General features: G+C 58.8%; 43 protein-coding genes and 1 pseudogene (1 of these 44 running past the window's edge). 38 read left to right on the forward strand and 6 right to left on the reverse strand.

The features are described from left to right. The 6 genes and pseudogenes from hcp1 to ACB034_RS00030 form a co-directional block, all read left to right on the forward strand. A pseudogene (gene hcp1, locus ACB034_RS00005) lies at positions 1-229 on the forward strand (type VI secretion system effector Hcp1); the annotation flags it as partial. Between the two features lie 301 nt (positions 230-530). Then, positions 531-2,573, forward strand: coding sequence for a type VI secretion system tip protein VgrG (locus tag ACB034_RS00010; RefSeq protein ID WP_371171747.1), 2,043 nt, complete (start codon positions 531-533; stop codon positions 2,571-2,573). Then, complete coding sequence (locus ACB034_RS00015; protein ID WP_342014111.1) at positions 2,570-3,364, forward strand: DUF4123 domain-containing protein; 795 nt, start codon at positions 2,570-2,572, stop codon at positions 3,362-3,364. The genes ACB034_RS00010 and ACB034_RS00015 overlap by 4 nt, the downstream gene beginning before the upstream one ends. Further along, positions 3,364-5,364 (forward strand): phospholipase effector Tle1 domain-containing protein, encoded by a 2,001-nt coding sequence (locus tag ACB034_RS00020; RefSeq protein WP_371171748.1) that lies wholly within the window; start codon positions 3,364-3,366, stop codon positions 5,362-5,364. The genes ACB034_RS00015 and ACB034_RS00020 overlap by 1 nt, the downstream gene beginning before the upstream one ends. A gap of 2 nt (positions 5,365-5,366) precedes the next feature. Next, positions 5,367-6,065: a DUF2931 family protein gene (locus ACB034_RS00025; protein WP_371171749.1), complete on the forward strand. Its 699-nt coding sequence runs from the start codon at positions 5,367-5,369 to the stop codon at positions 6,063-6,065. 26 nt (positions 6,066-6,091) lie between these two features. Continuing rightward, a complete protein-coding gene (locus tag ACB034_RS00030) occupies positions 6,092-6,244 on the forward strand; it encodes a hypothetical protein (RefSeq protein WP_338610547.1) in 153 nt (50 codons plus the stop codon). Positions 6,245-6,293: 49 nt separating this feature from the next. Here ACB034_RS00030 and ACB034_RS00035 read toward each other — a convergent pair whose 3' ends face one another. Further along, the gene (locus ACB034_RS00035; RefSeq protein WP_338610545.1) at positions 6,294-6,419 is read right to left on the reverse strand and encodes a hypothetical protein; all 126 of its coding nucleotides are present in this window, start codon (positions 6,417-6,419) and stop codon (positions 6,294-6,296) included. A gap of 354 nt (positions 6,420-6,773) precedes the next feature. Here ACB034_RS00035 and ACB034_RS00040 point away from each other — a divergent pair, with 354 nt between their 5' ends. The 24 genes from ACB034_RS00040 to ACB034_RS00155 all read left to right on the forward strand — a co-directional run bounded on the left by ACB034_RS00040 (position 6,774) and on the right by ACB034_RS00155 (position 43,549). Then, on the forward strand, positions 6,774-7,124 hold the full coding sequence (locus ACB034_RS00040; protein WP_371171750.1) for a hypothetical protein: 351 nt from the start codon (positions 6,774-6,776) through the stop codon (positions 7,122-7,124). Between the two features lie 717 nt (positions 7,125-7,841). Then, entirely contained in the window at positions 7,842-8,138 is a 297-nt protein-coding gene (locus tag ACB034_RS00045; protein ID WP_371171751.1) for a hypothetical protein, read from the forward strand. 1,693 nt (positions 8,139-9,831) lie between these two features. After that, positions 9,832-10,335 (forward strand): type VI secretion system contractile sheath small subunit, encoded by a 504-nt coding sequence (gene tssB / locus ACB034_RS00050; RefSeq protein ID WP_042028451.1) that lies wholly within the window; start codon positions 9,832-9,834, stop codon positions 10,333-10,335. A 37-nt stretch (positions 10,336-10,372) separates the two neighbouring features. Continuing rightward, complete coding sequence (gene tssC, locus ACB034_RS00055; protein WP_026457012.1) at positions 10,373-11,854, forward strand: type VI secretion system contractile sheath large subunit; 1,482 nt, start codon at positions 10,373-10,375, stop codon at positions 11,852-11,854. 6 nt (positions 11,855-11,860) lie between these two features. After that, positions 11,861-12,292: a type VI secretion system baseplate subunit TssE gene (gene tssE, locus ACB034_RS00060; protein WP_042028453.1), complete on the forward strand. Its 432-nt coding sequence runs from the start codon at positions 11,861-11,863 to the stop codon at positions 12,290-12,292. A gap of 3 nt (positions 12,293-12,295) precedes the next feature. Continuing rightward, the gene (gene tssF, locus ACB034_RS00065; protein ID WP_026457013.1) at positions 12,296-14,062 is read left to right on the forward strand and encodes a type VI secretion system baseplate subunit TssF; all 1,767 of its coding nucleotides are present in this window, start codon (positions 12,296-12,298) and stop codon (positions 14,060-14,062) included. Then, complete coding sequence (gene tssG, locus ACB034_RS00070) at positions 14,026-15,024, forward strand: type VI secretion system baseplate subunit TssG (protein WP_371171752.1); 999 nt, start codon at positions 14,026-14,028, stop codon at positions 15,022-15,024. The genes tssF and tssG overlap by 37 nt, the downstream gene beginning before the upstream one ends. Positions 15,025-15,064: 40 nt before the next feature. Further along, positions 15,065-16,300 carry a type VI secretion system-associated FHA domain protein TagH gene (gene tagH / locus ACB034_RS00075; RefSeq protein ID WP_371171753.1) on the forward strand — a complete coding sequence of 412 codons (1,236 nt, stop codon included), beginning with the start codon at positions 15,065-15,067 and terminating at the stop codon, positions 16,298-16,300. Further along, complete coding sequence (gene tssJ / locus ACB034_RS00080; RefSeq protein WP_042028457.1) at positions 16,300-16,815, forward strand: type VI secretion system lipoprotein TssJ; 516 nt, start codon at positions 16,300-16,302, stop codon at positions 16,813-16,815. Before tagH ends, tssJ begins: the two co-directional genes overlap by 1 nt. A 2-nt stretch (positions 16,816-16,817) precedes the next feature. Continuing rightward, complete coding sequence (gene tssK / locus ACB034_RS00085; protein WP_026458012.1) at positions 16,818-18,152, forward strand: type VI secretion system baseplate subunit TssK; 1,335 nt, start codon at positions 16,818-16,820, stop codon at positions 18,150-18,152. Positions 18,153-18,175: 23 nt separating this feature from the next. Beyond that, positions 18,176-18,955: a type IVB secretion system protein IcmH/DotU gene (gene icmH / locus ACB034_RS00090; protein ID WP_042028462.1), complete on the forward strand. Its 780-nt coding sequence runs from the start codon at positions 18,176-18,178 to the stop codon at positions 18,953-18,955. A 21-nt stretch (positions 18,956-18,976) separates the two neighbouring features. Next, positions 18,977-21,610, forward strand: coding sequence for a type VI secretion system ATPase TssH (gene tssH / locus ACB034_RS00095; RefSeq protein ID WP_371171754.1), 2,634 nt, complete (start codon positions 18,977-18,979; stop codon positions 21,608-21,610). 2 nt (positions 21,611-21,612) lie between these two features. After that, complete coding sequence (locus ACB034_RS00100) at positions 21,613-23,151, forward strand: sigma-54 interaction domain-containing protein (protein WP_371171755.1); 1,539 nt, start codon at positions 21,613-21,615, stop codon at positions 23,149-23,151. Beyond that, positions 23,151-23,750 (forward strand): type VI secretion system-associated protein VasI, encoded by a 600-nt coding sequence (gene vasI / locus ACB034_RS00105; protein ID WP_371171756.1) that lies wholly within the window; start codon positions 23,151-23,153, stop codon positions 23,748-23,750. The genes ACB034_RS00100 and vasI overlap by 1 nt, the downstream gene beginning before the upstream one ends. Before the next feature lie 8 nt (positions 23,751-23,758). Continuing rightward, the gene (tssA, locus tag ACB034_RS00110; RefSeq protein ID WP_371171757.1) at positions 23,759-25,198 is read left to right on the forward strand and encodes a type VI secretion system protein TssA; all 1,440 of its coding nucleotides are present in this window, start codon (positions 23,759-23,761) and stop codon (positions 25,196-25,198) included. 41 nt (positions 25,199-25,239) lie between these two features. Next, positions 25,240-28,725: a type VI secretion system membrane subunit TssM gene (tssM, locus tag ACB034_RS00115; RefSeq protein ID WP_371171758.1), complete on the forward strand. Its 3,486-nt coding sequence runs from the start codon at positions 25,240-25,242 to the stop codon at positions 28,723-28,725. A gap of 45 nt (positions 28,726-28,770) precedes the next feature. Next, on the forward strand, positions 28,771-30,201 hold the full coding sequence (locus tag ACB034_RS00120; RefSeq protein WP_371171759.1) for a VasL domain-containing protein: 1,431 nt from the start codon (positions 28,771-28,773) through the stop codon (positions 30,199-30,201). Between the two features lie 289 nt (positions 30,202-30,490). After that, the gene (locus ACB034_RS00125) at positions 30,491-30,778 is read left to right on the forward strand and encodes a type VI secretion system PAAR protein (RefSeq protein ID WP_338610521.1); all 288 of its coding nucleotides are present in this window, start codon (positions 30,491-30,493) and stop codon (positions 30,776-30,778) included. Positions 30,779-30,788: 10 nt separating this feature from the next. Continuing rightward, positions 30,789-32,876, forward strand: coding sequence for a type VI secretion system tip protein TssI/VgrG (tssI, locus tag ACB034_RS00130; protein ID WP_371171760.1), 2,088 nt, complete (start codon positions 30,789-30,791; stop codon positions 32,874-32,876). Next, the gene (locus ACB034_RS00135; RefSeq protein WP_371171761.1) at positions 32,852-33,682 is read left to right on the forward strand and encodes a DUF4123 domain-containing protein; all 831 of its coding nucleotides are present in this window, start codon (positions 32,852-32,854) and stop codon (positions 33,680-33,682) included. The genes tssI and ACB034_RS00135 overlap by 25 nt, the downstream gene beginning before the upstream one ends. Continuing rightward, a complete protein-coding gene (locus ACB034_RS00140; RefSeq protein WP_371171762.1) occupies positions 33,683-36,760 on the forward strand; it encodes a hypothetical protein in 3,078 nt (1,025 codons plus the stop codon). After that, positions 36,747-37,766 carry a hypothetical protein gene (locus tag ACB034_RS00145; RefSeq protein WP_225631763.1) on the forward strand — a complete coding sequence of 340 codons (1,020 nt, stop codon included), beginning with the start codon at positions 36,747-36,749 and terminating at the stop codon, positions 37,764-37,766. Before ACB034_RS00140 ends, ACB034_RS00145 begins: the two co-directional genes overlap by 14 nt. A 165-nt stretch (positions 37,767-37,931) precedes the next feature. Beyond that, positions 37,932-39,299 (forward strand): tetratricopeptide repeat protein, encoded by a 1,368-nt coding sequence (locus ACB034_RS00150; protein WP_371171763.1) that lies wholly within the window; start codon positions 37,932-37,934, stop codon positions 39,297-39,299. Between the two features lie 434 nt (positions 39,300-39,733). Then, positions 39,734-43,549 carry a DEAD/DEAH box helicase gene (locus ACB034_RS00155; protein ID WP_371171764.1) on the forward strand — a complete coding sequence of 1,272 codons (3,816 nt, stop codon included), beginning with the start codon at positions 39,734-39,736 and terminating at the stop codon, positions 43,547-43,549. 88 nt (positions 43,550-43,637) lie between these two features. On the opposite strand, the gene ACB034_RS00160 is transcribed toward ACB034_RS00155, so the two are convergent. After that, a complete protein-coding gene (locus ACB034_RS00160; RefSeq protein WP_371171765.1) occupies positions 43,638-44,531 on the reverse strand; it encodes a DNA replication terminus site-binding protein in 894 nt (297 codons plus the stop codon). A 511-nt stretch (positions 44,532-45,042) separates the two neighbouring features. Between ACB034_RS00160 and ACB034_RS00165 the strand changes: the two genes are divergently transcribed. Together ACB034_RS00165 and astE are read left to right on the forward strand one after the other, a co-directional pair. Continuing rightward, positions 45,043-45,252 (forward strand): DUF1127 domain-containing protein, encoded by a 210-nt coding sequence (locus ACB034_RS00165; protein ID WP_026458132.1) that lies wholly within the window; start codon positions 45,043-45,045, stop codon positions 45,250-45,252. A 253-nt stretch (positions 45,253-45,505) separates the two neighbouring features. After that, a complete protein-coding gene (gene astE, locus ACB034_RS00170) occupies positions 45,506-46,531 on the forward strand; it encodes a succinylglutamate desuccinylase (RefSeq protein WP_026458133.1) in 1,026 nt (341 codons plus the stop codon). 79 nt (positions 46,532-46,610) lie between these two features. On the opposite strand, the gene ACB034_RS00175 is transcribed toward astE, so the two are convergent. Further along, positions 46,611-48,167 (reverse strand): LysM peptidoglycan-binding domain-containing protein, encoded by a 1,557-nt coding sequence (locus ACB034_RS00175; RefSeq protein WP_371171766.1) that lies wholly within the window; start codon positions 48,165-48,167, stop codon positions 46,611-46,613. 70 nt (positions 48,168-48,237) lie between these two features. Next, entirely contained in the window at positions 48,238-49,002 is a 765-nt protein-coding gene (gloB, locus tag ACB034_RS00180) for a hydroxyacylglutathione hydrolase (RefSeq protein ID WP_026457479.1), read from the reverse strand. Between the two features lie 72 nt (positions 49,003-49,074). Here gloB and ACB034_RS00185 point away from each other — a divergent pair, with 72 nt between their 5' ends. Beyond that, positions 49,075-49,797: a methyltransferase domain-containing protein gene (locus tag ACB034_RS00185; protein ID WP_042028490.1), complete on the forward strand. Its 723-nt coding sequence runs from the start codon at positions 49,075-49,077 to the stop codon at positions 49,795-49,797. On the opposite strand, the gene rnhA is transcribed toward ACB034_RS00185, so the two are convergent. Beyond that, on the reverse strand, positions 49,785-50,249 hold the full coding sequence (rnhA, locus tag ACB034_RS00190) for a ribonuclease HI (RefSeq protein ID WP_042069971.1): 465 nt from the start codon (positions 50,247-50,249) through the stop codon (positions 49,785-49,787). The genes ACB034_RS00185 and rnhA overlap by 13 nt on opposite strands. 75 nt (positions 50,250-50,324) lie before the next feature. Between rnhA and dnaQ the strand changes: the two genes are divergently transcribed. Both dnaQ and ACB034_RS00200 read left to right on the forward strand, forming a co-directional pair. Beyond that, positions 50,325-51,059 (forward strand): DNA polymerase III subunit epsilon, encoded by a 735-nt coding sequence (dnaQ, locus tag ACB034_RS00195; RefSeq protein ID WP_371171767.1) that lies wholly within the window; start codon positions 50,325-50,327, stop codon positions 51,057-51,059. Then, positions 51,056-52,306 (forward strand): TIGR03503 family protein, encoded by a 1,251-nt coding sequence (locus ACB034_RS00200; protein WP_371171768.1) that lies wholly within the window; start codon positions 51,056-51,058, stop codon positions 52,304-52,306. Before dnaQ ends, ACB034_RS00200 begins: the two co-directional genes overlap by 4 nt. Before the next feature lie 97 nt (positions 52,307-52,403). Here the strand turns inward: ACB034_RS00200 and ACB034_RS00205 are convergent, their stop codons facing one another. Further along, the gene (locus ACB034_RS00205; RefSeq protein ID WP_061475755.1) at positions 52,404-53,921 is read right to left on the reverse strand and encodes an HD domain-containing phosphohydrolase; all 1,518 of its coding nucleotides are present in this window, start codon (positions 53,919-53,921) and stop codon (positions 52,404-52,406) included. 329 nt (positions 53,922-54,250) lie between these two features. Between ACB034_RS00205 and ACB034_RS00210 the strand changes: the two genes are divergently transcribed. The 3 genes from ACB034_RS00210 to ACB034_RS00220 all read left to right on the forward strand — a co-directional run. After that, positions 54,251-55,054, forward strand: a complete 804-nt coding sequence (locus ACB034_RS00210) for a siderophore-interacting protein (protein ID WP_371171769.1) — start codon at positions 54,251-54,253, stop codon at positions 55,052-55,054. Positions 55,055-55,336: 282 nt separating this feature from the next. Beyond that, the gene (locus tag ACB034_RS00215) at positions 55,337-57,310 is read left to right on the forward strand and encodes a TonB-dependent receptor domain-containing protein (RefSeq protein ID WP_371172053.1); all 1,974 of its coding nucleotides are present in this window, start codon (positions 55,337-55,339) and stop codon (positions 57,308-57,310) included. Between the two features lie 71 nt (positions 57,311-57,381). After that, a protein-coding gene (locus tag ACB034_RS00220) for a FecCD family ABC transporter permease (RefSeq protein WP_371171770.1) crosses the window boundary here: on the forward strand, positions 57,382-57,671 show its 5' portion. Its footprint extends 727 nt past the window's final position; only the first 290 of its 1,017 coding nucleotides appear in the window; its start codon is at positions 57,382-57,384; its stop codon lies off the right edge, out of view.

Raw genomic sequence — 57,671 nt, forward strand, 5'->3', positions numbered from 1 at the left:
GTGGTATCGCACCTCCGTCGAGGGCAAGCAGGAGCACTTCTTCTCTACCGTGCTGACCGATGCCACCATCGTGGATATCGACTGCCAGATGCCGCACTGCCAGGATCCGGCGAAGTCTGACTTCACCCAGCTGATCCAGGTCTCCATGGCATACCGCAAGATTGACTGGGAACACACCGTTGCCGGTACTTCCGGTGCTGACGACTGGCGTGCTCCGATCGAGGCGTAAGCTGATGTTCAAGGGCACTGCTTGCGGTGCCCTTTTGCTCTTGGAACCACCGAAATCAGAGGTGTAATGCTGCCTCGCCGATTACCCTCCATTGCATCCGATTTCCCTCGCCCACGATTTTTCTTATGCCTGTCTGCGCTTCGTGTGCAGGCATAAGAAAAATGGGGTCGCATCTTGCCGCTCGCCGTCAACGATGTGCGGTAGCCATGGTGTCAATGCCATCGGGACGATTGCGACTCTCTCGCACGGCTTCAACGACCCCGTCATCCGGGGCAACACACTTTCTTGAGGGCTCTCACCGATGGCAGACAGCACAGGATTACAATTTACCGTCAAGGTGGGGGCGCTGCCCGAGGGAACCTTCGTGGTGGCCGAGTTTGCCCTGGAAGAAGGGCTGAACGGCCCGTTCCAGCTGCGCCTTGAGTTGGCAAGTCCCCAGCCGGACATCGATTTTGCCGCCGTGCTGGACCAGCCGTGCGAGCTCCTGGTGTGGTACCACGGCGAGCTGCAGCGCCGGGTGTGCGGAGTGGTCAGTGACTTTGCCCAGGGGGACTGCGGTTTTCGCCGCACCCGCTACCAGCTGCTGGTGCAACCGGCCCTGTGGCGGCTGTCGCTGCGTCACAACTCGCGCATCTTCCAGGCGCAAAAGCCCGATGAAATCCTCAGCATCCTGTTGCAGGAACACGGCATCACCGATTACGCTTTTGCCCTCAAAAATGAACACGCCCAGCGCGAATACTGCGTCCAGTACCGGGAAACCGACCTCGACTTCTTGAATCGCCTCGCCGCCGAAGAGGGGATGTTCTACTTCCATGAATTTGAGCAAGACAAACACCGTCTCGTGTTTGCCGACGACGCGGCTGCATTAACTGCCGGCCCCGAGCTCTTCTTCAACCTTGGCAACCGCTCGTTGGAACAAGGCCCCTATGTGCGCCAGTTCCACTACCGTGAGGCGGTGCGCACCTCGGATGTGGAGCTCAAAGACTACAGCTTCAAGACCCCGGCCTATGGGCTCTCCCACAAGAAGCTGGGGGCCGAGCTTGAGCATCAGCGCCAGAGCTATCAGCACTTCGACTACCCGGGTCGCTACAAGCAGGACCCGAGCGGCAAGGCGTTTGCCCAACATAGACTCGATGCCCTGCGCAATGATGCGGTAACAGGCCAAGGCAAATCCAACAGTGCAGCCCTGCTGCCGGGGCAGTATTTCTCCCTAACCGAACATCCAAACGCCAACCTCAACAGCGACTGGCAAATTGTCCATATCCGCCACACCGGCCAACAGCCGCAGGCGCTGGAAGAGGAGGGGGGCAGCGGCCCGACCGTCTATCACAACGAATTTGGCGTGGTGAAGGCGAGCAGCACCTGGCGGGCCCGTATTGGTAGCCCGCAAGCGCCCCACAAACCCATGGTGGACGGCCCGCAGATTGCCATGGTGGTGGGCCCGGAGGGGGAGGAGATTTACTGCGACGAGCACGGCCGGGTCAAGCTGCAGTTCCCCTGGGACCGCTATGGCAGTTCCAATGACCAGAGCTCCTGCTGGGTGCGGGTGAGCCAGGGCTGGGCGGGCGGTCAGTACGGCATGATGGCGATTCCGCGCATCGGTCATGAGGTCATCGTTTCATTTCTGGAAGGGGACCCGGACCAGCCTATTGTGACGGGGCGCACCTACCACGCCACCAACCGGCCGCCCTATGAGCTGCCGGCCAACAAGACCCGCACCGTGCTGCGCACCGAGACCCACCAGGGGGAAGGCTTCAACGAGCTGCGTTTTGAAGACCAGGCGGGGCAGGAAGAGATTTATCTGCACGGCCAGAAAGACCTTAACGTGCTGATTGAGAATGATGCTGCCTGGCACATCAAGCACGATGAGCACAGAGACATCGACAACGAGCGGGTGACCCGCATCAAGGCCAATGACCACCTGACGGTGGAAGGTGAGAAGCGGGACCATATCAAGGGTGACCATTCGCTCACGGTAGATGCCAGCCAGCACCAGAAGCTGGGGCAGAGCTGGCTAACCCAGGCTGGGCAGGAGGTGCACGTCAAGGCCGGTGCCAAGGTGGTGCTGGAGGCGGGCAGCGAACTCACCGTCAAGGTCGGTGGCTGCTTTATCAAGGTCGATGGCGGCGGCGTTACCCTGGTCGGCCCGACCATCAAGATGAACTCGGGCGGCAGTCCCGGCTCTGGATCTGGCTGGGCGGGGCAGATGCCGCTCCTGCCGGGTGCAGTCAAAGTGCCGTCCGCACCACCAGCCACTATTCCGGCGAGCGCCATTCAAAAGAGCATGGAATCCATGGCTCCACTGGTGAAGCCTTGCCCCTTTGCTCAGGGAGGTAAGGCATGACCTTGCAAGAGTGGCGCAGCCAATATCCCGGCCAGCTGTTTGCCATCATCGATGCCGCGCTCGATACCACTGCTGTGGCAGACTACTGCAATCAAGGTGGTGCCAATGCCATCCCCTTGTTTGCCGGTACCGCCTTCGCTGACCAGGCCGAACAAGGCCCCTGGCTACTCCCCAACCCTGCACCCGAGTTTATTGCCGCTCACCCGCAGCTGGGGGGCGTATATGTCGCGAGCGATGCCGCTATCGATGTCGTCCTGCAGCACTGGCAAAGTCTGATAGAAGTGGCCTTTGAAGGGGAAGTGATGTGGTTGCGCTATGCCGATAATCGGGTCTTTCCCAAGATGTTGAGCACCATGAGTCAGCAGGAGCTCGATGATGTGCTGGGTCCTTGCTCAAGTCTGTGGGCCAACGACTGTGCGTGGCAACGCACGCCTGATACCGAATTTACTCCTCACCAAGCGCCCTGGTTTCACATTCAGCCTCACCACCTGACGCCGCTGTATGACGAAAGCCGTCACGCCTACATCCTCTCTCGCCACTTTTGGCAACGGATGGAGGATATCATGGCACGTCATCCCAATCCGGAAGCTGCCATTACCACCGTCCTCAAGCAGGCCAATCAAGCAGGGCTGGCAGGTGACGTCCTGGATGGCGTTGTAGCTGGCGCTCTCACGTTGCAGGCAAGCATGGAGCTTGATGCCATCAGAGCGCCATTGATGCTGACCGACGACGAAATGGCTCAGGTGAATAACTGGCTGAACAAACACCCTGACTTGATAGGAGCTGTGTAATGGCTATCAGTGCCCACTGCATCCCCTGTGAGAAGAACAACTGCTGGATTGAGATAGATGTTCGCGACGAACAGAACCGCTCGTTCAAGGGGCAAAAGGCCACCTTGACCGATGCCACCGGCACCAGCAAAACCGTGACCCTGAAAGATGGCCCAACCCTGGTACAAGGCTTTGCGGTGGGTCCGGTCACCGTCAAGCTGGAGACCCAGCCATGGCTGAAAGCCGCGCAGTCTCGTAAGGCTCTGAAAGCAGGCGAAACCAGCCAGGTTCCCGCTTATACCGACAAACTCTTCGGGCACGACGATGTGAAGCGCGAGCACGTCAAGGTAACCACCGGCGACCTCTGCCTCACGGACCCCGAACAGCCGCTTCCTAAAGGACACAAAGCCGGGCAAGCTCAGCCGCCACGGTTTATCACTAAGCACTCTTACGTGATTGAGGTGAAGGGCTATCAGCTCACTACTTTGCGGATCGGAGTGTTTTTTGACGGCACGGGTAACAACACCCACAACGCCCAGGCGGGGCTGCAAAAAGTAGAGCAGTGGCTGCTGGAAACCTGCTCAGATCCTGTGCAGCGGGAGAAAGAGCTACGGGGCTGCCAGATGGGGCAAAGCCCGGTTGAAGGGAGCTCCGCCAATGACGTGACCAATGTGGGCAAGTTATTTGAGCAATATGACATCACGGCAGGCCCGTTGGTGGCTCACAGCTATATCAGTGGTATTGGCACTCGCGACCCAATCGCAGGAGAAAATGGCCCTAAATATCGTTCGGACGATACCCTGACCCAAGGATTTGATCTCGATTTTGGTGGGGAGAACACCTCTATTATCGGAAAGGTAGAAGTAGCATGTCAGCAGAGCATAGTTCGCTCGATCAATCGGGATTTGGGCGAGATTTTAGTTGATGTGGATTGTATCCATCGTATCGAGTTTGATGTGTTTGGGTTTAGCAGAGGGGCTGGTGCTGCCCGCCACTTTGTAAATGTGATAGACCAAAAAGCTGATCACCCCTTGGTGCAAGCTATGGCGAATAGCTCGGATATTCCCCTAAAGGCAGGTTTTGACTGGGCTAGTCGCGACGATGTGCGCTTTACCTTTGTGGGGCTGTTCGATACCGTGGTCTCCTCTTACAACCGCAGTGTCAATGTTCAACTCAAAGCGGATTGTGCAGAGCGGGTGGTACATCTCACCGCGTTGGATGAAGTTCGCAAATACTTCCCGCTATCACGCATTACAGAAGATGCTGCAGGCGCCCGTATTCCTGCTCACTTTACTGAGCTGGCGCTACCGGGGGCTCACTCTGACATAGGTGGCGGTTACTATAGCCGCTGGAGCTTGAGTAATCCCAACAGCGATCCAGCCCTGATCGAGTGCATCGAGTTGGAGCGTTTTATGAGTGTGGAAACTGTTTCAACACCAGATGCCGAGAGTATTGCCTATCAAAAAGCCAAGGCGTATGCCGAGGAGAAACGAACTTTGGGCTGGGTCACTCGTATCAACCACAGCCTGCCTCGTGGCGCTGTACCGCCACTGGGGGCGATCAGCCTGAAACCTTATTCCTTCAGGCGTCCTGAGGGAAAAAATGGCACGGGCCCCGGCAAAAAGTCGGTCTATGTAGAAGTGCTGATGAGCAGGGTGGTTGAGGGGGAATACTCCCGTATTCCACTGCATATGATGGTTGAGGCGGGCCGCGCCGTTGGGGTGCCGTTTAAAGCATGGATGCCGGATGATAGGGTATTGCAGCTTGAACCACTCTCTATTAAACGGCCAGAGGCTGACTTGAAGGCATTGGATAAACTTTGGGCGCTATCCGCTATCGAACAGAATGTCGCCAAGAATTTGACCCATCAATTATCGCCCGATGTTTACCGTGCCTTGCGTCGTGACTATCTACACCACAGTGCCAGCAACCAGGGTATAGCCAATCCGGCCAATACTAATAAATATGAGTCCAGCATCAGCAAGGAGAGACGTAAGCTGATAGGGAACAAGGAAGCCTAAAGATGAAATATATCATCGTATTGTTGTGGTTCGGCCTGTCATTGATGGCCTGCGCGGCGCCACAATCTCAGCCTAAATTTGCTTGGGATTATGGTACAGGCAGTAATATAGATCTTACTAAGAACACCAAGACCGAGTTCTATCTTAGAGGGAAACAAGTTTATTCCGACCATCTGGCAGGGGGCGGGGCTGGAGGTCTACTTGCCGATCGAATTAAGGGGCAACGTTACTATTGGGCGGGCGGTGGTGGCCTGCCTACCGACGGCATTCCCATCCCCGATAAAGCTGTGATTGAGATGGTTTCCTTCCATGATCGCAAGCGCTACCGCATAAAGGTGGACTTGCCTGCCAATCTGGAGCAGCAGATGCGCCAAGTCTACTCCGTCGAGGGACGTTATGACCGCCGTAGCTGGCTCTATTTTGGTCTAGCGCCAGGAGGCTATTTTGAGGTGTTGCTCAAGGGGGATAGGCTACTTGTTAAGCCAGATATTCTGCTTACTCGTGGCATCGCCGAAGTTGTGACCGATGATTGGTATGACCAGAGAGTGCCGATAGCGCGCCAATATGGTATGGATGATTTCGACAAGAAATATGGTGAGCTATTCAAGCAACATCCTGTACCGCTCGGTATGGACTGGGCCCCGATAATGGACGCTTACCGTGCAGCACAACCTAAAACGGATACCAATCCGGTTAATTGATTTGGGTAGCGGGTTAAGAGGTATCAATGAAGCAGTACCAAAACTTGTTGGCCCAGTCCTCGATTTGTCGTCGTGATAACGACCATGCCATGGCCGCAGAATTGGCCGAGAGCATCCGTGCTTTCTGGCTGGCTAGAGGTGATAAGGCCAAGCATACCAAGTGGCTGAAGGCCTATTAGGATCACCAACAGCAAACTGCCTGAAAGGCAAAGCCAATGATCAGGGAAGTCACATTGGCAACTCCTCGATACTAACCAACTTGCTTACCACTACCAGCATGGTGCCCTGAGCGGTGTCGATCTCAATGGTGCCGAACTCACCCGCCATCAGATAGTCGGCGGGTTGGAGATGCATCGCAGCCAGGGGGCATTGACTCAACAATACGAATATGACGAGCAGGGGGGGCTGACAGCTCTGCGATTGCAACGCGGACAACAGATTGCCCGCGAACGGCGCTATGGCTATGACAGCACAGGCAATCTGTTACACATCAACAGTCGTTAAGGAAAATGTTGGGGTTGTATCCAGAAGTATGAATAATCCTGCTACAGGAAAACCATTTGAGTCAGCAAGGGACGTCGTAGCCAGAGACATCAAGAAATTACGTCGAGTATACCCGGAGATTTCTAATGGCCAGCTTCGGGAGCTTATTGCTATGAATAAATCAATGTACATTGAAATTAGAGTTAAAAGAGCTGGAGAATAACCATGGGGAATGATAAGGCAGTTGTTGGATCAATATTTAATGAGTTGTTCTTTGATAATTTACCAAGGTATCAAGATGCGTTGAGTAGAATGCCGAATATGAATTCTGATGCCTATGCCAAAGCAAGAGATGTTATATCAAAGCTTGGTGATGGAGAACGAGAAGCTATTTTTTCTTTTTTGAAACTGGTTATGACAGATACTGCCTCTGTTATCTTGGGTACTATAGATGGGACTCACTTTCCTGACGGTATAGTTGATGACTTTAAACTATTTTATGGAGAGGATGAAATCCAGGGTTGTTTGCAGGGTTACTTTATAGCTCAAGCCGAAAATATTAGTGCCTACAAATGATATCTATAAAAATAGATGGTAATCCGACCCGATAGGCTTGGCCAGTGGACTCAACAACTACCAGTATGCCCCTAACCTCACCGGTTGGGTGGATCCGCTGGGATTAAATAATGTGCTGGGGCCATGTCCTCTGGATACATCTAGAACGCGGATCCCGGTTGAACAACAGAATATATTCAGGTAATTCAAGTAGCATCATGCCGGGCAGTTCAAAGATGATCATGAATTGGTTAGTGCTTTCGAAAATGTGAGAGAGAACGCTTCTCCCTGGCCAGTTGGTTTTACTCCCAAAATTCGAGTTATCCAACCAGGGAAGCGTTTTAGTATGATTCCTAACGAAGGAAGTGCCCAATTCCCAAGGCAATACGGTACTCCAAATTAAATTCCAAATGCTAGCTTTGGTAGAGAATAAAGAAAGAGTGGCAAGGAACTCTTGATAAAAGAGTGGCCTATGAAGTTCAACGTCCATTTGATATAGAATATGTCCCTGTTGGACCACAAATAGGAAATGTCTGATAAATACTACCACCGAAGGTGGAGTGCAAGTACTATCCCTATACAAAGACTTCAAAAATGCAGTTCCTAACAAACAAAATAGGTATACAGAACAAGCATCCCTTAAAATAATTTAACATGTGCCTTTGCCACAGGATTGGATATGGATATCGAACTGAATGATGATAATATTTTTGGAGTGTTAGATAATAAAAAATTACAGTGTTAGGTGATTTTATCGATGCGCTTTATGATAAGCGGTTAGGTAGTGTTGTTGCTCTGAGTATGGATAGTATTCATTTTTTTAGCAAAGATGGAGTATTGATTACTATAAAACAATTCATACTTAGAGATCCTAGTTACCATATGTATTGTTTGGCAAATGAGCTTAGTAATATAGGCGCGGTAATAAGGGTGGTTATTGCACACGAACCTCCATTTAGAGGTGAGCGTTTTTGGCAGCATGACATTAATTTTGAAAATGGAATTATTTCCGAACCGATTGCACAGTGGCGATAATAGTTATTTAGAGTAAGGTGATGACTTATTAATGAAGGATGATTTTTTTATTCATACATTCCTGTTGAAATTATATTGCTATATTTTTTAATGCTATTTAGTAATAGCGTTGAAACACCTTCCCCTTGCTGATATTTAGGGGGCATATTTTCAATATGTCCATTTTATAAATTTTTCTATTTATGAAAATTTCGGGAAATAATTTAGTGTTGGCTCATTATGAAAATAGAGTTGAGCCATGGCGAAACATTCTTAGTGAGCAAAACTCAACATTTCTTATTCCTTTGCCTCACTCCATTAAAGGTTGTGAGCGAGCAACAGACGCTCACAGCAACAAAAAATTTATAAGCGGTATCAATAACTGCGTAGCAAACAAGCTCAGAATCCAAAGTACATAAATTAATCTCCTTCTACTGTTTTACTGGTAGTGAAGATGAAAGATTGCCCAATTAGATCTCTGTTCGAGTCTATTTTTGTGATCATTTCATCGATACTATTATTCCATCTTTTGCATTATGTTTGATGTTGCCTGGAGCGATAACGAATACAGGGCCTTTGTCGGGTTAAAAATTGACCGCATATATGGCAATGTGCTTGGTGGCGAGATCATCCATCCTTAACTCGACAAGTCTCGAACAGTCCCTTGTCCTACTTGATTTGTTCAAAAACTGAGTAGTAGTGCCTGCCTTGGGGTGAGAGATACAGCCAATCGCGCTTCCTCAAAAATCTTCTCACTCACTACCATGAATGGCTCCATTGTGATCCCTTTTGGGTTGAGCTGCTTCCAGATACAGATCTTCCTTCCTGACACGAAGCAAGCCACTCCACCATGATCTGGATGGCCCTCGGATGAGGCGCTGTTCTTGGGTGATCTTCTGGATTACTCACCGCGACTTTTTTGAGTGGCCACAGAAATAAAGAAGGGATATAGACGGGCTGAAAATGACATGGATATGTCAAGTCTGTGAAGGTCGTTGGATGTCTGATAACAACCCCATGGGATACTGAGATTGTTATGATGGCAGATGATTTTATCATCTTGTCAATAAAGCGATATGGCGTTGAATAATGCGTTATCCAGGGGGGAATATAAGTGCAGTGAAGTAATCATTTATCATCATGAATGGTAAGCTCTACAACCTTATTGTGTTATCAGTTTGTTGTTGGTGCTCAGCTTTGCTGCGTCCACTCTTGTCGCAATGATGATAATGGTTATATGACAGTTACCTTTATTGACGTTTAAATCGGCAAAAGCACTCAATATTTGTGTGCAATTGGTAGATTTTGCTTGAACGTGATTATTTATTTTTAACTTGCCACGAGGTGTTGTAAGTGTTTGTTTTATAAGTTCTTTATATGCGTGGGTTTTACTGGTTACTGCATCATCAATAAATAATCAATTGACTGCAAATAATGCATGCATATACCATGCGGCGCAAATGGCTCTTATGCCTAATGACCTCTAACACAGAATAGAGGCGTAATCGGGTTGTTGTTATAGATAACAAGAAGATATTGCATGTTCGATATTTAGAGCATTTGCTTTAGTGTGTCGAAAATGCACCGTCGGCCAATGAATCTTTCGTCGGTTATATTGGCGTGGCCGTCAACTGTCATATCTTACAGTTGATGGGGAGGATGTTGGCTATAAGCTTTAGGGCCTTGATGTGACCCTTAACTTGGTATTTAGAGCATGGGAAAAGGAATTGATGGCGCCACTGTCGCGCCCAAAGAGCGTATTAATATCAAATATGTACCGGCAACCGGTGGTCAGCAAGCGGAAATAGAACTTCCGTTGACCATGATGGTAGTCGGTAATATGAAAGGGCGTACCGAAGACACTCCCATCGAGGAGCGCCAAACCGTCTCAATCGACAAGAACAACTTCTCTTCCGTCATGAAAGAGTCTGCACTGGAGCTGAAGTTTGCTGTTCCCAACCGCCTGGAGGAGAACAGCCAGGACGAACTGCCGGTGTCGATCAAGATCCAGTCTCTGGAAGACTTCACCCCTGACAGCGTGGCCCAGCAGGTTCCCGAGCTGCGCAAGCTGCTGGAACTGCGCGAGGCGCTGGTTGCCCTGAAAGGGCCGCTGGGGAATATTCCTGCCTTCCGCAATCGTTTGCAGGATCTGCTGTCCAGTGATGAGGCTCGTGAGCAACTGCTCAAGGAGCTGGATTTGATTAAGCCAGCCGAGTGATCGGCGGGTTGTATTGATTGACGAGAAAGGAATAAACATGTCTTTGGTCGAAGAACAGGTTCAAGCGGGGGCGAGTGCCGCCTCCTCGTCCTCCCTGCTGGACGAAATCATGGCGCAGGCTCGTATCACCCCGGTTGACGAGGGATACAGTGTTGCCAAACAAGGCGTCGCCGCCCTGATCGCCAACATTCTGGACAGTGGTAGCACGGCTGAGCCGGTCAACAAGGCGCTGGTCGACAGCATGATTGTCGAGCTGGACAAGAAGCTGAGCAAGCAGATGGACGTTATCCTGCATGCCAAGGAGCTGCAGGAGATGGAGTCCTCCTGGCGTTCGCTGAAATTGCTGGTGGATCGCACCGATTTTCGTGAAAACATCAAGATCCAGGTGCTTCATGCGACCAAGGAAGAGCTGCTGGAAGATTTCGAATTTTCACCCGAAATCACCCAATCCGGTCTTTACAAGCATGTTTACTCCACTGGCTATGGCCAGTTTGGTGGTCAGCCCATCGGGGCCGTGATCGGCGATTATGCCTTTACCCACAGCTCGCCCGATATCAAGCTGATGCAGTATGTCAGCGCCGTCGGTGCCATGGCCCATGCGCCTTTCATCTCCTCCGTTGCGCCTGCCTTCTTCGGTGTCGACAGCTTCACCGATCTGCCCTCCATCAAGGATCTCAAGTCGGTCTTCGAAGGCCCGGCCTACACTAAGTGGCGTTCACTGCGTGAATCTGAAGATGCCCGTTATCTGGGGCTGACCGCTCCGCGCTTCCTGGCGCGTCTGCCATATGATCCGACCGAGAACCCCATCAAGGGCTTCAACTACCGGGAAGATATCAGCTCGGATCACGACCACTATCTGTGGGGCAACACCGCCTACCTGATGGGCACTTCCCTGACCGACAGCTTCGCCAAGTATCGCTGGTGCCCGAACATCATCGGTCCACAGAGCGGTGGTGCCATCCATGATCTGCCGGTGCATGTCTATGAGGCCATGGGTCAGCTGCAAGCCAAGATCCCGACCGAGGTGCTGATCACCGACCGCCGCGAGTATGAGCTGTCGGAAGAGGGTTTCATCACCCTGACCATGCGCAAAGACAGCGACAATGCCGCCTTCTTCTCCGCCAACTCGGTGCAAAAGCCCAAGGTCTTCCCGAACACCAAGGAAGGCAAAGAAGCCGAGACCAACTACAAGCTGGGTACCCAGCTGCCTTACATGTTCATCATCAACCGTCTGGCGCACTACATCAAAGTGCTGCAGCGCGAGCAGATCGGCTCCTGGAAGGAGCGTCAGGATCTGGAGCGCGAGCTCAATGGCTGGATCAAGCAGTACGTTGCCGATCAGGAGAATCCGCCGGCAGATGTACGCAGCCGTCGCCCGCTGCGTGCCGCCCAGATCAAGGTGCTGGACGTGGAAGGGGAGCCGGGCTGGTATCAGGTCGCCATGGCCGTGCGCCCGCACTTCAAGTACATGGGAGCCAGCTTCGAGCTGTCTCTGGTAGGTCGACTGGACAAGGAATAATGCCCGATGCCGCATCTCTCTTCCTGGGATAGAGGAAATGCGGCCAGTCTGTTTGATCGTATCCGGGGGGAGGGGCTGGTCTCTTCCCCCCGTTCGGAAGCGGATGAGCTGGTCGAGTCTGTCAAACGGCAGCTCGAACAGATCCTCAATACCCGTCCCGGCAATTGCCGCAGTGCTCCCGATCTGGGTGTCATCGATCTCAATGACGCGACCCAGGGCAGTGCGGATATCAAGGGGCGGATCCGCGAGGCGATCCGGCAGTGCATCCGCCGTTATGAACCGCGGATCATTCATGTGGATGTCCGTTCACCCGACTATCAGGCGACTCCGCTTGAGATGTCGTTTCAGGTGACAGCCCACGTGAGGCTGGAGCATATCGAGCAGGTTACCTCGTTCAACGTCCATATGGACAGTCACCGTCACTACCGCATGGTCTGATCAATGTCGCTGGAACATTACTTCAGGGATGAGTTGGCATTTTTGCGCCTGCAAGGGCGCGAATTTGCAGATAGCCATCCCGAGCTCACCCGCTTTCTGTCGGAGCAAAATTCCGATCCGGATGTGGAGCGCCTGCTGGAAGGCTTCGCGTTTCTCACCGGCAATCTGCGCGCCAAGATAGAGGATGAGTTTCCCGAGCTGACCCATGGTCTGCTCAATATGCTCTGGCCCAACTATTTGCGTCCCGTGCCCAGCATGACCATCATGCAGTTTTCGGTCATTCCGGGCGCGATTGCCCAGCCTGCGCTGGTCAAGCAGGGATGCCAGCTCGACAGTCTGCCTCTGGACGAGGTGACCTGTCATTTCCGTACCTGTCACGATACCTGGGTCTATCCGGCGGATATTCGTCATATCGCGGCCCAAAGCGGCAACGATCTCTCCACCATCTCGCTGGACATCGCCCTGCATGCCCCCTTGCCGCTGAGCGAGCTGCAACTGGACAAGCTGCGCCTGTACCTCGGTGGTGACAGCTACACCGCCTATGAGCTCTATTTCTGGCTCTCCAACCAGCTTTCCCACATCGAGCTCGAGATCGACGGAAAGCGCTTTCGCCAAGAGGCCAGTGCGCTTAAACCGGTCGGCTTCGAGCGCGACGATGCGCTGTTGCCCTATCCGAACAACGTCTACTCCGGCTACCGGATCCTGCAGGAGTATTTCTGCTTCCCGGAAAGCTTTCTGTTCTTCGAACTCGCCGGTGGCGACTGGCCGAAACAGCCGTTGCCGGTGAGCGAATTCAAACTTCACTTCTGCTTCGATCGGCCCTTGCCGGCGGAGCTCAAGATCCGTCCCGACTCCTTCATGCTCAACTGTGTGCCGGCCATCAACCTGTTCCAGCACGACAGCGAACCGGTCAACCTCAATGGGCGTCAGGCGGAGTATCCGCTCAAGGCGAGCTATCGCCACGCGGACAGCTTCGAGATCTTCTCGGTCGACGACGTCGAGGGGTGGGTCGAGGGCAACCTGGGTCGCTCCCGCGGTACGCCGCGCATCTATCAACCGTTCGAGAGCTTCCAGCACCAGATTGAGCGGGCCAAGCAACGGCTGGCGCTCTACTACCGGGTACGGGTCAAGGAGTCGGTGAGCGGGGATGGCTTTGATCACTATCTGTCGTTCGTGCGCGGAGATGAGACGGTCACCCACGAGCTTGACGAGTCGATCTCGGTCACCCTGACCTGTACCAACCGCTCCCGCGCCGCGCGGCTCAAGGTGGGCAGCATTTGTGTGCCGACCGGCAGTTCGCCCTCGTTTGCCACCTTTCGCAATCTCATCAGGCCGACCCGGCCACTGCGACCGGCCCTCGACGGCAGTTTGCACTGGACCCTCATATCCAACCTGTCGCTCAACTATGTCTCCCTGCTGCGGCGCGATGCGCTGGTGCAGGTGCTGCGCACCTATGACTTTCCCGCGCTGCACGACAAGCAGGCGGAGCAGGCGTCGCGCAAGCGTCTGGCGGGGATCGAGGAGATCAAGACCAATCCGGTTGACCGTCTGGTGCGCGGCATGCCGGTGCGCGGGCTCAAGTCACAGCTCTCAATTCGCCAGTCCGCCTTTGGCAGCGAAGGGGAGCTTTATCTCTTCAGTACCGTGCTGGCCCACTTCTTCTCGCTGTATGCCAGCGTCAATGCCTTCCACCTGCTTGAGGTGGTCAATCTCGACAACAAGGAGCGTTACCAGTGGCCAGTCCAGATCGGTCAACACTCCCTGATGTGACGTCCGGCAAGGACGCACCGCGATTCAATTTCTTCCAGCTGGTGGAGTTGCTCAACCGGCTGGATGGTGCCGATCAGGAGCGGGGGCTCGACTATCTGCCAAGTAACGAGAACATCCGTTTCAAGGCCACCGCCTCCCTGGGCTTCCCCACCAGCGACGTGTTGCAGATTGGCCAGGACGCACAGGGACGCCACGAGCTGGAAGTGGCGTTTCTCGGCCTGCACGGCAGCCAGTCTCCCATGCCAGGCTACTACCTGGATTCCCTTGCGTGGGAATACGCCCAGGGGGAACAGAAGCTCGGCCTGTTTCTGGATTTTTTTCACCACCGCCTGCTGACCTTGCTGCACCGCCTCTGGCGCAAGTACCGCTACCACGTGCGCTTTCAGGACAACGGGGAGGATGGTTTTTCCAGCCTGATGTTCGCCCTGGTCGGGCTCGGTAACGAGGCCGTCTGCCGCAGCCTGCCGGTCAACCGCGCCAAGATGCTCTCCTATGCAGGGCTCCTGGCCAGCCCCAGCCGCTCCCCCGAAGTGGTAGCTGGTTTGGTGGCCCACTGTTTCGATCTGGCGGATGTGGAGGTGAGTGCCTGGCAGTGGCGCAAGGTTCCCATCCATCAGGATCAACAGAACCGCCTTGGCCAGGCCTGCGCCACCCTGGGAGGAGATTTCGTCATCGGTGACAAGGTGAACGATTGTGCGGGCAAGTTTTTATTGAAGATCAACGATTTGAGTTTTAGCCAGTTTCTCGGGTTTCTCCCGAACGGGGAGCACTTCCATGCCCTGGTGACCTTTGTCTCCTTCATCCTGCGCGATCAGCTGGCCTGGGATCTGCGACTTGGCTTCGGCCAGGAACAGGCCAGGGGATTGCGTCTGGGGGAGGAGCAGAGCGCGCGCCTGGGGTGGAGTACCTTTCTCGGTCAGCCACCGAGTGATCCGTTCGTGACCATCTGTGTACAGGAATAAGCGCAGGAAATTAAGTGTAGGAACAAGTGCAGGAGTGAATGTGGACGATTTTAACCAGCAACTATCCCTGGTGGTGCTCAACAGCGAACAGCTCGACGGCAGCCAGCAGGTGCAGTACCGCTTCGACGAGACGGGGGGCAGCCTGGGGGCCTCCGAGCAGGATGACTGGCAGCTGCGGGACAGACTGGGGGCCGTGTTGCCGGCCCATGCCCGGATCGAACTGCATGACGGTCGCTTCTGCCTGTGTGATCTGAGCGGACAGACCTATATCAATGGTGCCACCTCGCCCATCGGGCGGGCCCGCAAGGTACACCTCGAACAGGGCGACGAGCTGATCGTCGGCCCGTTCCGGTTGCGGGCCTATCTGGGCGCCGTTTCTCCCGAACAGAGCCTGCAACAGGTGCTGGGCACTCGCCCCGCCGAGCAGCTCGACGAGTGGCTGGCCGGGGATGAACCCGCCCGGACCATGGACGATCCCCGCACCCTGGCTGCCGACCCCTTGCTGGCATTGCAGCAGGAGCGCGCAACCTCGGCCCCGCTGGCGGATACCCGCCTGCAGGCGCAGTTGCACTCCCAACCGGATACGGATCCCGTATCCCTGGCCCCCTTTTCTGCCGTCGAGAACACCATGAACCAAGAATTTCTGGATATGCCGAACATCGAGACCCATCCCGACTATCAGCCCTCCCTGGATGGTGTTGACCACGTGGCCCTGACGCCGCTGATGCGCGGTTTGGGTCAATCTCTGCAACTGCAGGACACCCAGCAGGCCCACGACATGCTCGAAGAGATGGGCAAGACGGTGCGGGCCATGGTGGAAGGGCTGCTGCAACTGCAACAGGAGCAGGCGGCGCTGGCTGACAAGCACCTGCGCCCCATCGAGGACAATCCGCTGCGTCTGGGCCTTGACTATGACGAGACCCTGGCTGTGATGTTTGCCGAGCAGAAGAGCCCGGTCCACCTGAGCGCCCCGGCGGCGGTGGCCGAGAGCCTGCACAACGTGCGCATCCACCACGTGGCAAACCAGCAGGCCATCGGTGCGGCGCTGGACAGCATACTGCAAGCCTTCTCGCCCCAGGCGCTGCTCGGCCGGTTCGAACACTACCGCCGCAGCGGGGCGCCGGGCGTGGCCGACGAGGGCTGGGCCTGGAACATGTACCAGCACTACTACCGCGAACTCACTTCTGCCCGTCAGCAGGGGTTCGACAAGCTGTTCCACCAGGTTTATGCCCAGGCCTATGACCAGGCCGTACGTCAGCAACAGGGACTGATTTGATGATACGCGCGCTGATGCTGGGGGCGGCTCTGCTGGCCCTGGCGGGCTGTACCACCATGGGCAAGATGGCCGACGTGGCCATGAACCCGGACATCCAGGTGGGCAGCAATGATGATCAACCCTCCACCCTGGGGCTGAGCCTGCTGGCGGAGCCGGACGTCAACCCCAACGAGAGCGGGGAGGCGGCGCCCATCGAGTTTCAGGTGGTGGTGCTGGCGGAAGACTCCAAGCTGCTCGCCACCGATTACGACCAGGTGACCGAGGACGTGGAGAAGGCCCTTGGCAAGAACTACCTGGACCATCAGGACTACACCCTGCTGCCGGGCCAGTTCAAATACCTGCCTCCCGTCAAGCTTGACGAGAAGGTGCGTTACATCGGGGTGATTGCCCGCTACGCCGATCCGGACAGCGCCGAGTGGCGCAAGGTCATCAAGGTCAAGAGCAAGGGGCGCGCCTATCAAATCCTGGTGCATCTGCGTCTGGATGAAGTGGAACTGAAAAAAGAAGAAGAATAATTATGTCGAGTCGAAATCGGGTTATCTGGCGTGAGGGGCTCTTCATCAAGCCCCAGCACTTCCAGCAACAGCAAAGACATTCGGATTACGCGCTGCACGCCAGGTTGAGCGCGCTGTCCGACTATTTCTACGGGCTGCAGTCGCTCGCCATCAACGAGGATTACCTCGGCTTTGGCCGCATCGCCCTGGTGGGGGCCACCGGCATACTGCCAGACGGTACCGTGTTTAACATCCCCAACGACGATGTGCTGCCGACGCCGCTGGAAGTCACCGATGCCTCGGTGGCCAACCAGAAGGTCTATCTGGCGCTGCCGCTTTCGGTGAGCGGCGTCAACGAGGTGGGACAAGGGGGGCAGGTCGCCACCCGGCTGCAGGCTCATCGCCACGATGTGCGCGACCTGCACAGCGAAGGGGGAGACGTGGTCTCCCTCGAAGTGGGGCGGGTCAGCCTGCGCCTGATGCTGGAGCGCGAAGATCGCAGCGCCTACGCCTCCTTGGCCATCGCCCGCATTCTGGATAAACGTCCCGATGGCGGTCTGGTGCTGGATCCCAACTTCATGCCCTGCAGCATCAGCGTGTCGGCCATTCCGGCCCTCAAGCGCTTCCTCGGCGAGTCGGCGGGTTTGGTGGCGGAGCGGGCGCGCAGCCTCTCCCAACGCATCGCAGCGCCCGGCCAGCAAGGGGTGGCCGATGTGGCCGAGTTCATGATGTTGCAACTGCTGAACCGGGCCCAGCCCCAGCTTTCGCATCTGGCGCGCCTTGGCACCCTGCATCCGGAACGGTTGCACGAGGCTCTGGTGCAACTTTGTGGCGAGCTGATGACCTTCACCGACGAGTCTCGCTTGCCGCCGGAATTCCCGGCCTATCGGCACGACGATCAACAGGTGAGCTTCGAGCCTGTGATGCTGGCCCTGCGCCAGGCGCTGAGCACAGTGCTGTCACCGCGCGCCGTCTCCATCCAGCTGCGCAAGCACCAGTACGGCATAGTGGTGGCCATGGTGAACGAGAGCGAGCTGATGCAAAGCGCCGATTTCGTATTGGCAGTGCGTGCCCGCATGCCTCAGGAGCAACTGCGCAAACAGCTGCTGCAACAGACCAAGGTGGCCTCCAGCGACAAGATCCGCGAGCTCATCAGCCTGCAGTTGCCCGGCATTCCGCTGCTGCCGCTGCCGGTGGCGCCGCGCCAGCTGCCCTATCACGCCGGTTACAGCTACTTTCAGCTCGACAGGCAGAGCCCGGCCTGGCAGATGCTGGCGGTCAGCAACACGCTCGCCTTCCACATTGCCGGCGACTTCCCCGAGCTCGACATGCAGCTTTGGGCCATCCGCAGCCAATGATCGCATCAAAGGAATAAGCAGAGATGACGACGGACATTATCAAGAACGAGCAACTCAGCGACCTGCTGTTCGATCATGCCGAGCAGCTGGACATGGATTCGGACTACTGGTTCCGCCTGCGCGGCCAGAGCATCAATCCCATGATCGATGCGGTGACCCCCTTGCTGGGGCTGGTGCAGCGAGTGCGCCTGCTGTCACGCTACGATCGGGTGCCCGAGCTCTACCAGCGGGTGGTGACCGAGATCCAGGCCATTGAGCAGGAGCTGATGGCCCAGGGCTACGAGAACGGTGTAGTGCTCTCGTTTCGCTACATCCTCTGCACCTTCATCGACGAGGCCGTGATGGGCCGCGACTGGGGCAGCCAGAGCGAATGGTCCCAGCACTCCCTGCTGGCCCGTTTCCATAACGAGACCTGGGGTGGCGAGAAGGTGTTCGTGCTGCTCGCCCGCCTGCAGGAAGACCCCGAGCGCTATCGCGACATCCTGGAGTTCATCTACCTGTGCCTCTGCCTCGGCTTCGAGGGGCGTTACAAGGTGATGAACAAGGGGCAAGGGGAGTTCGAACGCATCGTCCGGCAGTTGCACAGACAGCTGGCCCCCGAGAGTGCCGCCGAAGCCCCCAGCGTGTTTCACCTGGACCTCGGCCGGCAGGCCTCCCGCTATCAGCTGCGCAAGCAGATTTCCCTGCGCAGCCTGTTCATGGGGGGAGCCCTGATCCTGGCCATCATCTTTGGTCTCTATCACTACCAACTCAATAACCAGACCCAGGACGTGCTGCGTCAACTGGGCGAATTATTAAAATAGTTTTCTTAAGGAGAGCACGCCTTGATTCGTATAGAGCTACCGGTACTGGTGGAAAGACTCAACCCCATCTGCCGTCACATGCTGGAGGAAGCTGCGGCCCTCTGCGTCAACCATCAGGGAGCCGAGATCCGCATCGAGCACCTGCTGCTCAAGATGCTGGAAACGCCCCTGTGCGATGTACGCCAGATCCTGAAAATGGCCGAGGTGGAGGTCGAGGAACTCAAGACCCTGCTGCAACCCTCCGCGGCCGACAATGGTTATGGTCAGGGTTATCCCTCCTTTTCGCCACTGCTGGTAGAGTGGCTGCAAGACAGCTGGTTGCTCGCTTCCGCCGAGTTGCAGCACGGCCAGCTTCGCAGCGGCGTCATGCTGCTGGTGCTGCTGATGACCCCGCAGCGCTACCTGCCCGGCTCCGTGACTCGCCTGTTGGCCAACGTCAACCGCGAGCTGCTGCGCCAGCAGTTTGACGAGTGGGTCAAGGAGTCCGCCGAGACCCAGGTGGCGGCCAGCGGTAGTGCCGCCAAGAGTGCGACCGGGGCCGCCCTGCCGGCCGATGCCAGCCTGCTGGCCCGCTTCACCGTCAACGTGACCGAGCAGGCCCGTCAGGGCAGCCTGGATCCCGTGCTCTGCCGGGATCACGAAATCGACCTGATGATCGACATCCTCTCCCGCCGTCGCAAGAACAACCCCATCGTGGTTGGCGAGGCGGGTGTCGGTAAAAGCGCACTCATCGAGGGGCTGGCTCTGCGCATGGTGGCGGGCCAGGTGCCCGAGAAGCTGCGCGAGGTGGAGCTGATGACACTGGATCTTGGCGCCATGCAGGCCGGTGCCTCGGTCAAGGGGGAGTTCGAGAAGCGCTTCAAGGGAGTGATGCAGGAGGTCAAGGACTCAGTGCGTCCTGTCATCCTCTTCATCGACGAGGCTCACACTCTGATCGGTGCCGGCAACCAGGCTGGTGGGATGGATGTCTCCAACCTCATCAAGCCGGCGTTGGCCCGGGGTGAGCTGCGTACCATCGCCGCCACCACCTGGAGCGAATACAAGAAGTACGTGGAAAAAGACGCGGCCCTGTCGCGTCGTTTCCAGCTGGTCAAGGTGAGCGAGCCCAATGCCGACGAGGCCACCGTGATCCTGCGCGGCCTGCGCAGCATCTACGAGAAAGCTCACGGGGTGCTCATCGATGAAGAGGCGCTGCAAGCCGCCGCCCAGCTCTCCGCCCGCTACATCTCCGGCCGTCAGCTGCCGGACAAGGCGATCGACGTGCTCGATACCGCCTGTGCCCGGGTGGCCATCAACCTGACCACGCCGCCGCGCGCCGTCAGCCACCTGCAAAACGAGCTGCGCCAGCGCGAGCTGGAGATCCGCCAGCTGGAGCGCCAGAACCTGATCGGGCTCGGTGACAACGAAGAGCGACTGGTCGAGCTGCAGGCCGAGCAGCAGCGCTGCCGTGATGCCCTGCGCGAGCAGGAGTCCCAGTGGCAGCAGCAGCAGGCGCTGGTCCACCAGATTGTCGAGCTGCGTGCGGCTCTCCTGGCCGACGAGCAAGGGGAAGCCCTGGACCTGGCAGATGCCCCGCTCGATCCCCAGGCCGCTGCCGAGATGCTGGCCGGGCTCGAGTACGAGCTCTCCACCTTGCAGCAGGGGGAAGTGCTGGTCTCCGCCCACGTCGACAAGAAGCAGATTGCGGCGGTGATCGCAGAGTGGACCGGGGTGCCGCTCAATCGCATCTCCCAGGGGGAGCTCGACGTGGTGACCCGGCTGCCCGAGTACCTCGGGGATCTCATCAAGGGGCAGGATGTGGCGGTGACCCACCTGCACAAACACCTGCTGACCGCCCGCGCCGATCTGCGTCGCCCGGGTCGGCCGCTGGGGGCCTTCCTGCTGGTGGGACCGAGCGGGGTCGGCAAGACCGAAACCGTGCTGCAGATTGCCGAACTGATGTTTGGCGGGCGCCAGTATCTGACCACCATCAACATGTCCGAGTATCAGGAGAAGCACACCGTTTCCCGCCTGATCGGCTCGCCCCCCGGCTACGTTGGTTTCGGCGAGGGGGGCATACTGACCGAAGCGATTCGTCAGAAGCCCTACTCTGTGGTGCTGCTGGATGAGGTGGAAAAGGCCCATCCGGACGTGCTCAACCTCTTCTATCAGGCATTCGACAAGGGTGAACTGGCGGACGGGGAAGGGCGCATCATCGACTGCAAGAACGTGGTCTTCTTCCTCACCTCGAACCTCGGCTTCCAGACCATCGTCGATTACGCCGAGCGGCCGGACGAGCTGCAGGATGCTATCTATCCGGAGCTTGCCGCCTTCTTCAAACCGGCGCTGCTGGCGCGGATGGAAGTGATCCCTTACTTGCCGCTCGGCCACGACACCCTGGTGCAGATCGTGGGGGGCAAACTCAACCGTCTGGTCAAGCTGCTCAAGGAGCGTTTCGGGGCCGAGGTGGTGCTGGAAGAGGCCGTGGCCGAAGAGATACTGCTGCGCGCCAATCGCAGCGAGAACGGTGCCCGCATGCTCGAATCCGTCATCGATGGCGCCCTGTTGCCGCCGGTCTCCCTGCAGTTGTTGCAGCGTCTCTCGGCCGGTGAGCCCATCAACCGGGTTCGTTTTTCCGTGGCCGATCACCAGTTTGTCGCCGAGGTGGAGGGCTGACCATGGAACAAGCCCTCGCATTTGCCCTTGCGTTGACCGAGCAGCGGGACGAGCAGCATCTGTGCCACTGGTGGACATCGACTCTCGATGCCAGCTTTCAGCCCAAGGGGATCCTGCTTGGCATGCTGGATGTGAGTGGTCGCCAGCTCGAATGCAAAGGCTGGGTCAAGGGGCGGGAAGTGTCTCTGGCGCTGGCGGTGGATGATTTCTCCCATCCCCTTGCCTATGTGTTGCACAAGGCGCAGTCCCGAACCTGGGACTCCCTCTATGGCGGTGCGCGCATCGAGCACGCAGGGTTTCGGGCACTGCTGGCCAACCTCGGCCAGCAGTGCGGCTTGCATGCTTTTCCCCTCAAGGATGCCAATGGCAAGCCGTTTGCCGTGCTGGCAATGATGGATGATGGCGATGTGTTGCAGCAGTGGGCGGAACGTACCGAACTGGCCCAGCTCTCCCAGGTGTTTTGCAACCAGCTCACCCTTATCCGCGATCTGGGGCGTAGCCGTCGGGATCAAACCGTATTGCGCGACTCCCTGCGCCAGATGAAGGGGGAGGGGGAGCGGCTGCGTCAGCACGAGAAGCTGCTCGGCGACCAGCTGGTCGGCCAGTCGGCGGTGATCCGCGGGCTGCGCGAGCAGATAAGCCAGGCCGGTCGCCACAAGCTGACCGTGCTCATCCAGGGGGAGACCGGCAGTGGCAAGGAGGTGGTCGCCCGTCTGGTGCACCAGTGCTCCGATCGCGCCGCCAAGCCGTTCGTGGCCATCAACTGCGCCGCCATTCCGGAGAACCTCATCGAGAGCGAACTGTTTGGTTACCAGAAGGGGGCCTTTTCCGGCGCACTCTCCAACAAGGTCGGGCTGGTGACCCAGGCCAATGGCGGCACCCTGTTCCTGGACGAGGTGGGCGACATGCCCGCCACCATGCAGGCCAAGTTGCTGCGGGTGCTCGAAACCCGCAGCTACCGGCCCCTGGGTTCCGAACAGGAGTGTCACTCCGATTTTCGCCTCATCGCCGCGACCCATCAGCCGCTCACCCGTCATGTGGAGGAGGGGGTATTTCGTGCCGACCTTTACCACCGTCTCTGCCAGTGTCTGCTGCTGATCGCCCCCCTGCGCGAGCACATGGAAGACATCCCCATGCTGTGCCAGCACTTCATGGCCCAGTTTGCCGCTCAGGATGGCAAGGCGCTCGCCGGGTTGCATCGCAAGTTCCTCAAACAGCTGCAAAGTTATGACTTCCCCGGCAACGTGCGCGAGCTGCGCAACCTGCTGGAGGTGGCCTGTGCCCACTCTCGTCACGGTGAAGAGGTGATGCTGGAGGCATTGCCGCCGGAGCTGCGGGAGCGGATCTGCGCCCTGCTGCCCAGCATGCTGGATGATTACAACCACATTCGGGATCTGCGCCGGGCCATGCAGCAGTACGAGGCCTCCGTCATCGAGGCGCGCCTGCGCTACTTTCAGGGCAACCGCATGCTGGTGGCCGAGAGCCTGAACATTCCCAAACGCACCCTGGATCACAAGTGCCAGAAACTGGAGGTGAACTGATGAGCGTCATCGCCCTATTGCCCCTGTTGCTGGCCAGTGGTGCCGCGGTGCCGGATATGAAGGCCTGGCAGGCGTGCCGGCAGGAACCCTCGCCGCTGGTGCGTCTCGCCTGCTATGACGCTATCGGCAGCGATCAGGCGCCGACCAATGAGAAGGGCGCCGCCCGCTCCCCCGCCTGGCAGGCCATCTGGGCGCAGGAGCAGGCTCGCACTCCGCAAACTCCTCCTTTCTTGCTGGTGCAGGATGAGGGGCAGGGCAGTGTCACCCTGACCCGTCCGGCCCTGCGCGGGGCGACCCTGGCCATCGGTTGCGTCGACAGCATCACTCACGTCCGGCTGCGACTGGACACCCCCTGGGTCGGGGAGCGGGTGCAGATTGAACTCGATGGTCAACCGAGTCGCGCCTCCCAAAGCTGGTTTGTGCGGGATCAAGGGTTGCTGCTCGAATATGGTCGCGGCCTGCCCGCCATTGAGGAGCTCAAACGCTGGCTTGGGGCTCGCGAGTTGCAGGTGCGGGCCGACAACGGTGCCCTGCTGCGCATCGATCTGAGCGGTTTGAAAGAGGCGCTGGTTCCCCTGCGCCAGCAGTGTCGCTGGTAGGGGGCCCGATGAGCTATCAACACCCCTGGTGTGAACGCCTGCTGGCCAGCTTGCCGGATGAACAGATCAAGGGCCAGGTACAGGCCGATGAGCCGCGCTGGGACTATGTAGAGACCGAGCTGGTTAAGCTGGGCTCTTTGGCCCACAGCCAGGTGGATCTCAATGCGGTGGCTGACGCTTGTCTCTTCCTGCTGGAGAACCGCACCAAGGACATGCGGGTGCTGGCCCAGCTGCTGCGCTGTCTGCAGCATCCGGCCAAGGCGACGCCTTTCGGCGCCGCCCTCAGCCTGCTGGAAGCCTGGATCGGCAGCTACTGGCTGCTGGCCTGGCCCGGTAATGCCACCCAGAAGCAGCGCTTGATGGTGCAGATCGTCAAGCGCTTCGAGGGGGCGCTGCCAAGGGTCTGCGAGAGCGCCTCGGCAGCCGAGCTGGCCCAGTTGCTGGTGCAGGCCGAACAGCTGGAAACCGGCTGGCTGGCCCAGTGCCCCGACAAGGGAGAGCTGCTCGATCCGCTGTTGATGGGGCTGAAGCGGGCCCAGCGCCAGCAGGCCACACAAGCTCAGGCCGATGCCGCCCAGCCGCCGCAGCAAGGCACGCCGGCGGCCGCGAGTGCAACGGCCTCGTCAGCCGGCACGGCGGCAACCATGGTGCTGAGCGGCGGTGGCGGCGGCAGTGCCGGTGTCGAGATCGACAGTTCCAATGATCGCGCCTGGCGCCAGACCCAGCTCAAGGTCGCCGAGCTGTTGATCGAGCGCCAGCCGGAGGCGCCAGTGGGTTATCGCCTGCGCCGCCACGCCATCTGGGCCGGGATCACCACGCCGCCCATGACGAGCCGGGACAACAAAACTCAGCTGGCCCCCATGTCGGTGGACATGGTGGATGAGTATCGCGCCGCCATGAGCTCGCCGGATCTGGCGCTCTGGCAGCGCATCGAGCAGAGCCTGACCCTGGCCCCCTACTGGTTCGAGGGGCATCGCCTCTCGGCCGAGGTGGCGCAGAAGCTGGGATTTGCTGCCGTCGCCCAGGCCATCATGCAGGAGCTCGACGGCTTCTTGCTGCGTCTGCCGGCCTTGCGGGAGCTCACCTTCAGCGATGGCTCTGCGTTCCTCTCCCCCGAGTGCAGCCGCTGGCTGCAGCCGGCCAAGGGAGGAAGCGGCAGCGAAGGGGGATCCTCTTTGGCCGAAGAGGTGGCCCAGCGCCATGGGGAGCAGGGAGTGGCTGCGGCCCTGGCCCTGCTCGACGAGCGAATGGCACAGCTGAAAGAGCCAAGAGACCGTTTCCATGCCCAGTTGGTGCAGGCGGAGCTGTTGGCGCAGGAAGGCATGGAGGCGCTTGCGCGCCAGCACTATCAACACTTGTGGCAAGAGGCAACCCGGCTGGGGTTGGCGCAATGGGAACCGGGACTGGTCAGCCGCCTGGAAAGCCATGTGGCCCCGTTGTCGAAATGAATGCCGAAATGAGTCATTGAGTCGGAGTTGGATCACATTTTATGTTCAAAACCATCTTTACCTTTCTGCGGCAACAGCTGCCGAAATTGAAGCCCTCCTGGCCCCTGCTCGGTGTGGTGCTCTGGGCCGTCGCCCTCATCCTGGCCTGGTGGCTGGGACCCCGTCTCGAGCTCCGCGAAGCCAAGCCGCTTGAGCCGCTGTGGGGACGGGTCGTGTTCACCCTGCTCTGGCTCTGGCTGCTGCTGGGGGTCATCTCCTGGCGAGTGTGGCGCAAGATGCAGCAGCTCAAGGCCGAGCGCAAAACCGAGGTCCTGCTGGAGCAGGATCCGGTCAAGGGGATCATCGACCGGCAGGCATTGTTTCTGGACCGCTGGCTGCAGGCACTGAATGACCATCTGGGTAAGGGGGCACTCTATGCCATGCCCTGGTATCTGGTGCTGGGGCTGCCCGGCAGCGGTAAGAGCAGCCTGATCCATCGCGCCAACCCGGCCAACAAACTCAACCCCAGGCTCGACACCGAACTGCGCGACGTGGCGCAGGATCAGCTGATCGACTGCTGGCTGGGGGAGCAGGCGGTGATGCTGGATCCCGCCGGTGAACTCCTGTCCCAATCCGAACCCGAGCTGGATCCTCTGGCCCGCAAGCATGAGCGGCTCTGGCTGCATCTGCTGAACTGGCTCAATGAACATCGTCGTCGCCAGCCCCTCAACGGTCTGGTACTGACCGTGGATCTGGCCTGGCTTTCCCATGCCAGCGTGGCCGAGCGCAAGGCTTATGCCCAACTGATGCGCTCCCGCCTGCAGGAGGTGTCGGCCACCATGAACACCCGGCTGCCCCTCTATGTCACCTTCACCAAGCTCGATCTGCTGCGTGGCTTCGATGTGGTATATGAGCAGCTCGACAAGGAGGCCCGCGAGGCTGTGCTGGGGGTGACCTTCAAGCCGGGCGCTGATTGGCAGCAGGATCTGGCCCTGTTCTGGGATCAGTGGGTGGACAACCTCAACCGCAATCTGCCCGAGCTGATGCTGGCCAGGCTCGATGCCGCCCAGCGCAACGCCCTGTTCTCCTTCGTGCGCCAGCTGGCGGGCCTCAAGGATTATGTGACCAGCCTGCTCGATGAAACCCTGGCTATTGAAGAGAGCAAGCCGCTGCTGGTGCGGGGGGTCTACATCAGCTCCGTCTATCAGCAGGGAGTACCGTTCGATGCGTTTGCCCAGGCAGCTTCCCGCCGCTACAACCTGCCGGAGCCCATCCACTCGGCCCTGCGCGGGGAGTCCAACACCTACTTCGTGCGCCAGCTGTTCTCCGGCATCATCTTCCCCGAGGCCCATCTGGCCGGGGAGAACCGGTTGCACACCCTCTATCGCCGTCGCCGCATGGCCATCGGCCTTGGTTGCCTGTCGCTCTTCTCGGCGGCCCTGATCGGCGGTTGGCACTACTTCTATCGTGTGAACGAAGAGGCGGGGCGCAACGTGCTGACCAAGGCCCAGGCCTTTATGGAAACCAACGAGGTGGCCGACGAACACGCCTTCGGTGTGAGCCAGCTGCCGCGACTCAACCTCATTCGTGAGGCGACCCTCTCCTTTGGCAACTATCGTGAGCGCATGCCGCTGGTGGCCGACCTTGGCCTCTATCAGGGGGATGAGATTGGCCCCTATGTGGAAGGATCCTATCTGCAACTGCTGAGCCTGCGCTTCCTGCCGGCCCAGATGCAGGGCTTGCTGGCGGATCTCAACCAGGCGCCGGCCGGCAGCGAGGAGAAACTCGCCATCCTGCGGGTGATGCGGATGCTCGACGATGCCTCCGGTCGCAACAAGGCGCTGGTGGAGCAGTATATGGCGAGCCGCTGGCAGCAGGCCTTCCCGGGGCAGGGTGCGGTGCAGGAGCAATTGATGGGGCACCTCGAATACGCCCTCGATCACACCAACTGGTATGCGGCCCGGGCGGCCCGCGATCAGGCGGCCATCACCGCATTCGTTCCCTTCAAGGAGCCTATCTATGGCGCCCAGCGCGAGCTTGGCAAACTGCCCATGTATCAGCGGGTCTACCAGAACCTGGTGGTGAAGGCGGACGATGTATTGCCGCCGGATCTCAACGTGCGCGACGAGGTGGGGCCGACCTTCGACACCGTTTTTGCCCTGCGCAGCGACAACGCCGGCCTGCTGCCCCGCTTGCTGACCTGGCCCGGTTTCAGCGACTTTTTCCTCAAGCAGGACAAGGCGCTGATCGACCTCACTGCCATGGACGCCTGGGTGCTGGGCCAGCGCAAGCTGAGCCAGCTGAGCGATGCCGATCGCAAGGAGATCACCCGTCAGGTCAACGACCGCTACGTCACCGACTACGTCAACCAGTGGCAAAAACTGTTGAACAACCTGGACGTGCAGACCCTGGCCAGTCCCGAGCAGGCACTGGATGTGCTGGCGGCCATCACGGGCAACGATCAGCCGTTCCAGCGGGTGCTGGCGACCCTCGATGACAACACCCGTATACGCAAGATCTCCGATGTGGAGGGGGATCCGGCCCAGGCCATCACCTCCCGCATCGGGCGTCCCTTCATGGCGGCCAATGCCACCCTGAGCGGTCGCGGCGAACAGGGACCACTCATCCAGGAGGTGAACCAGAAACTGATGGAGCTGCAGCACTATCTGGAGCTCATCGTCAACGCCACCGAGCCTGGCCAGTCGGCCCTCAAGGCGGTGCAGCTGCGCATGACCAACAAGTACGCAGACCCGGTGTTTGCACTGCAGCAGTACGCCCGCGGCCTGCCGGCACCGCTCGATCGCTGGGTGGGGCAACTGGCGGATCAGAGCTCGCGACTGGTGATCGATCTTGCCATGTCCTCCCTCAACCAGGAGTGGCAGGACAAGGTACTGACCCCGTTCAACAGCCAGCTGGCCGATCGCTATCCGTTCAACCCGGGCTCTGCCAAGGATGTGCCCCTCTCCGAGATGGAGCGCTTCTTTGCTCCCAACGGGACTCTCGACAGCTTCTATCAGGTCAACCTCAAACCCATGGTGGAGAGCGGCCTGATGGAAGGGGAGTTCAGCTCCCCGGTGCAGGCCGAGCTGGTCAAGCAGCTGGACAGAGCCGCGCGCATCCGCCAGATCTTCTTCAGCCAGCAGGGCAACCTGGAGGTGCAGTTTGCCGTCGAGCCCATCGAGCTCACCGCCAACAAGCGGCGCAGCGTGCTGAATCTGGATGGCCAGCTGTTGGAGTACGCCCATGGCCGACGCACCAAGATCCCGTTGGTATGGCCCAACACCATGCGTGACGGTGCCGAGAGCAAGATCACCCTGGTGCCGGCCGCCCGCGAGCGTTCACCGCGCAGCGAAGGCTTCATCGGCCCCTGGGCCATGTTCCGCCTGATGGACAAGGGGGAGCTGACCCAGGTGAGCGAGGCGACCTTCGATGTGCGCTTCCCGGTGGATCAGGGGGCCATGACCTATCGCGTCTATACCGACAGCGTGCAGAATCCCTTCACCGGCGGCCTGTTCAGCCAGTTCAGATTGCCTGAATCCCTCTATTGATAAAGCGGGGGCACCCGGTGCCCCCCACAAGCTGTGGAAGTCGACATGTCACAAAATCAACAAGGCCAGCAGGCGCTCAAGGTGGGACGGGATCCCCGGATGCTGCCGGAATATGAAGCGCTGCGCGCCGAAATCAACAAGCTCAGTCACGCCTCCCGACCCGAGGTGGACTGGCTCAAGATCCATCAGCTTGCCAGCCAGATCTTCGAGAAACACGGGGTGGATCTGCAAACAGCCATCTATTTCACCCTGGCGCGCTCCCGTCTGCAGGGCTTGAGCGGCTTCACCGAGGGGTGCGAGTTTCTCGCCAACCTGATCGTGACCCAGTGGGAGAGTTTCTGGCCGCCGGTGCATCAGGAGCGGGCCCGTGTCGAGATGCTGGACTGGTTCATCGCCCGCATCAGCGACGTGATCCGCCAGTACCAGATCAGCCACGAAGACAAGCGGCTGGTCTATCGCTGCGAGCGGGCATTGCAACTCATCAGTGAAAAGCTGCACAACGCGGGCCTGAGCCGCATTCCCCGAGTCGAGAATCTGGTGCACTTCATCGAGGGGTATACCCACCTGTTCGATGAGACCGAGATCGTCATCGTCTCCGATGAACCCGGCCTCAAGGAGGATCTGCAGATCCCGCCCATGGTGTTCTTCAAGCCGGATATGGAGCACGACACCGGCCCCTCATCGGCATCCGCCACGCCGCACCTGCCTCAGGGCAGCATACTGGTGGGCCGCGAGAAGGGGCAGGTCAAGCCGACTGTGTTCAAGATTGAGCAGCACCGCAAGCCCCGTCCGGCCTGGTTCTGGTTTGGCTGTGGCCTGCTCAGCTGCGCCCTGCCGGTGATGGGGTGGCTGGGCTGGCAGCACCAGCAGCAGGAAAAAATAGTGGCAGCCGAGCGGTTGCAGCAGCCGGCCACCGAGCTGCCAAGGGCACTCAGCTACGACGATATCCGCCAGGCACGCATCGTCCTTGGTGAGCAGACCCTGCAAGGGATGGAGGGCGAGCTGGTGGCCAGCTACCAGGCCCAGCTGAGCCGACTGGAGCAGACCTCGCCGCTCTATTGGTATCGCTACGGGGAAGGATTGCGCAGCTCGCTGCAGATGCTCTACCCCGACTCGCTGGCGGTCAAGGCGCTGGACAAGCAGTGGCAAAATGCCTTGGCCAGCCAGGATGTGAACAACAACAGGGTACCGACCTATCTCGATGCCCGGGCCGGGGTGGATGCCCTGCTCGATCAACTGCTGGAGCTCGAACGCCAGCGCAAGACGGTGACCATCTCCTACCTCAAGTCCCAGCTCTACGAGGTGCAGAAGAACCTGATGCAGGACATTCCATTCAGCCTGCGCCTGAGTGAACTGGAGGCGCGAAAAGCATCGCAAGAGCCCATTACCGCCGCCGAGTTGAAAGGGCTGGAAAATGATCTCAAAGCGCTCAATATCCGGCTCTATCAGCTACAACAGGTACAAACTGGCAGCTGATTATTCTGTATTGAGCAATTTTTTGCGTGCCCATTGGTGAGATTCACTGTCAGGGCAAGCTCTTGCAGAGTTGTGGCCGGTTTTGCGCAAGACCTTGCGAGCTATTGCCTGATGGCTCGCAATATTTTATTTAATGCATTGTTTTTATTGATAAATATCAGGTTTGTTCGAGTGGCATAGTCTGTGCTGTGGCCCACTCTGCATGTTTTAGGCCCCGTGATTGTCACTGCTGCAAAGGGGCGTGGGGAGACGTAATGACTGCGTTTTTCCGCTCATATGGAGAATAACTATGTGCCCCGCTATCGCACTGCTCGGTGACATTGGCACCGACCACGACGGATTCCATCCCTCTCCGGTGATTGCCGCCAGCCCCGATGTCTTTCTCGATGGCAAGCCGGTGGCTCGCCAGGGCGACCCGCTGGCCCCTCACGACAAACCCAACAACCCGCCTCATCCACGCAGCATCTCGGGCGGGATCGGCTCAGTGCTGGTCAATGGCAAGCCCATTGCCGTGACGGGCACTGCCGTCGGTTGTGGCGGCGTGGTGATTGGATCTGGCAGCGGACAGGCAGGATAAGGAGCCCGTGATGGCAGACAGCACAGGATTACAATTTACCGTCAAGGTGGGGTCGCTGCCCGAGGGAACCTTCGTGGTGGCCGAGTTTGCCCTGGAAGAGGCGCTGAACGGCCCGTTCCAGCTGCGCCTTGAGTTGGCGAGTCCCCAGCCGGACATTGACTTTGCCGCCGTGCTGGACCAGCCGTGCGAGCTCTTGGTGTGGTATAACGGCGAGCTGCAGCGCCGGGTATGCGGGGTGGTCAGTGACTTTGCTCAGGGGGATAGCGGCTTTCGCCGCACTCGCTACCAGCTGCTGGTGCAACCGGCCCTGTGGCGGCTGGGGCTTCGCCACAACTCGCGCATATTCCAGGCGCAAAAGCCCGATGAAATCCTCAGCATCCTGTTGCAGGAGCACGGCATCACCGACTATGCCTTTGCCCTCAAAAATGAACATGCCCAGCGCGAATACTGCGTCCAGTACCGGGAGACCGACCTCGATTTCCTCAACCGTCTCGCCGCCGAAGAGGGGCTGTTCTACTTCTTTGAGTTTGAGCAAGGCAAACACCGTCTCGTGTTTGCCGACGATGCGGCGGCTCTGACGGCAGGTCCCGAGCTCTTCTTCAACCTTGGCAACCGTTCCCTCGCGCAAGGCGCCTACGTGCGCCAGTTCCACTATCGCGAGGCGGTGCGCACCTCGGATGTAGAGCTCAAAGACTACAGCTTCAAGACCCCGGCCTATGGGCTCTCCCACAAGAAGCTGGGGGCCGAGCTTGAGCATCAGCGCCAGAGCTACCAGCACTTCGACTACCCGGGCCGCTACAAGCAGGACGGCAGCGGCAAGGCGTTTGCCCAGCACCGGCTCGATGCCCTGCGCAATGATGCGGTGACAGGCCAAGGCAAATCCAACAGTGCGGCCCTGCTGCCGGGGCAGTATTTCTCCCTGACCGAACACCCGAACGGTAGCCTCAACAGCGACTGGCAAATTGTCCATATCCGTCACATCGGCCAGCAGCCCCAGGCGCTGGAAGAGGAGGGGGGCAGCGGCCCGACCGTCTATCACAACGAATTTGGAGTGGTGAAGGCGAGCAGCACCTGGCGGGCCCGTATTGGTAGCCCGCAAGCGCCCCACAAACCCATGGTGGACGGCCCGCAGATTGCCATGGTGGTGGGCCCGGAGGGGGAGGAGATTTACTGCGACGAGCACGGCCGGGTCAAGCTGCAGTTCCCCTGGGACCGCTATGGCAGTTCCAATGACCAGAGCTCCTGCTGGGTGCGGGTGAGCCAGGGTTGGGCGGGTGGTCAATACGGCATGATGGCGATTCCGCGCATCGGCCATGAGGTCATCGTCTCATTTCTGGAAGGAGACCCGGACCAGCCCATTGTCACCGGGCGCACCTACCACGCCACCAACCGGCCGCCCTATGAATTGCCGGCCAACAAGACCCGCACCGTGCTGCGCACCGAGACCCACCAGGGGGAAGGCTTCAACGAGCTGCGTTTTGAAGACCAAGCGGGGCAGGAAGAGATTTACCTGCACGGTCAGAAAGACCTGAACGTACTGATTGAGAATGATGCGGCCTGGCACATCAAGCACGATGAGCACAGAGACATCGACAACGAGCGGGTGACCCGTATCAAGGCCAATGACCACCTGACGGTGGAAGGTGAGAAGCGTGACCATATCAAGGGTGACCACTCGCTGACGGTAGATGCCAGCATGCACCAGAAGCTGGGGAAATCCCTGCTGGTTGAGGCTGGCAGCGAGGTACATCACAAGGCGGGCATGAAGATAGTGATGGAGGCCGGCGCCGAACTGACCCTCAAGGTGGGGGGCAGTTTTGTCAAAATCGACCCAAGCGGCGTCACTATCTCTGGCGGCTCCATCAAGATGAACTCGGGCGGCAGCCCCGGCTCCGGCTCCGGTTGGGGGGGGAAGATGCCCGGCTTGCCAATGGGGGTTGCATTAGCTCCTTATATTGTACCGCCAACACCAGAGATAATCCCGGCCATGTTGGTCGCGGCAAAAGCCGGTGTGGTCGCAATGCCCATGTGTGGCAAGCGCTCCAATGGCACATGTGAACGGGGGGACTGCACATGCAAACTCGATGGGAGCAGTTAACATCCCTGCATCGCTTTTCTCCCGATAGCTTGCCAATCAACTACCTGTTGATTGACATGGCGCGCTGGGAAGCGGCGCAAGAGGTGATCCACCAGTTCATTGAACAGCCCGAATTAACTCTGCTGTTTACTGGTACGCACCATCAAGCCTTATTGGAGGTGAGCCCCCTTTTGCTAAGGCTCCCATCAGATAGTGCGATAAAGGAAAGGTTGCTCACGGAAGTGCGTGACAGACGTGCTGGTGTTGCGCTTCGCGCATCGCTCTCTTGCGAAGAGCTAGCAAACCATTTCAGACAGTTCCTGACGGTGCCAGATGGGCAGGGGCAAAGCTATCTGCGCTTTTACGATCCGGCCATTTGGCTGGCTATCTATGTCAGCCAGTATGATGCTCCCTTGGTGAGCTCGGCGTTGGAGGCAGTGTACTTGCCTGACTGGTGCTCCACAGCGTGGTGTGAAATTGTCAGCGCTGAGCACGAAGCGGCCCTTGAGCAACCGGTGTGTTTGAGTTCGGAATTGCTGGCGATGGCTCAAAAAACCCGTCTGCTTTATAGCTTGCAAGCAGCCCGGATTGACCCTGCCCTGTGTTATGGTCTTGCCTCTTCGCTTGCATGCCTGATTGAGAAAGGTTTGACCGAGCAGTGGGAACTCATGCCTTGGCTCACTCTGCTTAATGATTACCCCGCACCCGTGCTGGATGGCCGCATGGCACAGTGGTTGGCCACCTTCGATATTGAGTGCCATGAGCCGCTGGCTGTGGCAAACCGTTTTTGGCAGCATCAGACCCATCAGCCAGTGGAGGCGTTATAGATGTCCGCACCAACCACGACTACGTCACCTGTAGTCAGCAATGTCATTGATGAAGGGCTCTGTCAGTCGCCGACCATGTTGCCTTTTGTTCCGTTGCCAGCAGCTGCATCAAATGAGTCGTTTGCTGCGGTCAAATCCCCCTGCTCGGCAAAAGAGTTTGAAGACATCTTCTACGTCAGCGGCTCCAACTGTTTCTGGCTGGTCGAGAAAAAAGCCTTCAAGAAGATAAAAATGGTGGTCAGTGAGTTTGAAGCCAAGGTGCTTGGCTCATCCAGCAAGCTGCAAGCGCTGGCTGCACAGGGTATTCAACTCGATAGCCTGATGATTAGCCCGACAGCATACAGCTTCTTGACCCCTGCCCAGCAGCAAGAATGGAGCAACATTCAGGCAAGAAGGCCAACCAGCCCGACTTTTTCACCCTATGGGGATAACAGCCAGGCAACAGTACACAAGCAATTTATCAATCGTGCTGCTGAGGATGCCAAATGCATCGCACAGCTGGAGCAGCTCAAACGTCAGGGGATAGAGCAAGCCAAGGCGCAAGGGTATGAAGTCGATAACAATGGCCACTACTATGACCCGCGTCAGGTCAAAATCGGCAAATTGCTGGCGCAATACAACAAGGCCCGTGCCACGTTTGTGGCAGAAAAGCCTCCGGCAGAGCAGATTGAATCGCTGCGACAGGCAGTGCTGGAAACCCAGACCCTGATGCAGGAGCACAGCAACGGTCTGATATGGCCGAGTGATGATTGGTTTAGTCATCGTCAGGATACCCTGGCCAAGATGACTGCGGCGCAGCAGACCCTCAATCGTTGCATCACCGAGCTTGGCGCGCTTGGGGTCGCCGTGCCTGAGTTTGCCCTGAGCGGTATAGAGGGGTGTGTGGCCGGTGATAAGTGCTACGCCAGTTGGTACGCCTATCTGGCCCAGAAAAAGCAGGCCGAAGAGGAGCTGGAGAAGACCACCAAGGCCTTCTTGACCGCGCTCGATAGTGGTTATGCCGCCAGCAGCGACAAAGAGAATCCCTTGTTGCCCCCCCAGCAGATGTTTCAGCGTCAGCTCGATGCCATCAATGCTGCCCACAAGCAAGCGAACGAGCTGTACGAAAAGGCACTGTTGGCCTGCTCCCGCCAAGTCCCTCCTCGGGTATTGGCATGGGAGGGGGAATATCAGCGCCAACCCATGGACGTATTAACCAAGGGCGATTATCCGCTGCGCGAGATCTGCTCGGCGGCGTTATCGGTAGAGCCGCTCAGCTACTTCAGCCTCTGGCAGTTGCCGGTAGACAAGGTTAGGGAGCGGGCAGGTGATCTGCTCAAACTGGAGCAGGATCCGGTGCTGCTCGCTTTGCTGGCGCAAGATGGCATTACCCCTCTCCCGCTGCAAAAGGGCTGGTTTTACAAAGAGAATGGCGCCCTCAATTTTGACAAGGTGGCCGACTACCTGGCGCAGAAGAACATCAAGGTGACGGCGCTGGATTCATGGCGTAGCCGCTTTGCCGGACACCTTGGCACATTGCTCTATCGCTCTGACAAGCAGGTGGAGTTTGGTCCCTTTGATGAGTCGCCCCAGGCGCAGCTGATGCGGATGATGAGTTACAGCGACTGGAAGGGCAAACTCAGCAGTTCCGGCAAGATAGACCCCCCGCCGATGACTCTGACCTATCAGGACGGCACCGTCTCCATGCCTGGACCGAGCGCCAGCTTGTCGGTTACAGCAGAGTTTTATCCTCTGCGCGGGGAGATCGATCTGTTCAGGATCACCTTGCCACGAGGTGCGAAACCCACGATAGCAACCCTGATCGCCCCCAAGAGTGGCAACAAATACCAGATCAATCTGGGCACCTGGGCCGTAGATGTCCATGCCAAGGCGTGGGGCAAAGCGGGCGCCATGCTCAAAGCGGGCCGTGAGGCATCGCTCAATGCCAGCGTGGGGGGAATTAGCCTCAGTGGGCTCGATGTGGCGGTCAAGGCTGAAGAGAAGGGGGAATTTACGGCCGAGGTTGGGGCTGAGGTGGGCTGCAGTCTGTCAGGACGCCTGCTTTGGACGCCGGATAGCAGCATGATCCAGCGTCTGGGGATAAATGGTCAAGCAGCCAAGCTGCCGCTTCAGCTGTGCAAGGCCACCACCGGGCTTAAGGCTGAAATCAAGGACACGCTGAGCGAGTTCCCCTTTATCCTGAGCTGGCGCAATAACCGGATGCGGCTGGGGGTCAAGGCCGGGGTGCTGGGAGGCAGCGCCAAGGCCAAGGGGTATTTCGAGTTTGAAGTGGATTGGCAGTCTACCGGTTATGTGGTGGCCATGTTTCAGGACCTGCTGCGCCGCTGCAACTACGAGCGGGTCGAAGTCTTCGCCGATGAGGAGAGCTATCAGCGGCTCTCCAGGGCGAGTCAGCTGGCGCTACTGCTGGGGGTCAATATTGGTCAGATAGTGGCCGCCGAGAAGGACTTTGTCGATCGTCTCTACGGCAAGCTTAATCGCAGCCAGAATGCGGGTCTGGTGGCGTGGACGTTGTCGGGTCACTTGCTGCCCAAAGCACGTAATCCCAATCCGGCATTACGCCCGGATACGGCTGGTGATGCCAAGGCCAATGCAGCAACGGAAGCCAAGCTTAAAGCGTGGGCCAACGGTCTACTGCCGGAGGCATTGGGCTCGTTATTGGGGACTTTGGTGGCAAGTTCCAAAGTACTGAGGTTGAACAATCCACCAGTCAATTTATCGGATAAAGAGACCCATGTGTTGCAGCAAATGACCATTGCACGCTTGGTTGATTGGCTCTATAGCGGTAAAGCTACTACTGATAATCGCCATAAGTTTCAAGAGGCGATAAGCCGCATGACCGATATCAATGTGCAAGATCAGATAGGTGCTTATAAGCGTAACCTTAGTACACTAGATAAATATATGGCTTTGCCTGCGGACAGTAGAAATGATGACCTTAAGTCAACATTAATAAAGTATCGGCGAGCTCGCAATGTGTTATCAAATATGCGTTGGGAAAATGCACAACCTAACTACAAAATTTCTAATATGTATGGTCGAGCTCAGATTCAGGATGGGTGGAATGTTAAGAGTTAATAAATTTTCAATGCTTGTGTTGAGCTCGTTGATCTTAGCCTCATTTGCAAACGTAGCTGCAGATAAGGTGGTGACAGCAGATGAGCTTTATCAACAAGCGGTTATCCCCTATGAACAAGGGTGGGATAAAGGACTGGATCTGATGTGGCAAGCGGCTAATGCGGGTAGTACTAAAGCGCTCTGTACCATTGCCAGTGGCTATCAAGGCACATCTTTGATTGTTAACGCTGATGCACAAAAATACTTTAAAAAAGCTGCTGAGTTAGGGGGGCTTTGTGGGATGCTAGCCCTTTCTAATATCGGTGAAAATGTCATGCTTGACTCAACATTAGCTGAACATCAAGGTGATGGTGGTTGGTCTGACAAGCTGATTAAGAAATCTAAGCAACTGGCTGAAGAAGGTGATATTGGAGGGTTGAAGACATATTCTTTCGTCCTATCATTAAAAAATGATGATAATGGTGCATGTAAATGGCTTGAGAAGGCAGCCCAAAAAGGGGATGCTGGAGCTCAGTTCAATTTAGCGAATGACATCCGAAGTGGCTGCGGTTGGTACCTTATCCCTGGCTCCCGTGATAAAGCTGAACGTTATTGGACAGAACAAGCCGCCAATCATGGCCATCCCAAGGCGATGGAGGTTATGTCCAGCTATGCTGAGACAGACAAAGATATTGTTGGAATGCTGGCTTGGCTCGAACGTGCAGCCAATACAGGAAATATTAACTCGATAAGGATCTATAGCACTTATCTGATGGGAGGCGATGAGTTTACCATTCCAATTCCTGCTGATATGCAAAGCAATAAAAAAGCTTACGCTTGGTTATATGTGTTAATCCATCAACTACCACCAGAAACTGAGGATTCAGCCTATTCCCGTTCTGTTAAAGAACTCAGTATTCTTGAAAAAAAACTCTCAGAGAATGAAATTGAAGACGCTAAATCTTGGGCTAACGAATGGATGAAAACGCATCAAGTTAGAAGTTACTTTTTAGAGTTCGGAATGTAACAGATCTTGTTGTTACTGCAAAAACCACCTGACAGGCAAGGCTAATGGCCAGGGAAGGCGCCGCATCAGCTTTATGCCCATCAGGTGGCTGTGTAGCATAGCGGATTCGCCAGCAAGACAGCACTACCTCATCCGTCACTTTTTCACTCTGCGAAGAATTTTCCCATGACACATCGAGCCTTATGGCTGGCGCTGACCGCCAGCATGTTAACTGCCTGCTCTGCCACGGCACCACGAACTGACGCCGAGTTATCTCAAGCCGCACGGCAAGGGGATGGCAAGGCCCAGTACGAGCTGGCCCAGCGGCTTGCCGCCAAGCCGGATTATCCCAATGCCATGCACTGGATGCAGCAGGTCGCCCGGGAGAGCGGTACCCTGGCGGCTGATCGGCAGACCCGTGCCAGCGCCGCCTGGCAAGTGGGGGAGTGGTATCAGGCCGGATTGGGCGAGCCCAAGGATCCGGCGCAGGCGACCCAGTGGTGGCAGCGTTCGGCGCGCCTTGGCAATACCAATGCCAGCTATCAGCTGGGGGTGGCGTGTCGGGAACAGCATCAGGGCAAGCTGGTGAGCGAGTGTCTCGACTGGTTCGAGCAGGCCGCCAAGGGGGAGCATGCCGAGGCACAACTGGTCCTGGGTCAGTGGTATGCCACGCAGCGCGGTGCCGACGAAGATGCCGTCAAGTGGCTCGAAAAAGCAGCCGATCTTGGCAACCGCGATGCCCAGTACCAACTTGGCTTGCGCTATGAGCAGGGCAAGGGGGTAGCCAAACGTGGCGATCTGGCGCAGCGCTGGTATGACAAGGCGGCGGCCCAGCAGCAGCCGGATGCCTTGCTGTGGCAGGCGAAGCAGGCAGCGCCTGCCAACGCGCTTGCGGCCTATCAAGGCGCCGCCAATGCCGGTTCCGCCGAGGCCGAGCTCTGGTTGGGCATGGCCTATCTGGCGGGTGAGCAAGTCAAAGCGGATCCGGCCCTTGGTCGCTACTGGCTGGAGCTGGCGGCTGGCCACGGCAATCACGAGGCGCAATATCAGCTGAGCTTGCAACAGACTGCGCCGGGCGATCGCATCCAGCTGCTGACTCAGGCGGCGCAAGGGGGCGTGACCAAGGCCTGGTTCGAGTTGGCTCAGTTGCAACAGGAGCAGGGGGAGCTGGAGCAAGCCAGGGCCAGTTATGGCAAGGCCGCACAGCAAGGGCATACCCGGGCGCAATACACCTATGGGGAGATGTTGCGCCTAGGCCAGGGGGGCCAGGAAGATTATGCCCTGGCGCTCAAGCAGTATCGTCTGGCTGCGATGAAGAACAATCGGATGGCGCAATACCGCATGGGAACCCTACGTGAAGAGGGACTGGGGGCGCCGCGCAACCGGATCCATGCCTATGCCTGGTTGTCGCTGGCGGCGACCGAAGGAATGCCTGAGGCGGCGCAGGCACGGGACGAGCTGGAAGCGGCGATGACCAAGCCGGAAGTCAAAAAGGCTCAAAAATTGTCGGAGCACTGGTTTGGGAAGATGACGACAGAGGCTCAAGGTAGCTAGACCAAAGGCCGCGCCTGGCCTGACGTTTTTTACTCCTGTGTCACGGCTGGTGGTGATTTAATCACCAGAGATGGGATGGCCCGGCAGGGGCTATCCCATCGTCTTTTTGATGTGTCAAAACGCCTGTATATCTGGCTCCATTTGGCTGTTTTCGCGGGTCAAAAGTGAAAGCGTTTTCAGAAATCCTTTTCAACTGTGATCCGCTTCAAAGCTTTTTCGTGCGTCAACCTCTAGCATTGGCACCACGAATTAGGGGCTAACGCTCCCGATTTTCCCGCTGTGGGAGGTAACTGGTGAATCCAGCTATTTCCTTCGTTACTTTCGACGGTCATCAATGGATGGCCGTTTTTTTTTTGCGTTATTTCGTTGTCAAGGGTCGAGCCGTTGGCGCTTTACCGTTAAAATTCCGCTTTTGCACCTGCCCGTGAGTCTTGATGTCTGTTTCCACTCTCTCTTCGGATAGCTATGCCCTGCTCACCGCGTTGCAACTGCAGCGCATTGCCAGTACCCGCCTGCTGCAAGAGCAGCTGGGGCTGGGTCACTCCCTGCCTGGCGACCTGCTCCGGCTGCAAGATGCCGGACTGGTGAGGCTGCGGGGGGAGCAGCAGTGGAGCCTGACGGCCGAGGGAACGCTGGCGCTGATCCTGGGAGTGCGTGGCGGGTTTTGTCCCGCGCCGGACTGGCACAAGGTCTCCTCCCTGACCGGTCAGGATCTCGCCCATGCCTTGGTGCGCGAGCTGTGTCGCGGTAAGGCGGGGGAGGTTCCGGCCTACTTCTCGGCCAGCGAACTGCTGACCCTGCTCGACACGCCGGACGCCTACCAACTGCTGGCAGGCTCCAGCCCCGCCTGGCAACAGTTGCTGCTGGAACACTTCTCCCTGCAACTGCTGCTCGATGCTCCTTATGAAGCGCAGTGGCCGCTGGCTGGCCAGCTGCATCGCTGCGCCCCCGAGGTGCAACCCCTCGCCCGGGCATTCGAGGCGGAGTGGCGCTGGCTCTGTGGAGATGATGACGGGGTGAGCACCGACTGGCCCGCCTTGCAGGCGCTGGCCATAGAGTCGCAGGGGCCGCTTGGCGAGCGCCTGCTGACTGCCCTCGGCCAGTGGCAGGGGAGTCATGAGGCCGGGCAGTGGCCCCGTTCGTTCAGCGCCCTGCTCTGGCTGGGCTGGTTGCAGCAGGCCGATCCCGTGGTGGCGAGCGAGCAGCGCAAGAAGTGGCAGCGCAGCCTGGCGGGCCAGTTCCCCTTGCTGGGTGACCTGCTCAGCCAATGGGCGGGGGAACGCCACGGCCAGGCCGTCGGCCTGTTCGATACCCTGCAACTGCCGGTGGAGGAGTTGCACTGGGGTTACCTCTGGCTCGATCTCTGTGCCCTGGCTCGCCACGGCGCCCAGAGCCCCCAGGTGGCCATGCTGCACAAGTGGGATCTCACCCATCTGCTGGATGCCGCACCCCACCACAGGCTGATGGTTTTTTGTCAGGATCTGCTGCGCCTGCTGCTGGAGGAGACGGTCAAGGGGGCGCCCTTGTGCCAGCTGCAGGAGGGCGATAAGGATGACGACGAGAGCGACGAGGAGAAGACGGCGGCGTCCGCCAACTGGCTCAACTGGTTGCAGGGGCTGGGGCGTGCCAGCGGGGTGCGCAAGCCCCAGGAGCGGCTGGTGTGGCTGCTGCACGCCGACGGCCCCGAGCTCGAGTGCAAGATCCAGAAGCTCAGCACCAAGGGGGAGTGGACTGCCGGTCGCCGGGTCGATCCCACCCTGCTCTCCACCCAGTATGCGGCCCTGCTCGATGAGCACGACTGGGCGCTTGTGCGCACTCTGCCGCGGGTGATGAGCCGCTTGCCCCGGGATGTGTGGGCGCCCCTTGCCAATCATCCGCGTCTGTTCAATGCCAGAGGGCAGAAGCTGCAGCTGGCGCTGACCGCGCCCCTGCTGCAGATAGTGGCGGTGGAGCAGGGGATGAGCGCCCGCCTCATCCCGGCCGCTGCCGCGCGCGGGGCCCATATCATGCCGTTGGCCCAGGACTTGTGGCAGCTTATCCTCACCCCCCAGCCTCTGCTCGATCGCCTGCCGGCCCTCGAAGCCATCCCCCTGTTGCCCGCCGAAGGGCTGGCTGAGCTGCAACAGACCCTGGATGCCATCCCGGATCTGCCCTGGCACAGCCAGGTGGCCGGTTTGCAGGGCAATGCCAAACTGGCCCCCTGGCCAGGGATCCCGTCGGTCCAGCTGGACTGGCAGGATGGCCAGCTCTCGGTCAGGCTGGTGACCCGCTTCGATGACGTGCCCCCCCAGCCTCTTGGCAAGGGGGAAGCCATCGTGCGCCAGGGGATCCAGGAGTATTGCTACTGGCAACGGGATCTGGCGGCCGAGAAGGAGCAGGCCCAAGCGCTTCGCGCCGCCCTGCCCATCGGCCTGCCCGGTACCGAGTGGCGACTCGAGGGGGAGCAGGCGTTGGCGCTGGTCAACGCCCTGCCCGAGCTGGTGGATAACGGCGTAGTCATCCATTGGCATCAGGACAGCGCCCGTTTGAAGAGTTTGGACGAGGCGGCCCTGAGTCTTCGTATCGAGCGGCGCCAGGACTGGTTCCAGGTGGAGGGGGCCTTGTCCCTCGATGAGCACCAGATCCTCGATCTGCGCCTCATCCTGCGCCAGATGACCCCGGGTCAGCGCACCGTTCAGCTCGACGAGAAGACCAGCCTGATGCTGAGCGACAAGCTGGTAGAGCGCCTCACCATGCTGGGGGCCATGCTGGACGAAGATCAGCGGATCAACAACAAGCTGGCCTATCCCCTGACCCGGCTGCTCTCCGTCATCACCACCGAAGGGGATGCCGCCTGGCAGAACCTGCAGCAGGAGTGGCAACAGGAGGTCGAGTGCCCGGCCGAGCTGCTCGAGGCGCTGCGGGATTACCAGAAGGATGGCGTGCGCTGGCTTGCGACCCTGGCCCATCACGGCTTCGGCGCCTGTCTGGCCGACGACATGGGCCTTGGCAAGACGCTGCAGGCCCTCATCGTGCTGCGCATGCGCCAGCATCTGGGCCCTGCGCTGGTGGTGGTGCCAAAATCTGTGGTCACCAACTGGCAGGAGGAGGTGGTCCGCTTCGCCCCCGAGCTGGAGGTGGTGACCGTCGATAATCCTGCTGAGCGGGAAGGGGTGATCCGCGAGGCCAAAGCGGGCCAGGTGATCCTGCTCAATTACGGCATGCTCGGCGGCCTGTCGGCGGCGCTCAAATCCCGCCGCTGGCCCTCCATCGTGCTGGATGAGGCGCAGCAGATCAAAAACGCCGGTACCCAGCGGGCCAAGCTGTTGTTCCAGCTCGAGGGGGATTTTCGTCTTGCCCTTTCCGGCACCCCCATCGAGAACCATCTGGGGGAGCTGTGGAGCCTGTTTACCTTCATCAACCCGGGCCTGCTCGGGAGCCTCGGTGAGTTCAAGCGCCGCTTTGGCAAGGCGGTGAAGGATCCCCAGCACATGGCGTTGCTGCGGGCGGTGATCAGCCCCTTCATCCTGCGGCGACTCAAGCAGGAGGTGCTGACCGAGCTGCCGGACAAGACCGAGATCATCCATCACATCAGCCTCTCCCCCGAGGAGCGCCAGCTCTACGAGGCGACCCGGCGCGAGGTGGTGCAGCAGGTGCAAAGTGCCGACGGCCGAGCCCTGATGCACGTGTTGAGTGGTCTGACCCGGTTGCGCCGGCTCTGCTGCTCCCCCGAGCTGGTGATGCCGGAGTGGTCCCAGACCAGCAGCAAGCTGGACGAGGCGATGGCGCTGCTGGAGGAGGCCATCGACGGCGGCCACCGGGTGCTGGTGTTCAGCCAGTTTGTCGATCTGCTGAGCCTGTTGCGCGCGCGGATCGAGCAGCGAGAGTGGGACTACTGCTATCTGGATGGAGCCTGCTCGGCCAAGGCGCGTCAGGACTCCATCCTGCGTTTTCGCAGCGAGTCCGTGCCGCTGTTCCTCATCAGTCTCAAGGCGGGGGGCACAGGGCTCAACCTGACCCAGGCCGATACCGTGCTGCACCTGGACCCCTGGTGGAATCCGGCGGTGGAGGATCAGGCGAGCGATCGAGCGCACCGGATGGGGCAGACCCAGCCGGTCACCGTCTATCGCCTGGTGTGCGAGCAGACGGTGGAGGAGAAGATAGTCGCCCTGCACGACGAGAAGCGGGCGCTGGCCGATGGCCTGCTGAGCGGTCAGTCCGAGGTGCGTGGCCTCGATGTGGAGAGCCTGCGGGCCCTGCTGATGAGCTAAGATCGCGCCGCCAAGGGTAAAAGAGAGGGGAACATCTGCGGATGCTCCCCTCTTTTCTTTGGTCAATCTGCACAGGGTCGGGCGCCGCTTACCCCTGATAGAGGTAGAGGTGGAGCCGCTCTATGATGGGCTCGCCGCCAATCTTGCGATCCCGCCGCGCCTGCCGGCTCTTGGGCGGGTAGTGGCCAAGATGAGTCACGGCAGGGGAGCTGTCTGCGCAGAGCAGCAGGGGCAGGCTCGCCTTGATCTGCTGCTTGCGGGGCGTGCGCGCCTGCCACAACAGGTTGATCATGGGGTGGGTCTTGACCGGGCGGCGGATCCGCAGCTCGGTATCAGCGGGCAGGCGACGGATGTCGTACACCTCCTGATCTACCATCTTGCTCCACTCCTCGTTGTTGGAGAGGGCCGGCACGTAGCGGCGGCTGCGCTCCAGCATCTCCAGCACCTGCTCCCGGCTGAGGCGGTTGATGGTCTGCTTGTCGGCCCAGGTAAATCCCAACGATTGCAGCTCTCCATCCAGCAGGGTCAGCTTGCGATAGACCTGCAGGGTGATGACGCCGGGCAGAGCGGTGTGGACCAGCTCGAACTTCTCGTCCCGCCCGCCGGCCTGCTGCACCAGCCCCTTGAACTCAAGCTTGTGGCGGTTGATCTCCTCAATCAGGGGGGCCAGCAGGGGTGCTGCGGCGGCCGGGAAACGCAACCAGCCGGGCAGGCGATGAGTTGCCTTGGTGGAGCAACCCGGGCGGGCGCTGTGATCCTGATAGGCGGCCAGGGTGTCGGCGAGTGCCTCCTCCCCGCACAGATAGCCCACCTCGATCCGCTCGATGGGGTCGTGCTCTTCCCCTTGCGGGACCGGGGGCAGGGGATAGACATGGGCCTCTTTCAGTTCGAGCTGGCGCAGCTGCGCGGCCAGCCGGGCCAGTGAATCTTCAATCGCCTCCATCTTTTGGCGCAGGGCGGCGGTAGGGGTAAAGGTGTCCATCGATGATCCTGTTGTCGCATCCGGCCCTGGAGCGGGCTCGGTGATAGGCAAACCACTGTATAAATAACCATACCAGCATGGCGGCGAGGCGCCAAGTCGTGGATGGCTGCTGGCCTCATGCATGGGAAAGAGACGGCGCCAGGCAGGTTTCTTTTGTGTCATTGGGTTAAATAACGATCAATAAAAGATCAATAAATTAACAAAACGCTGTAAAGACGAGGTGATCGGCGCAGGGGTGGCATGCTGCGAGTGCATAGGATGCGTGCTAAATTGCATATATAGAGGGCTCCTGCCCAGCACAATATGCTGTGGCAGCATACGGCTGCTGTTCGTGTTTTATTAATCCTTTATATTCAATGAGTTAAATTTAAATCGTTGCGCATTTAACCATTAGTTTTGCTAATGTCATGTATCAAAATTCGTCAATTGAGACGGATCCGGCCCCTGACTAAGCTTTGCGCATCATCTTCAAGCCCAGTGCGCAAACATCAGAACCCGGAGGAGCCATACCATGGCCAACATGACCTATACCCAAGCCGGTTATCACCACGACAGCGAGCTGAACCTGATCGCTCGTGCCAAGATGACCGTATTGACCTGGCTGGAGCGCAGCCGCAGCCGTCGCCAGCTCTCTGAGCTGCCCGAGTACCTGCTCAAGGACATCGGTCTGAGCGAAGCCGATCGCTATCAGGAAACCACCAAGCCGTTCTGGCGTGGTTAATCGACCGGGCATGGATGCCTCGTTGTTCTGCTGATCCCCATCCCCCTTGCCAGCCAGTGATCGACCGGCTGCACCACGCTGTTTTTCCCCGCCAGCAACCCTTTAATGCTTGCCCTTGACCCTATTGGTTTCTGCGCCAGCCTGTTCGCCAACTTGTATCATTAATGTTTGAATTTGTTTAAAAAACGGATTTTAAGCCGCGTCGCCTTGCGTATAATCCACCCTAGTGTTTCAGACCAAGAGGGTGAGATGGATGATTCCCCAGCATGATTTTTTGGCCTTGACTCGCAGCCATGAGTGGCAGCTCGAGCCCTTTTCCTATGCATTGGCCAATGGCGACAGGGTGAGTGTCTGGGATACCGGCGTGCTCTGCCTCGAGCCCGCCTCCGGGGCCGGTGATCAACCGGGCGGGCGCAAGGATATCGTGCTCTCCTGTGGCATTCACGGCAACGAGACGGCCCCCATCGAGATCTGCAACCAGCTGCTGACCCGATTGCTCGAGGGGGAGCTGCAGGCTCGCCACCGGATCCTGTTCCTGTTTGGCAATCCGGCCGCCATGAACCTCGGGGTGCGGGAGGTGGAGGAGAACATGAACCGCCTCTTCTCTGGCGCCCACAGCAAGGGGGAGGGGCTGTGCAACCGGGAGCGGATCCGCGCCATGCGCCTCGAGCAGTATGTGAGCCGCTTCTTCGCCGATCCGGACCGCCCGCGCTATCACTACGATCTGCACACCGCCATTCGTGGCTCGCGCCATGAGAAGTTTGCCGTCTATCCCTTCCCCCACGAGCGCCCCCACTGCCGGGAGCAGGTTCAGTTTCTCGGTGCCTGCGGAGTGAGAACCATCTTGCTCTCCGGTGGCCCCACCACCACCTTCAGCTATTACAGCTCTCACCAGCATGGAGCCCACGCCTTCACGGTGGAGCTGGGCAAGGTACGCCCGTTTGGCGAGAACGACATGACTCGCTTCATCGAGACCAAGGTCGCATTGCAGGAGCTGGTGACCCGGGACGAGGTGGCACTGGAGCCCTGGCGCGCCGAGGACTTCACCCTGTTTGCCATCGATCGGGTGATCAACAAGCGATCCGAGCAGTTTCGCTTCCTGTTCGCCAGCGACGTGGACAACTTCACCGAATTCCCCCAGGGGTTCGTGCTGGCTGAGGATGGGGATCTGAGATACACGGTCGAAAAGCCGCGCGAGGCCATCGTCTTCCCCAATGCCAACGTGGAGGTGGGGCAGCGTACCGTGCTGCTGGTGGTGCCGACCCGGCTATGGGACTAGTCGCTACCGCGTTGAAAAGAAACGGGGCCAGTCAGTTGACTGGCCCCGTTTTTGTGTCGGGTCAAGGCGTGGGTCGCACTTAGCTGTTGTTGTTCACAAACAGGGTCAACTCCTGGCCCGGCTTGAGGTAGTCCCCCTTGTCGAGCTGGTTCCAGCGCATCACATCGTTGATGGCCACCTGGAAGCGGGCCGCGATGGAGGAGAGGGAGTCGCCACGGCGAACCTGATAGACCACCGACTTGTTGCTCTTCCCCTGCTTGGGATAGACCACCAGATTCATGCCCGGCTTGAGGGCCGACTTGGCATTCAGGCCGTTCCACTTGGCCAGCTCGTTGTGAGAGACGCCGTGGACCTTGCTGATGCTCCACAGGGTATCGCCGGAGCGCACCTTGTAGCTCACCTTGTTCTTCGACGTGCTCGCACGACTCGCCAGCTGCTGCGGCTTGCTGGCAACCGTGGGCTGGCTACTGACCACCGCCTTGCCGCCAAGGGGGATCACCAGCTGCTGGCCACGGCGCAGGTTGTTGCTGCGCAGGTTGTTGGCCAGTTTCAGCTCGCTCACGCTGACACCATGGTTCTGGGCGATGCGCGACAGAGTGTCTCCGCTGACCACCTGATAGGAGCGGGTACGGATACGCTCGCTCTTGGGCAGATCCGCCAGCGCCAGCTCCAGAGTATCGGCGTATTCGACCGGTACCAGCAGCCGGTAGGGGCCACGGGGGGACATCACGCCACGACTCAGGGCCGGGTTAACCTCCTTGAGATGGGAGACGCGCAGGCCTGCCAGCTGGGCAGCCACGTTCAGATCGATCTGGCTGCCAGTCTCGACAACCCGCAACTTGGGCTGGTTGGCAAGCACCGGCAACTTGATGTTGTACTTGTCCGCATTGCTGAGCATGTCCGCCATGGCCAGGATCTTGGGCACGTACATCTGGGTTTCCCGCGGCAGATCGAGGGACCAGTAGTCGGTCGGGCGACCGGCACGCTGGTTGCGCACGATGGCGTTGCGAACCCGCCCTTCACCGGCATTGTAGGCGGCCAGGGTTTGCAGCCAGTCACCATCAAAGAAGCGGTTCAGGTATTCCAGATAGTCGAGCGCCGCATTGGTGGACGCCAGCACATCCCGGCGACCGTCATACCAGTTGTCATGACGCAGGCCGAAGTTTCGGCCGGTGGCGGGTACAAACTGCCACAGACCGACCGCATTGCTGCGGGAGCGAGCACGAGGATTGAACATGCTCTCGATCATCGGAACAGTAATAAGCTCCATTGGCAGCTCACGCCGTTCTATTTCCTCCACCATCAGATATAGGTAGGGTTCAGCCCGGCTGGCAATGGTCGCCAGATGCTTGTCGTTGCGCAGCAACCACTCGCGTTGCTTCCTGATGCGGGGGTTATCCGGGGTATCCAGTTGCATATCATCGCTGATACGCACCCACAGATTGTCCGTATCTTCCATTTCGTCCAGCTGTTCATCGCCGAAAACGAAACGTGAAGCATGTTTTTTATTCGCTTTTTTATTGACCTGGGGGGACTTGAGCGGCTCGATTGCCGTTAGCGCCCGGTCATCCTGATGGCTCAGGTTTTGGCAGCCGCTGAGCAACAGCGCTGCCAATAAGGCCGTTCGTACCTTCATCTCGTTCCGGTCATTTGTAACAAAAACAGCCCGCATCATAAGGGGCAACGTCCCCCTGATCAAGGTTTGCTCAAAAAACGTCCTTCCATTGGCGCAGGATGGTGAAGGTATCTACCGGATTTTCCACGCATTTTAGTGCGTGTTTTTCAGCAGAAAATCTTACCGAGTCCGCCTCGCAACGCAGAAAAACGTTGAATGACTTTTCGTCCCCGAGCCGGCTAGGCAGGCTGGGCAGCCCTTGTTGGCGCCGTTTGCTGATCAGCCCGATCTGGCGCTGGATCGCCGGGTTGTCCGGCTCGACCGCATAGGCAAAGCGCAGGTTGGACAGGGTGTACTCATGGGCACAATAGATGAGGGTGTCGTCGGGCAGGGCCGCAAGGCGTTCTAGCGAGCGATACATCTGCTCCGCCGTCCCTTCGAACAGGCGACCGCAACCAGCGGAGAAGAGGGTGTCACCGCAAAACAGCATGCCTTCGCTGTAATAGGCGATGTGGCCACGGGTATGGCCGGGTACATGGATCACCTCAAGGGCGAGACCATGCCAGTTGATCTGATCGCCATCCTCCAGCCATTGGCCGTGGTGATCCGGCATGGGGTCCAGTTTGGGCCCATACAGCTTGGCGTGGGGGAAGTGGCCGAGCAGTTCGCCAACACCGCCGACATGATCGTGATGGTGATGGGTCAGCAGGATGGCATCGAGCTGCAACTCCAGTGCGGCCAGCCGCTCCAGCACCGGAGCCGCGTCGCCCGGGTCGACGACCAGGCAATGATTTTCGTGTCGGATCAACCAGATGTAGTTGTCGTTAAAGGCTGGAACTGTGATCACTGGATACATGAGTCTGCTTCTCTTTAGGGAGGGTATCTTATATAACAGGATGGCGTTCGAAACCCCGAGTTGAGCCCTATTATGCAGGTGGCACGTACCGAACAACAAATCGAGATCCCGACCAGCTGGTCCGCATTGCCCATGGGGGACTGGGTGGCGGGTGAAATTCAGGAGCGGCTCGACAACTGGTGCCCAAACCTGTTTGGCTATCATCTGTTGAAAATAGGTGCCCTGAGCGCCGAGCTCTCCTGCAAATGCTCCTCCATTCGCCACCAGATCGGTGTCGCCCCCGAAGGTCGGCTGCTCGACATGTACGGCGATCCGCTGGACTTGCCGGTGCGTACCGGCAGCGTCGATGCCTGTCTGCTGGCCCACTGTCTCGATTTCTCTGCCGATCCCCATCAGGTATTGCGCGAAGCCGAACGGGTGTTGACCGACGATGGCTGGCTGATCGTCAGCGGCTACAACCCGTTGAGTCTGGTCGGGATCGGGCATTACATGCCGGTGCTGCGGCGCAGGTTGCCCTGGTCGGCACGTATGTTTACCCCGGGACGGGTCACGGACTGGCTGCAGTTGCTGGGGTGCGAGGTGATGTTCGATGAACGCTTTGGCTACTCGTTCATGGGACGACAAAGCTGGCATAGCTGGTGGCGGGAGAGCCTGGGACGGGATTATTGCCGGGGATTTGCCTCTGTCTATGTGATTGCCGCCCGCAAGCGGCGCTTTCCACTCATCCCGGTGCGACGCCGCTGGCAGTTGCCAAAATCGCTGGCCACACCGGGAATGGCGCGTCAGGGCTGGTAGCCGGTATCCTCGGCCAACTGCTTGCCGCAGGCAGCCTCTCTGGCCAGCTCGTCACAGCGTTCGTTCTCCGGATGGCCGGAGTGCCCCTTGACCCAGAGCCACTCGATCTGGTGGCGGCTCACTTCCGCATCCAGCGCCTGCCACAGGTCGACATTCTTGACCGGCTGGCGATTGGCCGTCATCCACCCTTTTTTCTTCCAGCCGATGATCCACTGGGTGATCCCCTGGCGCACATACTGGCTGTCTGTGGTGAGGCGAACCTGGCAGGGCTCGTTCAGGGTGCGCAGGCCCATGATGGCAGCCATCAGCTCCATCCGGTTATTGGTGGTGAGCCGAAAACCGGCGCTGATCTCTTTGCGATGCTTGCCATAAACCATGACGGCACCGTAACCGCCCGGGCCCGGATTGCCGAGGCAGGAGCCATCCGTGAATAAATCAATCTGTTTTAACATGAGTAATCAATCTGTTTTAGCCGAAGGCTTGGGGTAAACTAGCGGGTAAAGCCGAAGTTTGACATAGATTGGATCATGAACACACCCCAACTGAATCGCCAGATCATTCTGGATACTGAAACCACAGGTATGAACACAGGTGGCGGCCCCGTCTATCTGGGTCACCGCATCATCGAAATCGGCTGTGTGGAGGTGATCAACCGCAAGCTGACTGGCAACCATTACCACGTTTATATCAAGCCGGATCGGCTGGTGGACCCGGAAGCGGTGCAGGTGCACGGCATTACCGACGCCTTCCTGGCCGACAAACCCTCCTTTAACCAGATCGCCGACGAGTTCATCGAGTTTATCCGCGGTGCCGAGCTCATTGCCCACAACGCGCCGTTTGACGTCAGCTTCATGGACTACGAGTTCGGCAAGCTCGGGCTCGATTTCAAGACCGCCGATATCTGCAGCATCACGGATACCCTGGCGATGGCGCGGGATCTCTTCCCGGGCAAGCGCAACAATTTGGATGTGCTCTGTGATCGCTACGGCATAGACAACTCCCACCGGACCCTGCACGGGGCCTTGCTCGATGCGGAGATCTTGGCGGACGTCTACCTGTTGATGACGGGTGGTCAGACCAAACTGAATCTGGCGACCGAAAGCAGCGAGAGCGAGAGCAGCCAGGATACCAGCATCCGACGGCTGGAAAGCCATCGTCCGCCTCTCAAAGTGGTGCGGGCCAGCGCCGAGGTGCAGGCGCTGCACGAGGCGAGGCTGGATCTGGTGCAAAAGAAGGGAGGAAGCTGTCTGTGGCGGCAATGAGCAGGTGGTGGGCTTCTCTCCTGTTGCTCTGTTCGCTGGGGGCGGCGGCGACCGAGGTGTTTGCGCCCTCCGACATCCCCTTGCTGGATAACCGCTTTCGCATCGACTACGGGGTGAAGGAGATCACCTTCATCATCAAGCGCAAAGCGGGCACCCCGTCGGTGATCCTGGTGCGACCCGATGGCAGCAAGCTTTATGTGGGTCGGGTCAAGCCTGCCGATGTGGGTTGGCTGGCGTTGCCCGAATATGACCTCATCACCCTGCGCAATCCCATGCCGGGCCCCTGGCAGGCGATAGGGGAGGTGGATCCGGACAACCGGGTGCGCATCCTCTCCGATATCAAGCTGGATATTGAGGCGCTGCCGATGCAGCTCTATCAGGGAGAGGTGATCAAGCTCAAATCCTGGTTGCAGATAGCGGGGGAGCAGCCTGCAGACAACTACTATCTCTCCGAGCTGGGGATGACCGTCAGGTTGCAGTCGTACAGCGATGACAAACAGCAGGAGGTGGTGCTGGACAAGGTGCTCGGCCTGTATCATGACGATGGCAAGGGGCTTGACGAGGAGCCGGGGGATGGGGTCATGACCGCAGAGGCGGTCTTGGAAGATATTCCGACAGGCAAGTACCGCGCCATGTTCAGCACGGGTAATCAGGTGTTTGAACGTGCCCGTTATCAGGATGTGCTGCTCTACCCCTATCCGTTCAGTTATAACCTGGAGCCGCCTTCTGACGTGCAAGGGGCCAAGATGGCATTCCTCATCGATCGGGATGAGCTGGATCCGGCCTCTGTGGTGATCCAGGGAAAGGTGACGAGCAAGGAGGGAGGGAATTATCCCTTTAGCCAGACGGGGGCCGCCCCCAGACTGAATATCGACCTGTCGACGATCAAGGACCCAGGGCAGTACGAGGTACAAGCCACGCTCTATGGCACCAACTTGCTGGGGCGCGAAGTGAAGATCCTGTTGCCCGGCAAGAGTTTCAACATATTCCCTCCGCCCCCGCCGGTTGAGGTGGCGCCTGTCGTCTCCAGCGCGCAGCCCGTTGAAGCGCCGCAGGAAGAGGAGATGGGCTGGCTGGTCTGGGTGCTGGCCGGGGGAGGCGTGTTGCTGCTGGTGCTCGGTGGAGTCGGGTTTGTGGTGTTGCAAAAACGCCGGGCCCTGAAGCGGGCGCTGGCGGCAGTACAGGCTAAGAGTCCGGAGTCCGCTGACACGAGTACCAAGCTGGATCTCAACTTGCCGGAGCAGTGACACAGGCCATCGGGATAAAAAAAACCGCCCTCCATGGGCGGTTTTTTTATCTGGCGCCTTGCTGTGTCTGTCGCAGGCCAATGTGGGAAGGGGACGGCTAGTGCTCGCCGATATAGACATCCTTGTACTGTTCGCGGATCTCGAGGAACTTGTCCAGATTGGCCATCATCAGCTCGACCAGGCTGGGATCGAAATGCTCCCCTTTCTCCTCTTCTATCAGGGCCAGCACCTTGTCCAGTGGCCACGCCTTCTTGTAGCAGCGATCCGAGCCGAGAGCATCGAACACGTCGGCGAGCGCCACGATGCGCCCCTCCAGCGGAATATTCTCCCCTGTCAGACCGCGGGGATAGCCGCTGCCATTCCACTTTTCATGGTGGTTGCCTGCGATGGTGGCCCCAATCTGGAACAGCGCCAGATCGCTGCCGGAGAGCATGTCCTGACCGAGCTGGGCGTGGGTTTTCATGATCTCCCACTCCTCCGGGGTCAACTTGCCTGGTTTGTGCAGGATGGAGTCCGGGATCCCCACTTTGCCGATGTCATGCAGGGGCGATGCGCGCTTGATAAGCTCGCTCTGCTCCTCGCTCATACCAAGCAGCAGGCAGAACAACTCGGTATAGAGCGCGACCCGTTTGACGTGCAGCCCCGACTCCTTTGAGCGGGTCTCGACCAGTTCACCGATGCGATAGATGATCTCCCGCTGGTTGTCGGCGATCACCTCGTTGAGCCGGATATTCTCCAATGCCACTATGATGTTTTCGGTGAACAGGGTGAGCAGGCCCGTGTCCATCTGGCTGAGCTGGCGAAAGGTCTCGATATGAAACAGCAGATGGTGGCGCGGATTCTGGCAGTAAAGCACCATCTGCTCCGGGGCGTAGACGTTGGCTCTGCTGGCCATGGCGTGTCGCAATATCTCGGGGGCGTCGCTCAATCGCAGCGGGGGTAAGCCGGGCAGCAGGGGTTCGAGTATCTGATCCCGCACTTCATAGGCCGACTGCTTGAGATCATAGATCTGGGTTTCTCCCAGATGAAGCAGGGCCGTCAGCTGGGCCTGTGCTCCTTCGACAAACTGGCGCAGGGCCCGCTTTTCAAAGATCCCCTTGGAGGCTTCAATGACCTTTTCCAGCCCCTGGCGATTACTCTCCAGAGTGCGGATATCCCGATAGGAACGCAGGCTGGCCCGCAGCAGGGTACGCAGCTTCTGGGAGGTAAGCTCGGTTTTGTCCTTGTAGTCGTTGATGTCGTAGTTGGTGACCACGTCATCTTCCGGGGCCTGGCCAGGTTGCCCGGTACGCAGCACGATGCGCACCATCTTGTTTTGCAGCTCGTCGCGAACAAACTTCACCACATCCAGGCCAGCATGATCGAACTCCATCACCACATCCAGCAGCAGCAGGGCGACATCAGGTGTTGTGGCGAGCAGCTCTTTGGCCTCGGCAGCGGAGTAGGCATGCAGAAACTCGATGGGACGATTGTCAAACTCGAATTTGTTCAGGGTGATCTTGGTGATGCGATGAACTTCGGGCTCATCATCCACGATCATCACCTTCCAGCCAGCCTGTTGGCTATCGGGAAGGACGATATCGTCATCATCAATAATCAGGATCTGGTCATCCATCATACAATCCTGTTTGGCATCTTGTGCTTACATTAACTGCTTCACTAAGGATAGGAAACTTATTGAGAAATAAAATTTGATAGCGAAAAACTGTGGTCGGGCGCCGTAGCATGGCGGCCTGCCCAGGCTCTCTCAAAACCGCCGCGCAGCCATGAACAAGGGCCGGCTAGCAGGGGGAAATCCCCCTTCGTCATGGCGCCGCGAGCCTGGCTCCAGTGACTATGATGGCACACTCCTGATACAAACCGATGAAACGGGAATAAATCGCATTTGATACTGATTCTTGTTTGCGTGTAGCATGGGTAATCTACTGCAAGAGGAATTCATCAGTGTCCCCAACTCTGCCTCCCAACCGTCCCCGTCTGTTGAGTGTCAAAGCCGTTACTCAAATTACCCCCAATCTGCGCCGGATCTGTTTTACCGGCAGTGAGCTGGCCGACTACCCCTACACCTGCGGCGGTGCCCACATCAAGGTGATGCTGGCACAGCCCAACCAGGCAGAGCCCGTGCTGCCGACCATGACGCCAAACGGTCCGCGCTGGCCGCAGCCGACAGACAAGCCCATCATCCGCACCTACACATTGCGAGCCTTTCGCCGCGAGTCCCTGGAGCTCGATATCGACTTCGTGCTGCACGGTGATGGCGGGCCTGCCAGCGCCTTTGCCGGTCAGGCCAAACCGGGGGACAAGGCGATCCTCTCTGCGCCCGGTGGCCCCAATCCCATGCTGCCAGCGGCAGATCACTACTGTCTGGTGGGGGATCTGACCGCCTTGCCCGCCATCATGGCGATGTGCGAAGTGATGCCTGCCGATGCCAGAGGGGAGATCGCCATTCTGGTACCCGATCAGGCCGACGCCCTGCCGCTTTTCCTGCCCACCGGGGTGCGCTGCCACTGGTTTGTCGGCGAGCCTGAAGCAAGCGGCATGCTGGCGCATGTCATGGGCTTGCCCCTTGAACGGGAAGGAGGCTTCTTCTGGCTGGCAGGGGAAGAGGCGCTGGTGTTGCCGCTGCGTCGCCATGTACGCGGAACCCTGGAGGTCGATCGCCAGGCCATTTATGCGGTGCCTTACTGGCGCAGAGGCAAGAGCGAGGAGGCTTACCATCAGGCGCGTCACGAAGTGATGGATAATTAAGCGGACGCGAAAGAATACCTGATTCATGTCTTGCAAATAAAAATGATTTGCATTTAGTATTGCGCCGATTCCGAAATCGATCGGTACGGCGCCTTCATATAGAGAAGGAACCGCCCTGGATGGCCAGGCTGTTTCCTGTCCGAGCCGACCGATATCAGGGCGAAGAAGCATGGGCCTGTGCTCGTGCCATAAGCAGTCCAATCACTCAGCGCCGGGTCTGGCAAGGTCAGACAGGGATGTCGGTGGTGTTGGCCTTTTCCTGTTCTATGTGGAGTGTTGATGATGCGTACATCATCCCGACTATTTGCAGTTCATCCTCTGGTGTTGTCCCTTTTTGCCTTGCCGGCCGTGGCACAAGCACAAACCGGCGCGGCCGATCCCGCCCATGAAACCCTGGTGGTCACCGCGACCAAGACTCGCCACAGTGAACTGACGGCGCCCGCCAGCGTCTCGGTCGTGACCCGTGCCGAGCTCGACAAGCTCAATGTCAATGACCTGACCGGGGCCCTGAAACAGTTGCCCGGGGTCAACATCAATCCGGCCACCAGCTATGGCCGCAGCGAGATCAAACTGCGCGGGCTGGAGGGGGACTACACCCTGCTGCTGGTCAATGGGCGGCGCATCAGCTCCCGGGATGCCCTGACTTCCGGTTACGGTAACGACTTCGATCTCTCCGCCATCCCCATGGCCGCCATCGAGCGCATCGAGGTGATCCGCGGTCCCATCTCCTCCCTCTACGGGGCCGATGCCCTGGGGGGCGTGGTCAACGTCATCCTGCGCCAGCCCAAGGAGCAGACCGAGGCGGCTGCAACTTACACCTTCAGCGATCCGACCGAGGGTCACGGCGGGGACGTCAACAAGGCGAGCGCCTATGTGGGCGGTGCACTCATCGACAACAAGCTGCTGGCCAACTTCGTGGTGGAAGGCAACCACAGGGATGCCTGGCAGAGCGAGCAGAGCATCAACCCCAAGGCCGATGCCATCGAGCAGCGCGAGAAGCTCGGCATGCTCTCCAACGTCAAGTGGCTCATCGACGAGCAGCAGGATCTGGATGTCGGCATGAACTACGCCAAGGATGATCGGGAGGCGCACTGGAACAACTACGGCCAGACGCCGCGCAATATCCAGCAGATGGAGCGCCTGGGGCTCAACGCGACTCACGTCGGGCGCTGGGATCTGTTCGACAGCCGGGTTGGCTACGCCTTCGAGCAGGTCGACCTGTTCGATGACTCCGAGCTGATGAGGGGCCTGACCAAACAGAGCGGCGATGTGACCCAGACCAACCACACCTTCGACGGCCAGCTGAGCGGCAACCTTGGCAGCCACCTGTTGACCGGCGGCGCCGAATACCGCATCACCGAGCTCAAGCACAACGTCAGCCTCAAGGGGAGTGATGTCAGCGTCGATCAGAGCGCCCTCTATCTGCAGGACGAGTTTGGCTTCGGCGATCTGGCCCTGACCCTCAGCGGCCGGGTCGATCACCACGAGACCTATGGCACCGAGTTCAGCCCGCGCGGTTATGCCCTCTACAGCCTGACCGATAACTGGGTGGTCAAGGGGGGGATCGGCAAGGCGTTCAAGGCACCGACCATCGCCCAGTCCAACGCCGATTACGGGATTGCTGCCTGTCGCGGTCGCTGCGCCGTGGTGGGCAACCCGGATCTGAAACCCGAGACCGCCGTCAGCTATGAACTGGGCACCACCTATGACGCCACCGTGTGGGGGGCCGGGGTGACCGCCTTCCACAACGACATCAAGGACAAGATCCAGAGCGAGGGTTGGACCTCCACCTGGCGCCCCTCCGTGATGACTTATCGCAACGTCAGCAAGGCCCGCATCAAGGGGCTGGAGTTGAGCGGCTGGTTCGATATCACGGATACGCTGAGCCTCTCCGGCAACTTCACCCTGATCGACGGGGAAGACAAGACCACCGGCAAGGATCTCTACAAGACGCCGGAGCACACCGCCAACGCCACCCTGGAGTGGCAGGTGATCGACACTCTGAGCACCCGGCTTGGCTGGAACTACACCGGCAGCCAGATCCTGCCTGTGCCACGTCTGAGCGGCACCACCTATGAAAACACGGCGGGCTTCCACACCCTGGATGCCGGCGCCGTGTGGAGTGCCACCCGGGCGCTGGATGTGAAGTTCGGCCTCAACAACCTGACCAACACCAAGCGTGACTGGGTCGCGACCGAAGCGGATCAGATCCTCGAGGGGCGCACCGTCTACGCCGGCGTGGCTTACAAGCTGTGATGCGTTCGGGGAGCCCGCGGGCTCCCCTTGTTCCCTGATTCAACCATACATATCAACAAAAGGAGCCAAGGGTGCTTAGACACCAGACGTATCTGCTCTGGCTGGGATTGTTCCTCCTGTTCATGCTGCTTTGCCTCTCCCTGGCCACTGGTGCCGGGGTGTATGGCGCCCGTGAAGTGATGGGTTATCTGGCGGGGGATCCCCGCTTTGCTGGCGACGAGAAGCTGGCCATGGTGCTCGATACCCTACGCCTGCCCCGCACCCTGTGTGCCATGGTGGTGGGCGTTTCTCTCTCGCTTGCCGCCTCCTTGCTGCAAAGCGCCACTCGCAACCCGCTGGCCGAACCCGGTCTGCTCGGGGT

The sequence above is a fragment of the Aeromonas sp. S18(2024) genome (assembly GCF_041402525.1).
Lineage (GTDB): Bacteria > Pseudomonadota > Gammaproteobacteria > Enterobacterales > Aeromonadaceae > Aeromonas > Aeromonas enteropelogenes.

Coding starts and splice junctions, on each gene's coding strand:
- tssE (WP_042028453.1), top strand. CDS start 11,861: ATGCCGCATCTCTCTTCCTGGGATAGAGGAAATGCGGCCAGTCTGTTT.
- ACB034_RS00025 (WP_371171749.1), top strand. CDS start 5,367: ATGAAATATATCATCGTATTGTTGTGGTTCGGCCTGTCATTGATGGCC.
- tssA (WP_371171757.1), top strand. CDS start 23,759: ATGAGCTATCAACACCCCTGGTGTGAACGCCTGCTGGCCAGCTTGCCG.
- ACB034_RS00010 (WP_371171747.1), top strand. CDS start 531: ATGGCAGACAGCACAGGATTACAATTTACCGTCAAGGTGGGGGCGCTG.
- ACB034_RS00125 (WP_338610521.1), top strand. CDS start 30,491: ATGTGCCCCGCTATCGCACTGCTCGGTGACATTGGCACCGACCACGAC.
- ACB034_RS00035 (WP_338610545.1), bottom strand. CDS start 6,419: ATGCATCTCCAACCCGCCGACTATCTGATGGCGGGTGAGTTCGGCACC.
- ACB034_RS00135 (WP_371171761.1), top strand. CDS start 32,852: ATGCAAACTCGATGGGAGCAGTTAACATCCCTGCATCGCTTTTCTCCC.
- tssC (WP_026457012.1), top strand. CDS start 10,373: ATGTCTTTGGTCGAAGAACAGGTTCAAGCGGGGGCGAGTGCCGCCTCC.
- vasI (WP_371171756.1), top strand. CDS start 23,151: ATGAGCGTCATCGCCCTATTGCCCCTGTTGCTGGCCAGTGGTGCCGCG.
- ACB034_RS00160 (WP_371171765.1), bottom strand. CDS start 44,531: ATGGACACCTTTACCCCTACCGCCGCCCTGCGCCAAAAGATGGAGGCG.
- ACB034_RS00200 (WP_371171768.1), top strand. CDS start 51,056: ATGAGCAGGTGGTGGGCTTCTCTCCTGTTGCTCTGTTCGCTGGGGGCG.
- ACB034_RS00120 (WP_371171759.1), top strand. CDS start 28,771: ATGTCACAAAATCAACAAGGCCAGCAGGCGCTCAAGGTGGGACGGGAT.
- tssB (WP_042028451.1), top strand. CDS start 9,832: ATGGGAAAAGGAATTGATGGCGCCACTGTCGCGCCCAAAGAGCGTATT.
- ACB034_RS00015 (WP_342014111.1), top strand. CDS start 2,570: ATGACCTTGCAAGAGTGGCGCAGCCAATATCCCGGCCAGCTGTTTGCC.
- ACB034_RS00175 (WP_371171766.1), bottom strand. CDS start 48,167: ATGAAGGTACGAACGGCCTTATTGGCAGCGCTGTTGCTCAGCGGCTGC.
- ACB034_RS00215 (WP_371172053.1), top strand. CDS start 55,337: ATGCGTACATCATCCCGACTATTTGCAGTTCATCCTCTGGTGTTGTCC.
- ACB034_RS00040 (WP_371171750.1), top strand. CDS start 6,774: ATGGGGAATGATAAGGCAGTTGTTGGATCAATATTTAATGAGTTGTTC.
- astE (WP_026458133.1), top strand. CDS start 45,506: ATGATTCCCCAGCATGATTTTTTGGCCTTGACTCGCAGCCATGAGTGG.
- ACB034_RS00020 (WP_371171748.1), top strand. CDS start 3,364: ATGGCTATCAGTGCCCACTGCATCCCCTGTGAGAAGAACAACTGCTGG.
- rnhA (WP_042069971.1), bottom strand. CDS start 50,249: ATGTTAAAACAGATTGATTTATTCACGGATGGCTCCTGCCTCGGCAAT.
- tssF (WP_026457013.1), top strand. CDS start 12,296: ATGTCGCTGGAACATTACTTCAGGGATGAGTTGGCATTTTTGCGCCTG.
- ACB034_RS00150 (WP_371171763.1), top strand. CDS start 37,932: ATGACACATCGAGCCTTATGGCTGGCGCTGACCGCCAGCATGTTAACT.
- tssI (WP_371171760.1), top strand. CDS start 30,789: ATGGCAGACAGCACAGGATTACAATTTACCGTCAAGGTGGGGTCGCTG.
- ACB034_RS00140 (WP_371171762.1), top strand. CDS start 33,683: ATGTCCGCACCAACCACGACTACGTCACCTGTAGTCAGCAATGTCATT.
- ACB034_RS00205 (WP_061475755.1), bottom strand. CDS start 53,921: ATGGATGACCAGATCCTGATTATTGATGATGACGATATCGTCCTTCCC.
- tssM (WP_371171758.1), top strand. CDS start 25,240: ATGTTCAAAACCATCTTTACCTTTCTGCGGCAACAGCTGCCGAAATTG.
- tssK (WP_026458012.1), top strand. CDS start 16,818: ATGTCGAGTCGAAATCGGGTTATCTGGCGTGAGGGGCTCTTCATCAAG.
- gloB (WP_026457479.1), bottom strand. CDS start 49,002: ATGTATCCAGTGATCACAGTTCCAGCCTTTAACGACAACTACATCTGG.
- tssJ (WP_042028457.1), top strand. CDS start 16,300: ATGATACGCGCGCTGATGCTGGGGGCGGCTCTGCTGGCCCTGGCGGGC.
- ACB034_RS00030 (WP_338610547.1), top strand. CDS start 6,092: ATGAAGCAGTACCAAAACTTGTTGGCCCAGTCCTCGATTTGTCGTCGT.
- icmH (WP_042028462.1), top strand. CDS start 18,176: ATGACGACGGACATTATCAAGAACGAGCAACTCAGCGACCTGCTGTTC.
- ACB034_RS00155 (WP_371171764.1), top strand. CDS start 39,734: ATGTCTGTTTCCACTCTCTCTTCGGATAGCTATGCCCTGCTCACCGCG.
- ACB034_RS00145 (WP_225631763.1), top strand. CDS start 36,747: ATGTTAAGAGTTAATAAATTTTCAATGCTTGTGTTGAGCTCGTTGATC.
- ACB034_RS00165 (WP_026458132.1), top strand. CDS start 45,043: ATGGCCAACATGACCTATACCCAAGCCGGTTATCACCACGACAGCGAG.
- ACB034_RS00185 (WP_042028490.1), top strand. CDS start 49,075: ATGCAGGTGGCACGTACCGAACAACAAATCGAGATCCCGACCAGCTGG.
- ACB034_RS00100 (WP_371171755.1), top strand. CDS start 21,613: ATGGAACAAGCCCTCGCATTTGCCCTTGCGTTGACCGAGCAGCGGGAC.
- dnaQ (WP_371171767.1), top strand. CDS start 50,325: ATGAACACACCCCAACTGAATCGCCAGATCATTCTGGATACTGAAACC.